The following is a 55,816-nucleotide window of genomic DNA, read 5'->3' on the forward strand; positions in this document are numbered from 1 at the left end:
TCGCGATCGTGGACGTGACGCTGTTCGACGGCGAATCGTTCGGACGGAGTCAGGATGTCTGGATCGAAGACGGTCGCGTGCGCGCACTCGGGCCGAGGCTGCGGCTGCCGGCGGACCTGCCGCGCGTGGACGGGCGCGGCCACACGCTGCTGCCCGGCTTCATCGACGGTCACGTCCACACGTTCGGCGGGACGCTCGGGGACGCGGTGCGCTTCGGCGTGACCTCCGTCCTCGACCAGTTCACCGACCCCGCCCTCCTGACCGGAGCACGGACCGCCCGGGATGAGATCGCGCGCACGACCGAAGCCGATCTCTTCTCGGCGGGGATGCTGGCGACGGCGCCCGGCGGTCACGGCACGCAGTTCGGACTGGCGGTGGAGCCCCTGACGGACCCCGCGAACGCCGCCGCCTGGGTGCGGGCGCGGAAGGAGGAAGGTTCCGACTGGATCAAGATCGTTTCCGAAGACGGGGGTGCCTACCGCGGGGAGATCCCGTCTCTCGACCGTGAGACGATCGGAGCGCTCATCGCCGCCGCCCATGCCGAGGACCTGCTGGCCGTCGTGCACGTGAGCGCGCTCCAACCGGCGCTCGACGCGGTCGCTCTGGGGGCCGACGGTCTCGTCCACGTCTGGATCGACGCCGTCATCTCCGAAGACGACGCCCGCCGGTTCGCGGAGGCAGGGGTCTTCGTCGTTCCCACGCTGTCCGTCATCGCCGGCATGTTCGGCGACTCCACGGGCTTGCGGATCCTGGCCGAGACCGACGAGTCGCTCCTCTCGCCGATGCAGAGGCAGACGCTGAGCGATCCTTCGCTGCTGCGTGCGGGAGCCGGCGCCGAGGTGGCCCTCGAGAACGTGCGCCGTCTGCACACGGCCGGCGTGCGGATCGTCGCCGGAACCGATACGCCGAATCCCGGGACGGCCACCGGCATCTCGATGCACGGAGAGCTTCGCCTCCTGGCGGGCGCCGGGCTTGGAAGCGCGGAGGTGCTCGCCTCGGCGACCTCCGGGGCCGCGGACGCGTTCGGCATCCCCGAGCGCGGTCGAATCGCCGAGGGCTACGTGGCCGACCTCGTGCTCGTGCGGGGCGACGCCGAGGGTGACGTGTCCCGCACCACGGACATCGTCACGATCTGGAAGGACGGCTATCCGGTCGTGCGCGAGGCCGTCGCGACGACGTTCTCGCCGGACATCGCGCCGGCGCCGGAGGGGGCGGTCCTGGTCGATTTCGAGGACGGCATCGACTCCGGCTTCGGGTTCGGCTGGCAGGTGACGACGGACGCGATGAACGGGGGCGCTTCGACAGCGGAACTGGCCGTGGAGGATGGCGCGCTCGTCGTGAGCGGCGAAACGAAGGTCGGGTTCGCGTTCCCGTGGGCGGGCGCCATCTGGTTTCCCGGCCCGCAACCGATGCAGGCGGTGGATTTCTCCGGCCGCGGCGTCCTGCGCTTCCGCACCCGCGGGGACGGACGGAGCTACACCGTGATGCTGTTCGGCGCGGGGGTTGGGACCACCGTGCCACCCACGGTCCCCTTCGTCGCCGGGCCGGAGTGGGCCGTGGTCGAGATTCCGCTCGAGAGCTTCGCCACCGCCGATCCGTCGATCATCGCCGGCCTGGCGTTCGTGGCCCAGGCGCCGCTCGGATCGTTCGCCTTCGAACTGGACGACGTGGAGATCCGTTAGAGCCTCTGCGCCGCAACCCGTCGTGGGGTTTTCTAAACCTGGCGGCCACTCTTTCTCGCTGACCCCCGGCGGCGATCAGCGGACGCCGACCTGGCCGGCGACGGCGGCGGTCAGCTTTTCGGGGTCGTAGCCGAGGCCATCCTTGAACACGATGCGGACGTTGCGGATGTCGGAGGGCCTGAGTTCGATATCGCCCTCGATCACGACGAGATCGGCGAGTTTGCCGGGGACGACCGTTCCCAGTTCGTCGTCGAGGCCCAGGATGATGGCCCCGTTCGCGCTCATGATGCGGACGGCCGCAGCCGGTTCGAAGCCCGCCTCGACGAGAATCTCGAAGTTGCGCTGGTCGCCGTAGCCGGGCAGCGCGCCCCAGGCCGGATCCACTCCCGCCGCCAGCACGCCTCCCGCCTCGACGAAGGCAAGCTCGAAGTCGAGCAGGTTCTCGAACAGGTCGATCATCCACGGCATCTCCGTCGTCCGGAAGATCGACCGTCGCTCCATCTCCGCCTCCACGACGTGGTCGGGGAGCGCCTCCAGGTCGCGCTCCGTGAGGTCGGGTACGAGCGGCGTGGCCTGCTCGGCGACTGCCAGCGTGGACGTCATGGCGACGCCCGCAGCGACCATCTCGGAGATCGTCTCCGCCACGCGGGGATCGTCCATGTCGAGCTCGGCGATGCTTCGCTGGTAGTTGGGGCTGCATCGGTCCGGCTCGCGGGTCGTGTCGTACTCGGAGTTCGCCCACAGGCCGTGCTCGAGGTTGTCGATCCCGAGCGCCGTCGCCTCGCGGAAGCCCACCGAGCACAGGTGCGCCGTCACCTTCATGCCCTGCCGGTGCGCCTCATCGATGATCGTGCCGAGCGCCTCTCGGGTGATCTGCGTGTAGGCCTTGATCCACTCGGCCCCCTCCGCGGCCCAGTAGCGCACGTACCGGCGCGCCGTCTCCTCGTCGCGGATCGCGTACATCCCGAGATCCCGGAGCCGCTCGTCGGGACCGGGGCTGATGACGTACGGGGCCGTAATGAGGATCCGGGGACCCGGCGTCTCTCCCCGCTCGACGGCGCCCTTCAGCGAGAGATCCTGGTACGGCGCGACGCTTCCCGTCGTCCGCACGGTGGTGACCCCGGCCCCGAGGTAGAGGCGCGGACCCGAGTACTGCATCTGCGAGGCGCGCGGCGTGGACTGGTAGTAGAACATGTGGTTGTGGAGCCCGACCATCCCCGGCATGACCGAGTGGCCTTCCAGGTCCAGCCGCTCGGCGCCCGGAGGGATCTCGACCTCGCCCGCCGCGCCCACGCTCTCGATCCGGTTTCCGCGGATGACGATGGTCTGCCCGGAGCGGGCGGGCCCGCCGGCGCCGTCGAAGAGGAGGACGTTCTCGAGCGCTACCACGGACGAGGAGACGGCGAGATAGGACCTCACTTCTTCAGAAAGGGCCTCGCGGTCCTGACCCGCCGCCGGCATCCCGGCCCAGAGGAAGATCGTCACCACCCCGGGCATCCACGTTCCTCCGCGCGCTCCCCGTCGCATGGCATCCTCCTTGTGTCGAGCCGAGATCTTCTTCAGCGTAGATGGTGCCCTCGGGGCCGGAAAGACCCGAGCGAGCCGGAACCCGACGTGGATCGAAGGAGCTTCGCCGTGCGCGCTGTCAGAGCCTCGCTGGTCCTTGGCTGGATGTTGGTTGCCGCAACTCCTCTTGCCGCGCAGGATCGGTGGCTGGCGATCGAGGGAGGCACCGTATTCGACGGCACGGGAGCCGTTCACGAGAACGCGACGGTGCTGGTGCGAGGGGACCGGATCGAGGGCATCGGTCCGGCGGGTCAGATCGAGATCCCCGCCGGAGCGGAACGGATCGATGCGACCGGTAAGTTCCTGACGCCGGGATTCATCGACCTTCACTTCCATTATTCCCCGGGGCCGCATGCTTCGATCGACGGGACGGGGACCGACGCCAACCCGGAACTGCCGCTCCTCTTCCTGGCCAACGGCGTCACCACGCAGCGGGAGATGGGGCAGTGGATCAACGATAACGAGAACTGGCTCACCACTGTGCGAACGCTGGGGCTTGCGGCGCCGCGGCTCCTCTATTCCGGCCCGATCCTCGACGGGCGGGACACGGCCTATCCCACGATCTCCCGCGTCCTGCTGGACGAGATGGACGCGCGGATGGCGGCGAACGAACTCATGGATGCGGGCGCGACGTCCCTGAAGGTGTATTTCCGGCTCTCGCTCGCCCAGGTCGCGGCCATCATCGAGGAAGCCGACCGCCGCAACGTGCCGGTGCACGGCCACCTCGAGATCGTCGACCCCATCGCCGCGATCCGGCTCGGACTAGGAGCTTGCGCCGTAGAAGCCGATGGTGCGGCGCGGTTCGGCTGGCTATGGTGATGCCGTGCTGTGACGGGTTCACGTTCGGCGCGGGGAGTTGGCGATGAGTGCGAGGTCTCTACCGTACGATCCGGAGAGGATGAGGACGAGGTTCCGTCCGTACGATCCGGACCAGCAGTTGCTGCTGCCTCAGGATCTTCGTGAGTGGGTGCCGGCGGGGCACTTGGCGCATCATGTGAGCGATCTGGTGGACGCGGCGGACCTGTCGGCTTTCTACGCGCGTTACGAGGGGGACGGGCGGCGGCGGAGTCCGTACGATCCGCGGATGATGGTGAAGGTGCTGGTGTACGGGTACGCGACGGGGGTGTTTTCGTCTCGGAAGCTGGCGCGGAAGCTGGAGGAGGACGTGCCGCTCAGGATGCTGGCGGCGGGGAACTTTCCGGCGCACCGGACGCTGTGCGAGTTCCGGAAGAGGAACCTGAAGGCGTTCGGTGCGTTGTTCGCGGAGGTGGTGCTTCTGGCGCGGGAACTGGGTCTGGCGGGGTTGGGCCGGGTGGCGGTGGACGGGACGAAGGTTCGGGCGAACGCGAGCAAGCGGAAGGCGATGAGCTACGGGCGGATGGGTCCGGAGGAGGCGCGCCTGGAGGCGGAGATCGCGGAGTTGCTGGCGCGTGCGGAGGCGGCCGACGCGGAGGAGGACGAGCGGCACGGGGAGGACGTTCGGGGCGACGAGCTGCCGAAGGAGTTGAAGCGGCGGGAGGACCGGCTGGCGGCGATCCGGGCGGCGCAGGCTCGTCTGGAGGCGGAGGCCCGCGAGCGCGACGACGCGCGGGGCCGGGAGCCGGAGTGGGATCGCAACCCGAAGGGGGGGAGTCCGTACAAGCTGGACTACGGGGAGCCGGAGGCGGACTCGCAGACGAACTTCACGGATCCGGAGAGCCGGATCATGCGGACGAGCACGGAGGGCTACCAGCAGTGCTACAACGCGCAGGCGGTGGTCGACGGCGAGAGCCAGCTGGTGTTGGGGGCGGAGGTGACCGACAACGCGAGCGACCAGGGGCAGTTGGTGGAACGGGTTGACGAGGTGTCCGGGCGGTTGGGGGAGACGCCGGGCGAGGTGCTGGCCGACGCGGGCTACTCGAACGAGGAGGACCTGGCGGCTCTGGATGCGCGGGGGATCGACGGCTACGTGGCGCTGGGCCGGGAGGGCGGGGCGGCCGCGGAGCCCGACCCGGAGACGTGCCCGGCGAGGGCGCGCATGGCGAAGAGGCTGAAGACTCCGGAGGGCCGGGCGGTGTACGCGAAGCGCAAGTGGATCGCGGAGGCTCCCATCGGGTGGATCAAGGAGGCGATGGGGTTCCGGCGGTTCAGCATGAGGGGCCTGGAGAACGTGCGCGGCGAGTGGGATCTCGTGTGTCTGGCGCTCAACGTGCGGCGCCTCCACATCCTTCGGGCCGCGTGAGGGGCCGGAAACCCGTGTCGGGCGTTCCCCGGGGCACAAGAAGGGGTCCGCGACCCCGCCCGAACGCCGCCCGCCGGGCCGTCTCCCCGCCAACAACGCGTTCCCGCCCGGAAAACGACCGATACTTCGGCTCGCGGGACCCCGCGGGCGGCATCCGATCGCTTCCGCCGCGCTCCTGCGGCGCAGGCTCCTAGACGGGATCGAGCACACGAGGTCGGTGGGCCGGGCCCTCGTCTCGCCCAAGCGGGCGGAGGAGTTCCGCCAGGCGGTGCTGCGCGAGAGCATCCACCGCGGAGAGGGCGGGCTGGCGCTGTGGGCGGCGCTGGATCCCGCCGGCCCGCGCGCGGACGCGCTCATCGAACTCATGCTGGAGCGCAACGTGAACCTCGACGGGACCCTCGCCGTCTTCGAGCCCGCGTTCGACGAAGAGGGTCGCGACGTACAGTGGGCGGCGATGCGGAACATGGCCGCCTTCACGGTGCGCTACGCGAAGGCCGGCGGACCCGTCACGATGGGCTCACACGGCCTGGTGGCCAACGCGCCCCCGGGGCTCGCGTATCAGCGCGAGATGGAGACCCACGTGGAGGCCGGGATGACACCGGCGGAGACCTTGATCGCCGCGACCCGGATGGGCGCCGAAGCGCTGCGCCTGCCGGACAGGGGCACCCTCGCCCACGGCATGCTGGCCGACATCGTCCTCTTCGACGCCAGTCCGCTCGAGGACATCACCAACGCCCGCCGGGTGCACGCCGTGATCCTCGGCGGCCGGGTGCTCGACCGCGACCGACTGCTCGGCACCGCGGAGGGTCTGGTCCCCTGATCGAGTATCCTCTCCCGCTCATAGCGGCCCACCAGGTCTCGAACCGCTAGCTTCCCCGCGCGGGGCCTTCGATGTGAACCGTCACGATGTCCGCGTCGTGGTATTTCTGGTGTCTCACCGACGTGGCCAGGTGCTGCAGAATCCGGAGCGAAATCTCGTGCTCCTGCGGTTCCGCCGTGCCATGGCTGGCCAGAACGGCGATCTGATCCTCGATGTTCCCCGCGCCGCCGGCCGAGATGAACTCCAGTTCGGCCCCGGTCCCCCACTTGCGGGCAACGACGCGCAGACGCCGGTCTCCCGAGTTTTCTCCTTCCTTCGCCTCCTCCAGCAGGAGCAGCAGCGTTTCCTCCGCCGCCTGCAGCAGCCGATCGCTCATCTCCATGGGCCACTTGCGCCGGATCGAGAACTTGTCGAGAAAGTTCCGGATGGTGGGGAGCGCCTCCACGTTCAGCGTCGCCTCGACGCGCAGGGGCCGCGAGCCCGTCAACTCGAGCAGCGCCGTGAGGACGATCGCGGTCAGGCCGCCCGCGGTCATCCCGTTCTCGAGCAGCGGAGCCAACCCGGGGCTCAGATACTCGTTGAAGAAAGCGCCCTCCTGGAACCCGACGCCGGCCCAGAACGACACGCCGACGATCGCCGCCTTGCGATAGTCGATGCCATCCTGGATGACGACCCGCGCCCCGATGACGAACAGGATCGCGATCAGGACGAAGCCGTAGGCCGCGAGCACGGGGTCCGGGATGGCGAGCACGATCGCGGCGATCTTCGGCAGGAACGCCAGTGCGCAGAACGTCACTCCGATGCACACGCCCACGCGGCGCGCCGCGACGCCCGTGATCTCGGCCAGCGAGATGCTCGACGAATAGGTGGTGTTGGGGACGGTGCTCAGCAGCCCCGAGAGCAGGTTGCCGAGTCCGTCGGCGGCGACCGCGCCCTGAACCGCTCCGAAGTCGGTGGCTCGGCTGCGCCGCCAGGACACGCGCTGAATGGCCACGGCGTCGCCCACCGTCTCGATCGCGCCGATCAGCGTCACGAACACGAACGTCGGCAGCAGCGCCCAGAATGCGGGGCCGAAGCTGAAGCCGAAGCCCGGCCAGCCGCCCGCGGGGAGACCGATCCACCGCGCGTCGGCCACGCGCTCGAAGTCGTAGATGCCGAACGACACCGCCGCCACGCACCCGACGAAGATGCCGATCACCGGCCCCCACAGGCGCATGACGCCGCCGGCCCGGAGCACGATCAGCAGGGTCGCGACAACGGTGACCAGGGCCGTCACTGGCGCCGCGACCGACGAGGCCCCCTCCGGAACCTGGCGCAGAAGATCGAACAGGAGCGGCATGATCGTGACGGCGATCAGCATGATCACGGTCCCCGCCACGACCGGTGTGATGATGCGCCTCAGGAGCGCGAGGTGCCGCGAGAGCCCGAACTGGAAGAGGGAGGAGGCGATGACCAGCGATGCGAGGAGGCCGGGACCGCCCTGGACGAGCGCCGTCACGGAGGCCGCGATGAACGCGCCCGATGTCCCCATGAGGAGGACGTACCCCGCTCCCACGCGCCCGACGCGCGCGGCCTGCACGGCCGTGGTCACGCCGCTCACGATCAGGACCGCGAAGCTCGCCCATGACAGGTAGTCCTCCGAGCCGCCGGCCACCCGCACCACGATCGCCACCGTGATGACGATGGCCGCGATGGTGAGGATGACGTACTGGAGCGCGAGTCCGATCGCGATCCGGTACGGGGGCGTCTCGTCGGGCTCGTACTGGATCGCGCTGTTGAAGTCGCGGGGTTCTGCCGCCATCGGTCACATCCATCGTTGGGGAACGGAGATGCCGAACGCTCGCGCTCGAAGCTCAATCCGACGGCGACGACCCGCAAGACCGTGCCGGCGCCGCGGCCCGCGGCGCGAGACCTTGATCCAAGACGCTAATATGGTCCATAATGGTCCAATAATGGTCCAATTCTACCCCGCTGGTCGGATGGACCGATTATTGGATGGAAGGAGCATGCCAGTGGACACTTCCGGGTTCGCTCGCACATGGAGAGTCGCCGAGGCGAAGGCGCGCCTGTCCGAGATCCTGCGCCTCGCGGACGAACAGGGACCGCAGCGTATCGGCGTTCGAAGGTCATTTGTCGTCGTCTCCGAACGCCTCTGGCGGGAGAAGGCTCCGATCCGGCAGCCTCTCGGCCGGTGGCTGATCGATCACATGCCTCGCGGGATGGACCTGGAGATTCCGCGGGAGCGAGGGTCCGCGCGGCGGATCCCTTTCGCTTCGGATGACGTCCGGGACGACACCGAATGAGCGGCGTCCTCCTGGACACCAACGTAATCTCGGAACTCACGAAGAAGGTCCCCGCCCCGCCCGTGGTCGCGTTTCTCTCCGTGCGAGACGACCTCTGGCTGTCTGCGCTGGTACTGCACGAACTGGAGTTCGGTCTGCACCTCCTGCCTCGCGGAAACCGCCGAGACGCGCTCCGTGGCGTGTTGTCGGAGTTCATCCGGCACTACGAGGACCGTATGCTGCCCGTGGACGAGACGGTCGCCGTGTGGGCTGCCCGCTTTCGCGCCGAGGCTGGTAAGCGAGGGCGCCCGATCGACCTGGGAGATGCACTGATTGCGGGAACGGCCAAGGCTTGCGACTTGTCGCTCGCGACGAGGAACGTGGCGGATTTCAGCGGACTCGAACTCGTCCTCACGAACCCGTGGGATTTCCGCTGAGCCGCCCGGCGCCGGCTCCGGTCGAGGCCATGCATCGCTCCGCCCGGGCCGTGACCGCGCGGCGGAATCGCGACAACGCCTCCGCATCCAGCCACGGCATCGTCAGTTCCTCCGCCACTTCGCGTGCCCGCCGGACCACCGATTCCCCGATTTCGGCGACCCGCCTCCGGATCAGCGGGAGTCCCAGCGTCGCTTCTTCCGCAAAGGCGGCCCAACGGCCAGGGTCCATCTCGGCGAGTGTGGCGCACCCTCCGATGGGCATGGCGAGCGCGGGCGACAGCTCCGGGTAGGCAGCGGTCATCACGAGGTCGTAGAGCGGAGCGAGACGAGGTCCGGCCGCGCCGTACAGGAGCGAGAAGTTCTTCCCGTGCGCGTCGGCGTTGCCGACGATCAGGTTGAGAATCACAGCGTCGAGGAGCTTCAGAACCTCGACGGCGGGGCGGAGCGCGACCCGGCGCAGGAGCGCGAAGCTCTCCTCCAGGCCCGGACCCCCCTCACCCGCGTACTTGACTTCGGGCGGTACCGCGAGCGCCTGACAGAAGTCTTCCTGATGGACGCGGCGTACACGGCCATCCGGACCGGCCGACCGATCGTATCGTTCGACCAGGAGGAACGTTCGGTCCCCCGCTCGTCGAGGTTCCACGGATGCGACGGACAGACCCGCGGCTCGCGCGAGCCGCATCGCGAAGGCTTCGTTCTCCGTCGTGTGTGGAAAGTCGGAGATCGCCGGCTTCAGGATGTGGGTCGTGGGTTGCCCCGGGGCCGGAAGGGCGATCTGCCCGTCGACCGTGACGACGGGCAGTTTCGACTGGGCCCCGGCCAGCGACAGGCGCGGGCCGTCCTCCCCGGCCAGCAATGGCCGCCACGGCAGCTTGTCGAGCACGTCGATCAGTGCCGCGTCGTCAAGCGGTTGAGGCCCACCGTCCGAATCCGGCTCCGCCGGCGGTTCTCCGGGTGGCAGCAGTTGCAGCGCTCCCGCGACGTCACCGCCGAGACGATCGAGAAGGGCGAAGTCGTTCAGGGGGGAGAGGCCCAGCGACCTTGCCACGCGGTCCCGCTGGATCTCCTCGGGCAGGAGGCCGGCGAAGAAGGGGCGGCATTCGCGGCGGGGATATCGCTCCGCACGCTTGGGCAGCGATGCGGACAGCGCCGGGGTCCGGTCGTCCCGGAGCCAGTCGTCCGCGTACGTGAACTCCATGGCGGCGGGCCGGGACTGCGTCAAACGGCCGACGAGCCGCCCATCCCACCAAATGTCGAGGGCGCGGTTCATGTATCGCGAACACCGGCTGGTGTGGTTGCGTCGGCCTTGGGTGGGGGAAGGATCGCGACCGAACAGCCGAGCGCCGCCAGAACCTGAAGGACCTTTCCGATCTGCGCGGTCGGTTTTCCCGCTTCAAGATCTACGATGAAGCGCAGGCCCACCCCCGCTGCGCCCGCAAGCTCATGCTGGCGCAGCCCCGCGTCCTTGCGCGCGGCTCGAACGATTTCGCCGATGTCGGCGGGTGTGACGGTGGCTTTTCTCATCGTATATTCCCGATCGGGAATATCGGGTGCCCTAACGGCGCGTGTCAATACTATTATTCCCGTACGGGAATTGCTCGCACTCAACTACCGCAAATGAGCAGAATCGTTCCCGTTCGGGAACATGGAAACGTGTGCGAGCGCACCGCAATCAGGCTTCGCGCGCCAATCGCACACTCACGAGCCGGTTCAGGCTCACGCCTTCTTCCGCCGCACGGATGGCGAGGGCACGGTGCACCTCCGGCGGCAGGCGGACGAGAAACCTCCCGCTGTAGGCGCGGTCGGCCATCGGTTCGGGCGGCGTCTCTCCGGTGGACCGCATGTCCGAAAGCGAGTCGCGCACAACACGCCGGATACCGGCCAGCGCTCTTGCCGGGGTGGGCGCCAACCAGCTCAACGAAGGGAACTCGGCACAGAAGCCGACATGTTCACCGTCCTCGGCGGACCATGTAACGCGATAGGTGTAATGGTCGCTCATCTCATGCCCTCCAATTTATCGATTGCCTTGATGACCTGGCGGACTTGATATGGCTTGGCTTTCCCCTGGGCGTTCTGGATGTTCACGCGTGGATCGCCCGGCCACGGCGTGCGATAGACTCGATGGCTCGTTCCTTTCTGGCGCGGCTCGCCGAAGCATTCGTCGCATATCCTGGCAAGATCCGCGAACCGAACGTTCTTCGGATTGTTGCGAATCGCCTTCACGAGAGCTGGCGTGCTTGCCATATGAAATGGTATCAATATTGATACCAATCGTCAACCGTGCTGAGCCATCATTTGGGGGGTCGACTCGATGGCGACCGGGAGCTGGGTGTCGAGAGAAAGCGGGCGACCGGGGTCGAACCGGCGACCTTCAGCTTGGAAGGCTGACGCTCTGCCAACTGAGCTACGCCCGCGAGGCCGTCGAATCTGGCGATGCGGGCCGTGGGCGGGCAAGTTTCCGGGTCGTGCGGCGGGTTCTTTGCGCGCGACTCTGCGCTACGAAATCCAGGAGGATGACCGAGTGAGCGTTCGACATGTCTCGGAGTTCGGGCTGACGCCGGTCGCGGCCGGGTCGGACACCGAAACGCAGGTTCTCATCGGTCCGGATCAGGGGCCCAACTTCGCGCTGCGGCGCTTCGTCATGCAGCCGGGCGGCGGGATGCCGCGGCACACGAACACCGTGGAACACGAGCAATACGTGCTCCGCGGACGGGCCCGGGTGTCGATCGGGGACGAGAGGCACGACGTGAAGGCCGGAGACGTCGTCTACATTCCGGCGGGGACGCCACACTCCTACGATGCCGTGGGCGATGAACCGTTCGAGTTCCTGTGCGCGGTCCCGAACGCGCCCGACAAGATCGAACTCGCCGACTGCTGAGAGCGGACCCGGCGCGTCCGGGCGCCCGGCAGCCCTCCACCGGGGTCGACCCTAAGCGGTGAGGACGATCCTCCCGACGACGCCTCCCCCCTCCAGATCGCGCAGGCTCGCCTCCGCTTCCGCCATCGGTCGCGTCGCGTAGGGGATCGGGTCGACGGGCCCGGAGCGGACGAGTGCCATCAACTCCCCCATCTCGGCGAGACTTCCGAGATCGGACCCCTGGACGGCGAGATCCTTCAACACGAGCAGCGGTAGCGGCACCGGGAGCGAGCCGCCCAGCAGACCCACGACGACGAGTCCGCCGCTCTTGGCGACGGTCCGGAAGCCGAGGGCGGCGGACGCCGAGGAGCCGGCGAAGTCGACCACCGCGGTGCAGCCGCCCTTCGTGAGCCGCTTAAGTTGCCGGGCCGCGTCGTCGTCGCGGGCATCCACGACGTGCGCGACCCCCGCCCGCCGAGCTGCATCGAGCTTCGCGTCATCGACCTCGACGACGATGAGTTCGGCGTCGAAGAGCGCCCTCGCGATCTGGATGCCGGCGAAACCGACGCCGCCGGCCCCGATGATGACGAGTTGGTCTTCCAGCCACCGTTCCGCCTTGCGGAGGGCGCTGTAGGCGGTGAGCCCCGAGCACGCGTACGTGCACGCCAACTCCGGCGCGACATTCCCGAAATCGAACAGGTAGCGCGGGTGCGGGACGATGACGTGGTCCGCGAAGCCCCCGTCGACGTGCGTGCCGAGCGCCCGCGGGCGATGGCAGAGGTGCTCCCGGCCGCTGTCGCAGAAGTCGCAGGCGCCGCAACCGATCCACGGGAAGACGACGCGGGCATCGCCTACGTCCACGCCCTCCGCATCCGGCCCCGCCGCGGCGACCTCGCCGACAATCTCGTGCCCCAGCGTGAAGGGCAGTTCGCGCACCGCGCGGACGTCGAGCTTCCGCCCGCCGCCCATCTCGAAGTAGCCCTGCCACAGGTGCAGGTCGCTGTGGCAGACGCCGCACGCGCGGATGCGGACGAGCACCTCCGCGCCCGCCGGTTCGGGCGTCGGCCGCTCGACCGGTCCGAGCGGCTCGCCGTACTCGCGGAACTGGTAGCTCTTCATCATCACCTCCCGCGTCGTGTCGCCAGGACTTTCGCGAACGCGTCCACGACATCCTGCATCTGAGCGGCCCCCGCGAGGAGGACCTCCTGCTTGATCCAGATCGTTGTGCGGCAGAGCCGGTCGCACACCGGAAACCCCCGCTCGAGCGGTGTCGTGTAACCCGGATGCGCCGGGATCCCTTCGGCCCGGAGCGCCTCGATGATCCAGCGCTTGTCGCGGCGTTTGTCGCCGTCACCGCCGTGGTCCGCCGCAAGAACAGACTCATCGAGCCGGACCATGAAGATGTGGCAGCCGTGGGTCGTGATGCGCTCGTCCCGGTCCGGCGTCTTCACGCCCTCGAGTTGCGCCAGGCCCGCCGCGAGCGCGTCCATCGCCTGCCGGCGGATGGCCTGTTCGGCGGGAAGGCGTTCCAAGGCGGCGAGAAGGAGGGCCGCCTGAAGCTCGGCCATGCGGAGGTTCAGTCCAACGTCCGCGTGGGCGTGCCGGCTTCCCCCCGGATCGCGGCCGCAGTCGTGCCACGACCACGCGCGTCTGTAGGTGGATTCGTCGTCGGTGAGGACCATTCCCCCCTCGCCGGCCGACAGGTTCTTGCTCGACTGAAAGCTGAACGCGCCCGCATCGCCCAGCGTCCCCGCACCCCGGCCGCGCCAGCTCGCGAGCCACGCCTGCGCGGCGTCCTCCACGACCCGGAGGCCGCAGCGGGCGGCGATCTCGTTCACGCGATCCATGTCGGCCGGGCGACCGCCGATATGAACGGGCAGGATCGCCGTCGTGCGCTCCGTGATCGCGTCGTCGATCAGCGTCGGATCCAGGTTGTGCGTCCCCGGCTCCACGTCGACGAACACGGGAACGGCGCCCAGCGAACGGGCCACGTGGGCCGTCGCCGCGAAGCTGTACGGGCTCGTGACGATCTCGTCGCCGGGCTGCACCCCGGCAGCGACGAGCGCGGTCTGAAGCGCCATCGTGCCGTTGCAGCAGGCGATGGCGTACCGGGCGCCGTGCAGCGCGGCGAAGCGGGCCTCCAGCTCCGGGACAGCCTCGCCGCCCAGTCCCCATCGACCCGATTCGAGCACTTCGGCGAGGGCGCGCCGCTCCGCCGCCCCGGAGCGCGGCCACGCGGGCCAGGGCGCGGTGCGGACCGGAATGCCGCCGTTGATCGCCAGCCGGCCGGTCATGCGCTTCCCGGCACGATTCGTGGCACAGCTCGCCGCGCGGTCCGTGCTGCGCCGGCTACGAAACGGCGCGCGGCCGGCCCCGTGCGATGACGGCCGGAACGCCCGAATCCCGCGCCAGTTGGTTGAACGCCTCGAGCATCTCACTGAGCACCCGCGAGAGCGCGGCCTCTTCCACCACCCACTCGGTCTCCAGATCGCCCCAGCGCTCCAGCACTCCGGCGCGAGGGGGGAGGTCCGAGCCGTCGACCTCACCCATGAGTGCGGTCAACTGCATGTTCAGCAGCCCCTCGTAGGCGACCATGTCCTGCTGCGCGGCCCGGCGCTTCTGGAAGAGGCGGTCCTCCAGCACCGTGATCGAATCCGTGAGCGCCGTCCCTGCCGCCTCGAGCGCCTCCGCCCCGGAAAGGCCGGCCTCCGAGGCCTGCCCGACGACCGCGTCCACCTGCGCGCGCACGTCCCGGATGTCGTTCAGCCCGACGTGGAGGTCCACGATCGCCCCGAACACCGACTCCAGGAAACGCTCGTTCGCCGCAAAATCCGTCTCGGTGGACGGTATCCGCGGATCACCGCGCACCTCGAACGACCGCGTTTGCGCCGGCGCGTCGCCCACCGTCAGGCGCGCGCCGTATGTGCCCGGCGTCACCCGATACCCCGGCGCCTCCCCGAAGAAACTGTAGGACTCCGCGATCCGCGGCCCACCTTCCACGCGCAGGTCCCAGAACACCCGATTGTGCCCCGGCGCCGCGGGGGCGGGGGAGCGACGGACGCCCTCGGCCGTCATCGCCGTATCCGTCGTGAACGTGCGAATCACCGCGCCCTCCGCGTCGAGGATCTCGAGTACCAGCGACCTGCCCTCCGCCGCGTCGGCCGGGTCCGACGCCTCCCCGGATTCCGTCTCCTGCGGCGGGGCGCCCACGACGTAGTCGATCGCCACGCCCGGCGTCTTGTTCTGCCCCGACGTCGTCGGACCGACCGGACCTCCGAGTCCCTGGCTCACGCGGTACCCGGTGGAGGGCGTGTAGAGATGGTCTCCGGCGGCGGTCTCGGCGGCGGCCCGCTGCCGCAGCGGGGCGAGATCGTCGAGCACCCAGAAGCCGCGTCCCTGTGTCGCCACGGCCAGATCCCCCGCCTGCACCTGGAGGTCGGTGATCTGGGTGAGAGGCAGGTTCAGATCCAGGCTTCGCCACGAGGTGCCGTCATCGAAGCTCACGTACATCCCGAGTTCCGTTCCGGCGTAGAGCAGCCCTCTGCGCTCGGGGTCTTCGCGCACGACGCGAGCCCACGCCTCGGGCCTGTCCGCTCCGATCCCGGCGTCGATCCGTTCCCAGCTCTCCCCGTAGTCCACCGTCTTGTAGATGTACGGCGCGAAGTCGTTGAACTTGTAGCGGCTGAGCGTGATGTAGGCGCCGCCCGGCTCGTGCGGCGACGGATCGAGCGAGTTCACCATCCCTTCGGGCATCCCGTCCGGCGTGACGTCGGTCCACGTCTCCCCGTCGTCACGGGTGATGTGGACGAGGCCATCGTCCGCTCCCACCCATATCGTCCCGGCCTCAAGCGACGACTCGGCCATCGCGACGATGGTGTTGTAGACCTCGCCCCCCGCAGCCTCGTTCGTGAACGGTCCGCCCGCCGCGACGTGCTTCTCGGGCTCGTTCCGCGTGAGGTCGGGCGAGATCTCCTCCCACGTCACCCCCCGGTCGCTCGACCGCAGCAGATGCTGCGCTCCGTGGTAGATCACGGTCGGATCGTGCGGCGATACCACAACGGGTCCGTTCCAGTTCCACCGGTAGCGCATGTCCTCGGCGTCCATTCCGAGCTGGAACTGCGGGTAGGCCTGCACGCTGCGCGCGGAGCCGAGTTCCGTGTCCAGCTCCGTGATGATCCCCTGGATCGAGGTCGCGTACAGGTAACGCGGGTTGTCGGGATCGAACGCGACCCAGGCCGACTCCCCGCCCCCCGCGTCGAACCAGTCCTTCCAGCCCAGCCCGCCGGAGTGCGTCGCCCACCCCAGCATGCCCACGCTCGTGTTGTCCTGCTGCCCGCCGTACATGCGGTACGGGAACTGGTTGTCGACCGCGAGTCGATAGATCTGCGCCGTGGGCTGGTTCTCCTGCGTGGACCAGGTCTCTCCCCCGTTGAAGGTGACCGTCCCTCCCCCGTCGTTGGCGGAGAGCATGACGTCGCCGTCGAACGGGTTGATCCACAGGTCGTGGTGATCGACGTGCGGCGTCTGGATCGTCTCCCACGTGCGACCGCCGTCGATCGACTTGAGGAAGGGCGAGTTCATTACGTAGACGGTCTCGCGGTCCCGGGGGTCGGCGTAGATCTCAATGTAGTACCAGGCCCTGCCGCGCAGCTGGCGTTCGGAACTCACCAGGGTCCACGTCTTCCCCCCATCGTCCGAGCGGTAGACGCCGTCCACGTCCTCATCCGCCTCGATCAGCGCCCACACGCGGTCCGGGTCCGCGGGGGACACGTCGATCGCGGTCTTCCCCATCATCTCGGGGAGGCCCGCGTTGATCTCCTCCCACGTGTCTCCGCCGTCCGTCGACTTCCAGAAGCCGGAGCCGGGGCCGCCGCTCCGGATGTACCACGGATCCCGGTCGTGGTCCCACATGGAGGCGTACAGGATGCGCGGGTTCGTGCGGTCCATCGCGAGGTCCGAGGCGCCCGTGTTCTCGTCCACGTGCAGGACGAGTTCCCAGTTCTCTCCCCCGTCCGCCGAGCGGTAGATGCCGCGCTCCGGCGTCGGCGCGAAGGGCGACCCCTGGGCGGCGACGTACACGAGATCCGGATCGTCGGGATGCACCCGGATGCGGGAGATCGTGCGCGTGGGGACGAGGCCCATGTGCTTCCAGGTGCGGCCCGCATCCGTCGAGCGGTAGACGCCGTCGCCGTGCGAGGTCGTGACGCCGCGGATCGAGTGTTCGCCCATCCCGACGTACACGACGTTCGGGTCCGACTCGGAGACGGCCACGGCGCCGACGGAGGAGGTGGCCACGAAACCGTCGGTGATGGGACGCCAGCTGATCCCTGCATCGGAGGTCTTCCACACACCGCCGCCCGCCGTGCCCATGTAGTAGGTGAGCCTGTCGTCGGGGACCCCCGCCGCGGCGACCGCCCGGCCACCGCGAAACGGACCCGCGTTGCGCCACCGCATCGACTGGTAGAGCGCAGTCTCGTCGGCGTTGTCCGCCTGACCGTCGTTCGCCTGCGCGAGCAATCCCGCCCCGTGCGCCTCTGCCGCAGGTGCGGCGAGGGCTACCGCCAGAAGGATGTGTCGCGCGTTTCGCCGGAAGGGTGGGATGGGTGTTCTCGCTTCGATCAACCGCATGGGAGCGAACCTCCGCGCTGGGATGTCGGCCTCGAAGCCGACGCGTCTCATATTCCGTACTGACTCCCCGCCACACGCGGGGCCGCGAAGAATAAGCCGCCCCGCGGCGGCGCCGATAGAAGCCCCAGCCCCCGAGGTTGCATGCGCGCACTCGTCAGGCGTTTCGCCGGTCGTTTCGCCCTCACCATGTCGCTGGTTGTGCTCGAGGCCGGTGGCTGGATCCTCTTCCCTCTCGTCATCGGGCGGGCTATCGACAGTGTCCTCGCGGACTCGGTCCGGGGTCTCTACGAACTCGCCGCGCTCGGGACCGGGACCATGCTCATCGCGATCGTGCGCCGTCTCGTCGACAGCCGGGCCTACGCGAAGATCTACGTGGGCCTCGCCGACGAGATGGTCGCCTCCGGTGAGGAGAGCGGAACGTCGACCCGGACGGCCCGCCTGGGCATGCTCCGGGAGATCGTCGAGTTCTTCGAGAACTCCCTTCCCTCGCTCGTCAACAGCGTCCTCGGGCTCGCGGGCACCGTGCTCATCCTGTGGGTGCTCAACGTCCCCGTCTTCCTGGGGTGTGTCGTGGTCGCCATCGCCACGGTGACCCTGTACGCCCTCACCGGACGTCTGACGACGCGCTACAACGAGGGGTTCAACGACGAGTACGAGCGGCAGGTCGACGCCGTCCAGGGTGGCGATCCCAGCGACCTGCGCAATCACCTCCGCGCCATGATGCGATGGAACATCCGGCTCTCCGACCTCGAGGCCGCGAATTTCGGGATCAACTGGGTGTTCATGACCGGCCTGCTGGTCTTCGCGGTGGGTGCCGCGGCCCAACAGACCCTCGAGTACGGCGCGGTGTTCGCCGTCGTCATGTACGTCTTCCAGTTCGTGGAATCGATGATGGGGATCCCGCTCTACTATCAGCAGTGGCTGCGCCTGCGCGAGATATCGGGTCGGCTCGCCACCGCCGTCGCCTGGCGCCCCGCACCCGAGGGAGCAACCTGAGGTGCCCGGGGGTTCCCCGGGAGTCCCTGTGAAGCGTTAAGCCGATTGAAAATTGAATTTTGGATCGGCCTAAGCCGATGCAGGGGGCGTGGGACTCCTCCCACGAGAGCTGCTAGCGCCGGCGGATCGCCTGACCGGGGGAGGCGTCGTCGACGAATTCGGCGTCGCGGACCACGAAGGTGCCCGCGACGATCACGTGGTCGATCCCGGACGACGGCTGCGTGGGCGCCTCGAAGGTCGCGTTGTCGATGACCGCGGCGGGGTCGAACACGGTGATGTCGGCGTCCGCCCCTACCCGGATGCGGCCCTTGGCCGCCATCTGCGGGACGTAGGCCTCGAGGCGCCGCGCCGGCATCAGCGTCATCTTGCGGAGCGCATCCATGAGCGTGAGGAGACCCTCCTCGCGCACGTAGCGTCCCAGCACGCGGGCGAAGGTGCCGGCCCCGCGCGGGTGTCCGTTGCCGTCCACGAACGGGACGCCGTCGCTCGCCACCATCACGATGGGATGGGCCAGCGCGAACTCGAACATCTCCTGCGGGATGATGTGGGCGATGATGCGGCCGCCCGTCTCCCGGCGCTCGTTGAAGGTCTCTTCCGTCAGTCGCTCTCCGGTCGCGTCCCATTCGATGTCGCCGTAGTCGGACCCGAACCGCTCGCGCCAACCGGGATCGAAGATCGCGGCCCGGATGTCGGTCGAGGCCGCCGTGTAGGGATAGACCTCGGTCGTCACGTCGAGGCCGCGCGCCCGCGCCCCCTCGATCATGCTCAGGAGTGTCGGCACCTGCCCCAGTCCGCTCGATCCGATATGCACGATGTGGACCCCGGCCCCGGTCGACGCCGCGTTCGCGATCATCTCGTGCACGGCCTCGATCGAGCTGCCGGGCTCGACGAGTCCGGCGTAGCGGATGTGGACGAAGTTCGTCACGCCCTCCACTGCCGCGAGCTGGAACATCCGGTGGATCTCCTCGCGCCGGGCCCCGGGCGTGTACTGGATGCCGTAGCCGATCCCGAGCGCCCCCCGCGCCAGTTCGTCCCGCAGCCGGTTCTCCATCACCGCGACCTGCTCGAGATCGGCCGCGAGCCGGACGGCTTCCTCCCGGCCTCCCAGCGCGAGTCGGCGCGCCGCCCCGTGCGAGGCCGTGGCCCCGTAGTGGACGACGGCCTGCCCTTCCCGGCTCGCGTACCACTCCTCCACATCGCCCGTGCCGCCCTCCAGTTCGAGCGCGGTCGTGACCCCGTCCCGCGCCTGCAACCGGCTGGAGAAGAGGTCCTGACCGTGCGCGTGCAAATCGATAAAGCCGGGAGCGACGACGAGACCGGACACGTCCACGACGAGCTCGCCCTCCAGCGGTGATCCGGAGATGATCTCGATGGTCCCGCCACGGATCCCGACGTGGCGCACCGCGTCGAGACCGGACTCGGGGTCCATCACCCGACCGTCCGCGAGGACGAGGTCGTAGCTCTGCGCGGCCGCCCCGGAGACGGTCGAAGCGAGGGCCGCGGCGACGGCGAGCAGCGTTCCAGCTCTTATGGCGAGTCTCATGGCGAGCATCCGTTTCATCAAAGCAACGCGGGGAGCAGGCGGGCCACCGACAGCCCCAGGAAGGTGCCGACGGCGTTTCCGAGCGACCCGATCAGGACGGCCGGCAGCACCAGGTCGCCCCGCCCGAGGCTGCGCGCGAGCGCGAGCGCCGAGGTTCCGCCGCCGACGTTGGCCTGCGACGCCACGGCCGCGATGTCCACGTCCAGCCTTAGGAGTCGGGCCGCACCGAAGGTGATCGCCCCGTGCACGACGACGATCGTGAAGGTGAAGACGAGGAGCGCGAGACCGAGCGGGCCGATGTCGGCCAGCGCTCGCACGTCGCAGTGCGCCCCGATCACGCACAGGAAGAGGTAGACGGAGAACAGGCCCAGCGTCCGGCTTCCGGCGAGGTTCGTGATGGCCCGGAACTGGGCGAGGATGAGGGCGATCACGGTGAGGATCAGGATATCCGGGATCGGGAACCCCATCGCGGTGGTCCACGCCTCCAGCCGCTGTGAAGCCCACAGCGTCCCGAAACCGATCGCGAGGACAAGCGCCAGATCGACCGGATGCACGCGCTCGGTGTCCTCGGCGATGCCGAGGTCCGGAGCCCGGTCGCCGGAACCCGGCGCCGCATCGGCCAACCCGCCCCAGTTCCAGCCGGACTTCGGCCAGAGCGGCCGCAGCCAGCGGGGAATCGCGATCGTCGCGGCCATCCATACGGTCGTCATGATCGAGTCCACCGCCGACGCCCCGCCGAACAGCACGCCCTCGCGCATCACGTCGTACTCGAGCGCGACCGCGTTGAAGTTCACGCTGCCGCCCGTGTACGTGCCCGTGAACATCCCGCCCAGCGGCCCGAACAGGGGGCCGATGCGCGCCGGCCCGTCCACCAGGGCCATGCCCGCGATCACGCCGGCGACGGTTCCCAGCGATCCGATGAGAAAGAGCGTGATGATCGGTAGTCCGGCGCGGAGAATGTCGCGCAGGTTGACCTTCAGGAGGAGCCACACGATCGCGAGCGGGGCGACCGTGCGGAAGATCGCATCGTAGGCCGGAACCGGGTCGGCTTCGGTCGAGGAGGTCGGGAGGAGGCCGAAGTTCGCAATGAGCGCCGTGAAGATGATGACCATCAGCGCGGTGCCGCCGTGCCGCAGGAAGCTCCGCCGCACGAGCCATTCCGTGCCCGCGATGACGAGGCACAGGACGGCGACGATGTAGAGCGTCTGCTCAGTCACCGGCGTAGAGCGACTCCGCCTTCACGGCGGAGGTCGTGATCCCCTTGATGAAGGCGGAAGAAAAGCCCCGGTGCTCCATCTCGTTGAGGCCGGCGATCGTGCAGCCGCGCGGCGTCGTCACGCTGTCGATCTCGCGCTCGGGGTGACGGCCCTGATCCCGCACCAGCGCCGCGGCTCCGAGCGCGGTCTGCGCCGCCATCTGTAGCGCCTCCTCGGGGTGGAAGCCGATCTCGATGCCGCCCTGGCAGGCGGCGCGCACCGCCCTCAGGAAGAACGCCACGCCGCAGGCGCAGAGCGCGGTGGCGGGGACCATGTGCTCCTCCTCCACGACGAGGGTGGCCCCGACGGCGCGGAACAGCTCCGCCACCCGGTCGAGCGCGCCGGCGTGGGCCGGTTCCGCCGCGAGGCACGTCATCGACTCGCGGAGCGCCACGGCCGTGTTGGGCATGGCGCGCACCACGGCGACGTCGGGTCCCAAATGGCGGCGGATCGCCGCGATCGACGCCCCCGAGACCACGGACACGAGAAGATGCCGATCCGCGTCCACCCGCGGGGCGATTTCCGTGAGTACGGCGTCCAGGGCCTGCGGTTGGACCGCGACGATCACGGTATCGCACGCGGCGACCGCGGCCGGATTGTCGGAAGACACCCGGAATCCCCGCTCGGCGAGATCCGCGACCCGCTCCGTGCGCCGGCGTGTGACATGGATTTCCGAAGGGGCGTGCGACCCGGCGGCCACGAGCCCTTCGGCGATGGCGCGCCCGATATTCCCCGCGCCCAGGATCGCGGTCGGTTTCGAGTGGCGCATGTCCAAACCTCTTCGCGTGTTACGGAAGTGTGATCCGTCCGGTGACGGCGGCGGCCGAGCCTGGCGCGAGGCGCATTGTCGCCCGAGGGCCGCACAACCCGCAAGGCGTTGTCGCCCGAGCGGCGCATCGATGTCGCCGGACGGGGGCGACGCCGCGACATTGGCGGTATCCCTACAGGAAACGGAGGACGGAAAATGGATCGACGGATGGTCGAATACGAAGCGAAGAAGCAGACACCGCTCGTGGCGTACATTCTCCTCGTGGTGTTCGGCGTGGTGGGCGCCCACAACTTCTATCTCGGACGACGACAACAGGCGCTGGCCCAACTCGTGTTCTCGGTCGTCATGGCCGGGGCCATGCTCTGGCTCTTCGTGGGCTTCGCGTCGGCCGAAATGGGGGATGTCTCGGGCGGCTTCGATTCCTTCGTGCGGCGCGCGTGGACCTTCTATGCGATCGCCGTCGTCTGGGGCATCGGCACCTTCACCTGGCTCGTGGTGAACGCCATCGAAGTTCCGAAGCTGATCGCGGAGCACAACGTCCGGCTCCACGGACGCATCTTCGGCGAGTAGCCGCACTCACAACTTGTCGGCGATCGTGTAACCTCCGGGAACCGGTTCGTCAGGGCTCCGGGCGCTTGAGGTAGCGCGCGTCGAGGCCGTCGAAACGTTCGAAGTCGCGGTCGTTGGTGAGAATCGCGGAGATCCCGTGCTCCCGGCACAACGCGGCGATCTGCGCGTCGAACAGGAGGTTTCCCCGTGCGTCGGCCCCGCGGGAAGTGGCAGTCAGCAGATCGAGGAAACCGGCGCCGGGCAGGACGACGCGGCAGCTCGGCGAAGCGACGACGCCGTCGAGGAAATCCACGGCCTGTTCCAACGTTGATGGCGGGCTGAAGACCCGCCGGTGGGTGACGACCCGCAGGAATTCCACCGCGCAGAAGATGGGCAGGCCCCAGTGAACCGCGCCCTCGGCGAGCGCAATCAACTCCCGGGCGGCTACGGCGTGAAGTTCGGTCTCGACCCGATGGGCATAGATCAGGACGTTGGTGTCGAGGGCGATCACGCGCGATCCAGAACGTCGTAGAGCGCCTCTCGATCGGAGATGTCAACCTTGGGCGGAGCGTCCCCCCGTACCGTCTTGAGTTCGAGCTTGAAGGCCGGATCCTTCCGGCGGTCGTCCATCAGCTTCGTACGCAACGCATCCTCGACGAATCTGGTCAGGGAGATGCCCTCGTGTGCCGCGCTCGTTTTCGCCCTCATCAGGATTTCATCGTTCAGGTTAAGCGTGGTCTTCATCGGACTCTCAAATCGGAACTGCAAACCTGTGGTATGGCAGTACCATATGAACGTTGCCATATATATGGCAACAGGACCGGCGCTACTCGCCGTCCCAGCGGCGGATCGCGAGGCAGGCGTTGTGGCCGCCGAAGGCGAAGGAGTTCGACAGGGTCGCCGAGATGGGGCGTTCGATGGGGCCGCCGTGTGCGTACTCCAGATCGCACTCGGGATCGGCTTCCTCGAAGTTGATCGTCGGGGGAATCACGCCGTGCTTGCAGACGAGCATGGAGATTACGGCTTCGATCGCCCCGGCGGCTCCGAGCGGGTGGCCCGTCATCGACTTCGTTGAACTCACTACGATCGATCGGGCGTGATCGCCGAGTACTTCCTTGATCGCCTTTGTCTCGGCTGCATCGCCGATCGGCGTCGCGGTCCCGTTCGCGTTGATGTAGCCGATGTCGGTCGGTGCGATCCCCGCGTCTTCGATCGCCTGCTGCATGGCCAGGCGGGCGCCGACCCCGTCCGGAGCGGGAGCCGTCATGTGATACGCATCCGCGCTCTGCCCGAAGCCGGCGATCTCCCCCAGAATCTCCGCGCCACGCGCGCGAGCGTGCTCCATTTCTTCGAGGATCAGCATCCCCGCGCCCTCGCCGAGCACGAACCCGTCCCGCCGCGCGTCGAAGGGGCGGCAGGCTCCCGCCGGGTCGTCGTTACGCGTCGACATCGATCCCATGGACGCGAAGCCGGCCACCGCGAGCGGAGTGATGGCGGACTCCGTGCCCCCGGCGATCATTACGTCAGTCTCCCCCCTTCGGATCGAGCGGAAGGCGAGTCCCAGCGAGTGGCCGCTCGAAGCGCAGGCCGACACGGTCGCGTAGTTCGGGCCGCGCGTCCCGTACACGATGGACAGCAGTCCGACCGTCATGTCCGGGATGAACATCGGAATGAGGAGCGGAGAAACGGCCCGTGGTCCTCTGGACAAGAGCTTCCTGTGCTGTGCCTCCAGCAGCGGGAGCCCGCCGACCGCGACGCCGACGACGACCCCCGTTCGATCCGGCGGCAGGTGGGCGAGCCCGTCGCCGAACCCCGCCTGTTCCATGGCCTGCGTCGCCGCGCCAATGGCGAGCTGCAGGAAGCGGTCGGCGCGGCGCGCCCCCTTCTTGTCCAGATACTGGAGGGGATCGAACCCCTTCACCTCACAGGCGAAGCGGACGGCCTGGTCGGACGCATCGAACTGCGTGATCGGGCCCGCGCCGCTCCGGCCACGGAGAAGTGCGTCCCAGGTGGAATCCACATCGAGGCCGATGGGCGTGACCATCCCGACGCCGGTGATGACGACACGCCTCGCTGCCTCGGTGTGGATCAAGCCGATTCTCTCCAGCCGTTCTCGTTTGGCCTCAAGACGGAAGGATCCCGCCATGGAATCGTGGGATCGACCTCGTTCCGCCCCTCACCGCGTCGGGGGGAGATAATACTGTGAGGCGGAAGGCCTGACATGGCCCCCCGGGATGGTAGGGTGCGGTTTGGGGTGGGATTCCAACGGAGGAGGTGGGAGAGGTTTTGGTCGGGGCGGTCAAGTCGCAGCCCAGGGATCCACGACCTCGATACCCATGCCCTCGAAATCACGAACGTTGCGCGTCGCCACCGTCATGCGGCGGGATGCCGCGATCGCCGCGATCTGGCGGTCCGCCGGTGAAACGGGACGTCCGGAGGAGCGGCGTCGGGCCGCGATGTGGCCGTACGCGCGAGCGGCATCGCTGTCGAAGGGGAGCACCCGGTCCTCGAAGGCATCCCGGAGCATGGCATCGACTTCGAACAGCAGCGTGTCGCGGCGGCGGCCCACCGGGAGGATCGCCACACCGTAGCGCAACTCCGCCTCGCTCACCGCCGAAAAGAACAAGTCCTCCACGCGGTGGCCCGAGGCCCAGGTCGCGACGGCGGGTTCGGGCGAGGTGCGGATCAGTTCCGAGACGACGTTCGTGTGGAGCAGCGTGGCTCCGGCCCGCGACCTCACTCGAAGGAAGGCGGCTCGCGCCCCGACTCCCGCGGCGGCAACTCCAGGTCCACTCCATTCGCCGGCCCGAAGTGGGAGCGGATGATGCTCGTGAGATCTCTGGATCTCGGCGCAGGTCCGACCGCGTTGCGCAGGATCTGCCTCACCTCTTCTTCCATCGAACGGCCGTTGCCCGCCGCTCGCACGCGCAGGCGGGTTCGAATGTCGTCGTCAAGGTTGCGGATCGTGATGTTCGCCATGCGTGATGCCTCCTCATGACGATATAGAGTAACGACATGCTAGCGTTGCTAGCAATCCGCTCGACGGAAGGGGTGGGATTGACTTCATCCGCTCCGCGGGTTCGTCGAGCTCGCTCCCTGAGGTCGCTCGGTTGACTCACCTGTTTTCGCGGATCGCCGCGCTCGCTCGATGGAGTTACCGCGAGTTAGTGGACACCTTTATGTCCCAGTGGCGCTTAGTGTCAGAACTCAAACATCCCCTCGGGCCACTCCACCCGGACCCGGCCGGTGAACATGGTCGTGTGTACGGTCCCCATCCACTTGGAGCTGTCCCGCTTTCGCGGACGCCGCATCAAAGGAAGCCTGAGCAGGCCGGATGGTACGCTCGCCCGGGGGATCTCTACCCGTTCTTGAGCGATCTGGAGACCGTGGGTCGGGGCATCGAGGAGCTCGGAGCGGGACGACTTCCGAGATCGAAACCAAGAGAGGGGGGGACCACGCCGCGCTATCTCATCCCCGCCGTTCGTGCATGCGAGGACTGATCGAGGCCGTCTATGTGGGTGGAGACCACCCGCCCTCCGCGATCTTCCGCTTTTCTGACGCTTGGCACGAACGCCGACTGACGCGAGATTCACATGCCGATTGAACAAGTCACGCCCCGGCATGAGGGTCCCGTCCACACTCACAGGAGTCGATTTCGGTGTCCGCATATTCGAGTTACGTGAGGGATTTCCCGTTCCGATGCGGTGAGATCCTTGAGGAGTTTCGATTGCCGGCCCTCAGGCGGGGACGCGACGTGACGTTGCTACTCTCGATCAGTACGGCCGCTCTTATCATTCCGTACGAGAGACTCGGAACTCCTAACGCCACCTCGCATCCTTTGCGCGATCGTGACCGTTATCCGAAGGCGGCGCGGCAGTACGAGGAGCTCCTAGACAAACCGTTCCTCTCGTCTCCGCTTTGGGGGCGGGAAGAGGTTTCGACGTGGCGAAAGGGCAGCGTGCAAGACGTCCGGTCGGGCGGACCAGACACCTGGCCAGAGCTCAGGGATGCGCGGTCCATGCCGTCGGACGTACCGGTAAGCGCGGTCCTCAGTATTCTCAGAAACGCGTTGGCCCATGGCAACGTACTCACCGAGGGTGGGGTGATCCGCAACATCGTGCTCCTCGCTAGGGAGGGACGCACGGCCTTCGGGTTCATTTCCGTTTCTCCGCACGACTTTCGCAAGTTCATGATGGACTACATCGGCTTTCTCAAAGATTTGAACTTCGCTGAGGTGCTGCTCGGAGAAGAGCTCGGAGTGGCTAGAATGTAGTATCCCGGCGCAGCCGCTTCTCCGACAGCCGCAGAAAGCGCACCGGCACACGCGTCTCTCGTTCGTGATGGACCGCCTCACGGACGGCGAGGGCGACGCGGGCGACCCGTGACTCCTTGTCACTACTCGTCGGCCCGCGACCGCAGAGATCCCTGCGCCGGCCTCGCCCAAGAGGCCTCCTTCGCCACCGGATCCGAAAGACGAAGCGCCCCCGCTCGACCGCATGGCCGAGGAATAGACGCGCCCGCTTCGAGTGGAGCGATCGGACATCAAGCGTCAGCCGCCCCCGCTAGATGGGAAACACTCGCCGTCCGGGAGGTGGGTCCCGGTACCGTAGTACGTAATCGATTCTAGCCCCAATACTAGGTGCTCCACGTAGCCAACGCCGCCTTGTTGCTGACTAGGGGGAGGCTCCAGCGGGAGATCTGAGAACCCAGAGCTGTTCCTCACGTAGTGGTGCAGCCCGTTGTCGTCGTCGTCGTGGTAGGTCGTGAAGATGCCGCTGATGCCCCTCCTGAGAGGAAGGTTATCTCTGCTCGCCAAGAGATAGACGGCCCGCTGATCGTCCGGGAACCAGATGCGCAGGATCTTGACCGAAGCCTCGATAGACGCCTCCTCGCTCAGGAGCGTGAAGCCTTTTCCGGTGCTGGTTACTGCGAACGGGCGGCCCTCGAACTCGATGCTGCAAGCTTGCCCCACGGCGCTTTGAGCGAGGAGAAAAAGCGCTGCTGCTCCCGCGACCGCTCCCCGCAACTCGCGCCCTCTCTCGCGCTCCCTATTACCTCGTCCGTCTCGCAACGTCGCCTCCTTCTGGGAGTCTCTTCCGCCCCCGCCGCTCCAGATGGACCGCCTCGCGCCTGATGCGGACCTACCAGCCTGCCAGCCTGCCAGCCCGCGGTGACGAGCTTGAGGACATCTAGACGCATGATTCCTTCTGATACCGTAATCACCTGACAGTCTTCTGCCCCAAAAGGGCTCCAGCAGCGATGTTTCGGACAGCGGCATTTGCCCGCCTCTCACTGAAAGCAGGACGCAACGATTGCCACCGTGGCAAGGTGGAAGCGGCCTCTGCCAGAGGCACCCTCTTCGAGCGCCGCCGGACCGTGATGGAAGATTGGGCTGATTATGTCGTGGGTCGGCTGGGCCACGGCCATACGCCGAACGCCTCGTCGTCCAGTCCCGCGCGCGGAGTCGGGCCTGCCGCGAAACCGTAGGTCGGAGGTCAAAGACGGCCCGCATGAGCTCGGTCCTTCCGAAGTCGTTCATGAACGACACAACAAATCTTGTTCAGCAGCTTCGAGTCTGAGGCGATCAACGGGTTCACTTAGTTTATCGGCCAACACGCTGGCGCGGAGCGCTTCCGCCTTCAAAACGTCAGCCTCGTCCCGCAGGCGATTGGAGCGCTCGAACAAAGAGTCGGCAGCCGGAAGGGGCACATCAAGCCGTTGAACCGAACGACGCTCGCTGAGATACGCATCGACCTCGTCCTGCGAAGCGGTCCGCATCCAGCCGTCGGGATAGCGAGCCTCAAACGCAGACCACAATTCGGCACGACGATCGGCCAGCAGCCGGGTACGAATCTTCATCAAGCTGTCAGCACGGGACTCCGCAGTCACCGCATCTAGCCGCGCCCGTTCAGCGGCAACCAACGAGTTTCCAGCTTGTACCGACAACGAGTCAGCTAATCGGAGTTTTGCCGCGAGGACGTCGCACGGACCCGGCGTCTGGGAGCAAGCGACCATAGCTCCGATCAATGCAATCCACCTGTGCGCCTTCATGATTCCTCCGGACAAATCGATCTTCGTTCATTCAAAACGGTACACGGCATACTGTCGCCAGTTCGCGGTAGCGCCTCAAGGTTGCCGGGCGTCGTGCCACATCTTGGCCCGCTGGCGTAGCGCGGCCCGTCCGGTCGTCCGCCGGTGTAGCGGCTTATCGATCCGCTCTATCTCCTCATCTTCCCACTTGAGTGCGGCCCGCAAGGACAGCCCTTCCGCCAGTACCGTCCAAGTCCACGAGTAGCCCCTCGCAACGTGGCGCTCCATGATACCCTTCGTCCCCCAACCCCGGCGGAGGCGTTCGGCGCGGTCGTGATGCCCGCACCACCCGCCCATGTAGAGCAGCCCAAGGTGCTCCTGTATCCGAGTCTCGACCGCGCGGCTCGTGATGCCGACGTAGCTCCAGCCGTCGGCGAAGTCGAGCCGGTAGACCAAGTGGAGCGCTTCAGGCTTGTACGGCATGACTCATAGCCGAATCGCCCCGCCCGCTGGGCCACCTCGCATAGCACCTCGGAACCGCCGCCCCGCGCGTCGAGTTCGCGCTCGATGGATTCCCACACACGCGCGATTCTTGCTCGTTCACTTGTCGCGAGCGCCTTCCTCCTCGTCTGGAAGGAGGGTTCCTAACGTGTCGCCGAAGCCGTCCATGAACACGATCCGCGGCTGCCACGTCAACCACCTCCGCACGACGCAATCCCTGTACATGGCGAAACCCGGTAGATGTGCGTCCACGTCGGGCCCGTCATCCCGCCAGACGACACCTAGCATGCGGAGATTGCCATCGCTCGTGTAGCGTCCTTGGATCGTGCGTCCCCCGGAGCCGGGACTTGGACCGCACGGCGTCGCCTCGCCCGGACTGTCGATCACGAAGAGTGGAATGGTCCTCAACCTCTCGAACCCTCGCGATCCTGGGATGGAATTGGCGATGGAATCTCTCACGGCCTGCGCTCGCCTTTGCGCTCGCGCGATTTCCGCGAGCCTCACAGCCTGCATGGAATCCCTGCGATCCCGCTCGGCCCGTGCCCGGTTCGCTCGTTCAGCGGCAAGAGAGTCTTCCTGTGCCTCATACGCCTCGAAGAGGTCGAAGCCAGCTCGCGTGGAAGCGAGCCTAAGGTACGTCTCTGGAACGCCGCAATGTTCGGCCAGGCCGTCCGGAGTTCCGTCTTCCGCAGACTGAAGCAGGGCCGCGAGTTGGAGGATCGGATTGTCCGTGAGGACGCTAGTTACCGGATAGGCTAGTCCCTTGGAGTTTACGTACAGGACCGAGAATAACTGCGCCTCTGGAGGCCAATGGATCGTGAACTGCTGGCAGTCCCCGATTTCGATTGCGCCGACGCGGTCATCCGCGACATCCATCACGATCCCCCCGGTGGCGGTCGCTTCGCGGCTGACTCGTGAGAACTCCACGCCGGGAACCCACATTCCCGCCGCCTCGAGCGGGGTCGAGTGGGTGGAGGCGGGGTTCGGTTCGGACACACAGCCCCCAAAGGCTAGTAGCGTGGCGGCGAGCAGGGCCGGGGCAACGAACACCTTCATTTGTCCCTCCTTTGGACGGCCTCATACAGAAGCCCGATCCCGGCTCTAAGGTACCGGCAGGCGGTATTTCATGCTCGCCGTAACGGCCGAGTGTCCCAGCTCGGAGGAATCCAGCGTGGAGGCGAGCGGCGTGACGCCGTCCGCACGGGAGCGTGACTGCGGATCGTCGTTCAGCACGGATCCACGCTGGCGTCGGGGATCCGAACCCGATGGCCACCTGACTGCGCCCACGCACCTAAACAATCAGTTTGCTCTCCTCGCCGACCTATCGGCCCAACTGACTAACCAATCGTCGTGTTTCGGCCAATCTACGAAGATTCGGTAACAGATTACGTTCGGTGAGCGATGGACGGGGTGGCGACGGAGGCTCCGCCGGCCGAGGCCAGTTCGTCTTTGGGACGACTCCGGAACCGATTGGACCTCGCCGTTTCGGGGGTTGTTGACACCGCCCGAAACGCTCCCCTGACCGTACCTCGTGGCGATTCCGACGACCCGGGATTCCGTGCGTCGGCTCCCGCGCCCAGGGCGCGATCATGGCTCCCGGGGCAGCCGCCATTGACACCTGGGGGTGAGCTGCCGGTCGCCGCTCGCTGGCCCGCACGTTGCGGGTCTCCGTGGAGCCAGATGTGTTTTCGCGTTACGAAAACCTCTGGCCGGGGGCATCCCCCGGACCCCCGCACGACCGCCGCACCCCACAGGGAGGCCGCCCGACATGGTCCGTCCCCGCAAGCCCGAGGCCGAACGCCGGAGCCGCACGATTTGCGTGCGCGTCACGGCCGCGGAGATCGCCGCGCGAGCCGGGGGCGGCGCGGATGGCGAAGGGCGCCTACATCCGCCGCCGGACGCTGGACGGCCGATCCGCATGGCGGCCGTTCATCGTCTCGGCGCCAAGGAGCGGGTCGAACTCCACCGGATCGGCGTGAACCTGAACCAGATCGCCCGCCCCCTGAACTCCGGAGCTCGGCACCGGACGGGACGCTGGAGGCGGTCGGGCGTGTCGGCGAGCTTGCGGCGGATCTCTTGACCGGCGAGGCGCTGGACCGATGATCCCGAAGATCAACGGGCTGGGGCGGTCGTTCGCCGGGGTCGCGGCGTACTGCCTGCACGATGCCCCGGAGCCGGACGACCGGAGCCCGGAGACCTCGGAGCGGGTCGCGTGGACCGACACCCGGAACCTTGCGACGATCCGGCCGGAGCGGGCCGCGCGGCTGATGGCCGCGACCGCGAAGGCGGCCCCCGACCTCAAGCGGCGGGCGGGCGGGGCGCGAGGGGGTCGGAAGCTGGCGAAGCCGGTGCTGCACTACTCGCTCAGTCGGGCGAGGGAAGAAACGCCCACCCGACAGGAGATGAGCCAGGCGGTGGACGGGAGCCTCGAGGCGCTGGGGATGGAGGGCCACGAGGCGCTGATCGTCGCGCACGACGACACCCGGCACCCTCATGTCCAAGTGATCGCGAACCGCGTCGATCCGGAGACCGGTAAGGCGGCGAAGCTGGGCAACAGCAAGCTCCGGCTGTCGCGCTGGGCCGAGGGCTACGGGCGGGAACAGGGCCGGATCCGGTGCGAGAGACGGGTCACGAACAACGAGCGGCGGCGCACGGGCGCGGAGGTGCTTCGCCCGATATGGGACCGAGCGCTCGCTGGGGGAGCTGGTCGGCGCGGTCCGGGGCCGGGAGGACCTGGTCGAGGGCTGGCGCGAGGATCTCGACCGGTACCACAAGGGCGAGCGGGCCGCGCTGGGCAAGGCGCACGCCGACAGCGCCCGGCAGATCGAGCGGAAGGTGCGCGAGACGTACCGAAGGGGGCTGCGTGACGCGGGGCGGTGGGCGCGGGAGATGAGGAAGCGCGCACCGACATGGGAGCGGGAGCGCGGCCGGACCATAACCCTCGTCCCCCCCGGCTGCCCCGGCCCCGAGGCCCCGAGCGTGGCGGGGGAGGGTTCGAGCGATGATCCTTGACGTCGGCATCACCATGTGACATCGCCCCTACCTCGGCCGAGGCCGTCCACTGCGAGGGTTCCCCCAGCATCCCGACCGGTGCCCGGAAGATGTATCTCCCACGGATCCGGGCTAATCTTCCCCTCCGTCACCGGGCGTATGATTCACGGCGGCACGCTTCCGAGAATCTTGTCGCGCAACGGAATCAAGGCTGTGCCGCACGGGTTCCGCAGCTCGTTCCGCGACTGGTGCGGGGAGACGGGGGCAGCCGCGGGAGGTCGCCGAGGCCGCCCTCGCTCACGTCGTCAAGAACTAGATCGCGGCGGCGTACGCGCGGTCGGACCTGTTCGAGCGGCGGCGGGAACTCATCGAGGCGTGGGCGAAGTACGTTTCAAGCCCACGAGGTTTCGAGAGTAGGAGCGGCGTACCAGTTTAGCCCTTAGGAGGACCATGATGACCGGAGAGCCGCTGATGACCGGAGAGAGCCCCCTTAGACTTACCGAACTCGGGAAGAAAGTGTCCTCCCAGGTGGGAGCGAAGGAGTGGGCTTGGGAGCACGCGCCCAAGCTCGGTGAACAGCTCGGAGAGGTAAAGGAGTACGCGATTCAGCAGGTGTGTTTCGAGTACGCGGAGAACCGCCAAAACTTCTCTCCACGGCGGCTGGGCCGGATACAGGACGTCGCGTACGACAACGGCATCGAAGACGGCGCGGTGCGCCGAGTGATGGCCGTCGAACTTCGGGACGGGATGATCGCCGTGTGTAGCAACTGCGGCAAGAAGATCGTACCCGGCTGGATCAGCTCCGGCGAAAAATCTCCCGTGATTGGCGGCGTCGGTCGAAGTCTCTGTAAGGATTGCGTGCGGGGTCGAAGCCCGTGACAAGTCACTTGCGGTTCTTCATGGTGGCCTTCAGCACCGGCACGCGCCGCTGGTTACACTCGGGGAAGTTCGTATGAGCAGGAAGCTGATGTCGTGTGGATCGGCCACCGCGGCGTTATTCTCGCTGCAACTCGCGGCACAATCCCCCGCGCCGGATCCGTGCAAGCAGGAGCGGGCCGCGTTCAACTCGGCCGTGGCCTCCGGCCCGCATCCCGGCATCTCATGGTTAGCTACCCTGATCTGATGGGGGAGTTGAGCCAAGGCCGGGCGGTGCGCCGGGCGGTGCGGGTTGATCGGCGTGTCGGGCCGATCAACTCGCACCTATTCCTTCGTGACGATTGAGCCGTAAGGACTGGCGGTGGGCGGGTTCAGCCCACGAAGCAACTCTAGCAGTTCCTCGCCCCAAGCAGCAGCAAGTGCTCGCGAGGTGAAGGGTCCTGCATCTCCCTCATCCGGCTGCGGTTGCCAGACGTAATCCGTCTCGCTGGCAAGATAACGTCGAACCGGGGCGTCGTCGGCAGGCGAACCGAGCCGAACATCGAGCGTGCCCTCAAGAGTTAGCGTGGCCCGAAACAACAGAGACCCTGTCACGTCGCGCTGTACCGCGAACTGCCCAGCGACGAGACCGTTGAGGTCGTCTCGCCGCAACGTGACGCGAAAACCGGCAGCTCTTAGGCTTGTGACCTGCTCGTCCATCCCTTGCCCGAGTTCCTCGAACCGCACGGCTATGTTGGCAGCACCCATGCGAATCTCGCCTTGCCTTTAGGATGAGTAGTCTGGACATCAGCCTGTGAAGCTCTCTTAGCACTACGCTGGCGACCGCACAACCGCAGCCGCATAACGTGTGGGACACGCTGAGGGCCGCAGGATCCTCCCGTAACCGGAAATGCTTGACGTACGGCGGTTTACGGCCAGATTCAAAGGACCATGTAGGAGTATCCATCCGCGCAGTCAAATCCGATAGACCCTGTACGACGCCACACCCCGAGCACCCTACCTTGGCTGGATCGCTCGGCAACAACCCCTACAATGCAAGAGCGGGCCGAGGTTGCAGCCTCGACCCGCTCTCTATAGGGGGATGTGCTCCCGTCGGACGGGAACAGGCCTTACAAGCCTAGGGGAACGCCTTGCGGCATCCGGGGTTCGAGACCCCCACTTCCCTCAATCTAAGGGCAACTTTTCTAGATTCCGGGCCAACTCCCGCCGAGCCACCGCCACCGCACGCGCGAAGGCCTGATCAAAGTCCGCACGGAAGTCCGGGAAGACAAGGCCTTGATCCGTCATCCCGCGCACCACAAGCGGGAGAAGCGAGTCGTCCGCCAGCTTCGCGATGTGGCGGTCCAGTTCTTGGCGGACATCGGGGAGCGTCTCCGGCGTAAGTTCCATTACGTCCATCAGGTCGCCCACCACCTTCGCTAGATGGCCGAGCACCGCCTCGAAAGCTAGACACACCGCCTCGGTGTTCAGGTCTCCCTCGATCCTTACGGCCGCCGCGCTTCCGGGCGGCCCTCTCCACTCTGACATCATCAACCCCTTCCCCCTTACTCAATTTATCGGCGCAAAAGCTACGCCGCCCGGACCTGACGCACAATCCGGGATGGGGCCATCTTTCAACTGTCCGCCGGACGCAGGGTGTAGCGCCCCGAGGTCGGCGCGAAAGGGCAGGCGTTCCGCTGCTACTCGCCTGATCGTGGACAGGCGCGGCGCCTGTGAAGGCGACCATCGTCGACCTGCCGACGCAGGGCCAACCCCGGCCGGAATCGCACGAATTGCCGCGCCTCACCTACAGGCGGCGACGGACTCGCATCGGGCCTTCTCGACCTTCCCCAACAAATCCTCCCACGCGCCGGGCAGCTCCGTGCGCGCGGGATCGACGTGGTGGACTCCAGTCGGGTTGCGGATGAGAACTTCCGGCGCACACGCATAAGACTCTTCCACGCCATTGGCGACGCCGTGGAGGCGCTCGACCGCTGCGACGGCGCCGAACGGCCGTCTGGCCATCCTGACGCACCCCACCTCCGGCTACCGAGCGGCGGGCCGCGGTACTACCCGCGCCCCGGAGCCCGCCCGCAAGCCTGGGCGAGCGCACCCAACGGCGACGCCCCGCACCTCACCAGTCCCGAAATGGCCGCTTAGCTACGCCGGTTCGGGTCGGGGAACGGCGGGCCGGCAGCGCCGGGCCGGGCGGCAGGCCGGTGTCATATCCAAGGGCCAGACCGAGGTTCAAGAGCAGGCCGGTGGATGCTTCCCGGCTCGCTACTGCACGCGTGGGTGTCGCGGGTCGGCAACTTTCGACGCGTACTGCGGGTCACGCGCACCACGTTGGCGTCCCGGATCTTCTAGCCCAAACGGAGGGACGTGTTGTGGGACATGTACGGAAACTGAATGTGTAAGCAGTTGTGATATATCGTTTTATACGACATCAATAAACGGAGGGGGTGGGATTCGAACCCACGTGGGCTTGCGCCCGCCGGTTTTCAAGACCGGTGCATTCAGCCGCTCTGCCACCCCTCCGGACCACGCGCCTGCCCTGCGCAATCGAGGCTCTGCCGCAGGCTGGCGCGTCGCTCCGAGGGCAAGATAAGGCCCTCGGAGTCGTGAATCCATCGAGGTGGGACGGGGCCGGAGGGGGTGGGATTGACTCACCTGCTTCGCAGATTCGTCGAGCTCGCTCCCTGCGGTCGCTCGGTTCGAACCCACGTGGGCTTGCGCCCGCCGGTTTTCAAGACCGGTGCATTCAGCCGCTCTGCCACCCCTCCGGACCACACACCTGCCCTGCGCAATCGAGGCTCTGCGAAGGCTGACGCGTCGCTCCGAGGGCAAGATAAGGCCCTCGGAGTCGCGAATCCATCAGGGGTCGGATTCGAGGGTGATTCGGTATCGGACCACGCGTTGGATGCCCAGATCGTCCCGGCTGACCGCCCACACATCGTCGCCGTCGAACACGGGGAAGGGATTGGAGGAGAAGTCTTCGGGCGGGTTCACGGCTCCCAGGTAGGTTCCGTCGGCTTCGAACACATCGAACCGGAGAGGAGAGCGCCACACGAAGGGCGTGGAGGACGGGCTGTCCGGGTCATGGTCCTCGTTCTCGACCTCCTGCGACTCGGTCGAAACCGGCACCCATATCCGGCCGTCTCGCCCGGGAAGGAGCCCCGTGAAGGGCGGCTTGGTATCCGGGATCGACGGTCCGTCCCACGTCCAACCCGGAACGGTCATGCCGATGCCGCGCTCGGTCCGGGCTCGCGCCTGGTCCGCCTCGCGGGGGAATACCTGAGTGGGCTCGTACGCGCGCTCGATTCGGAGGACGCCGTCCGGACCCTCCAGATCGATCGCATAACCTGACGAGATTCCGCTGACGAAGTGTCCGCTCGGATGGACTGCCCAGATCGCTCGTGGCGTGAACGGGACTCCGTACGTCGCCCTGGCCCCATCCCTTTCTCCCGTGACGGTCGCGGCCTCGAAGTCGCCGTGAGGGGGTGCGATCGTGTCGCGAGGCATGCCGTCGGGGTCGAAGACGGCAAGGAGTTCCCGGCCGAAGCGGGTCGCATCGGAACGGTCGCGGGCCGCCACGTACGTCCTCCCCCGATCGTCCGTCCACAGCGGGCCGGTGGAATAGAAGGCCGCGGTATAGGGCCACTCCTCCAACGACTCTTCGCCGGGGCCATACACCTGCAGGCGCGCATTGCCCGGATCGCGTACGACGATCCTGCGGTCGGGGAGCAGAGCCATCGCCTCGGGCTGCTGCAACTCGCCGGGACCCTGTCCGGGTCCTCCCAGGCTCCGCAGGTAACCGCCACGGGCGTCGAAGATGCGGACCTCCCGAGCCTGCTGGTCGAACACGTAGACGTTGTGGTCGCCATCCACCGCGATGGATCCGACGCGGCCGAAGAGGTATTCATCGGGGCCCTCCACCTCGCCGATCGACATCTCCGGAACGAGCGTCGCGTCGCCGCCCCACACGCTCCCGGAGAGGGTGCGAACGACGGTCGTGTCGCCGATCGTATCGGTGACCACCTGCGGTCCCCGGGCGACCTCCGTGCCGGTTCCGCACGCGGCGAACGCCGCCGAGAGTGCTGCGAACCACGAAATCCTCATCGTTGCCTCCTGGACCGGACGCCTGAGAGCGCCCCTGTGGAACCTACAGTCCGAGGGTCGGTTGTCCGAGGTCGTGGCGACCGGCACCTTCGCGCTTCGAATGGACGAAGGGCCCCAGGTCGGCGGCGCCGCTACGGGCGGTCGCGCGAAGGAGAGACGTGATGACGAGGATCGGACGCGGGAACGTCCGCATGGGAGCCGGGTTTGCGATAGCGTTCGTTGCGCTGGCCGCGACCTTTGGCGCTGCCGAGGCCCAGGAGTCGGGGCTTGTCGGGACGTGGGACATCTCGATCGACGCCGCCGGCATGCCTCCCATACCCGGCTTCAGCATGACCTGGACGTTCGCCACGGGCGACGAGGGAGCCCTGACGGGAAGCTTCACGATGGCGGGGCAGGGCCAGAGCGTCACCGAGGACATGTCCGACCTGGCCGTGGACGGAGACGCCTTCGGCTTCACCGTGCGCATCGAGGAGCAGGGGCAGACGGGGGAGTTCGTCTTCGAGGGCACGGTGGCGGAGGGGGAGGTCAGCGGCACGTTCGAGGTTCGCCCGGAGGGAATGCCGGCCATGGCCACCGGCACGTTCTCGGGCGCCCGGGCCGAAGGCGACGGCCCCTGACGGACGAGGCGGAAAGCGGGCGACCGGTCTCGAACCGGCGACCTTCAGCTTGGGAAGCTGACGCTCTACCAACTGAGCTACGCCCGCAGGTCTTGCAAGCTGCCGCGGTAAGCGGTAAGTGGGGCGGGAGGGACTTGAACCCCCGACTTCTGCGATGTGAACGCAGCGCTCTGGCCAGCTGAGCTACCGCCCCGGACGGATCCCCTCACGGGGCCAGCGATTCTACCCCACAGCCCCATCGCGTGTCAAAGCCCCGGCCGCCACCATGTGCGGCGGCGGTCAGTGCTCGGTTGCGCCGCGGTGCCCGGTCTTGCAACGCCGCTCAGTTGCGCCAGGGCGTGAGCATCCTGAGGAAGGCGTCCGCGTTGTCCTGCACGAACTCCTTGACGCTCTTCTCGGTGTTCGCGCGCGTGGAGATGTAGCACTGCTGGCACGCGTTCTGCTTCGTGAACTTCTCCAGCATGTCATCCTGCCGGTCGAAGTACGCCATCACCATCGCGCACGGCGTGAGCCTTCCGTCCGGGTTGATGACGAGGAAGCGGCGTCCCGCCTGGCAGCCGGGGATCCCTCCCTCCGTCAGGAACCGGTGGAATTTCCACAGCACGCGGGGCGTCGTGTAGACCGGGTAACCCGCGTTTCGGAGGTCGATGACTTCCTGCAGGCTGTCCGCGAGTCCGTCGAGCCCGTTCCCCTCGATAAGCCCGTCCCGGTCCTGCACCCTCAGGTGCGTGTAGACGGAGAAGTTGATCGGCACGCCCCAGTCCTTCGCGACGCGCACCATGTCTCCGATGTCCCGGTAGTTCCACGCGGTGATGCACACGTTGAGCAGGATGTCGTCCGTATCCGTGCTCTGGCGGCGGATCTCGGGAACGACGCGGGCCATGCGATCGAACAGTCCGGGAATGCGGCGGAACTCGTCGTGCCGTTCATCCGGGAAATCGAGCGAGGTGGACAACTGGTGCATCCCGCTGTCCTTGAGGCGGAAGAAGCGTTCCGGCGTGAGGTTCGACGCGTTCGTGACCACGATCATCCAGGGCAGCCCGCCCTTGTTCGTCATCGCGTCGACGATGTCGTACACGTCTCCGCGCGCGAGCGGTTCCCCTCCGGAAGCATGCGACACGACGGGCCGAAGCTCGCGGCAGATCGCCGCGTACTCCTCCGCCCCGAGGCGCTCCTCCTTGATCGGACCGCCCCAGTTGCAGTGCCAGCAGTTCGCCGTGCAGGCGTGAGTGATCTCGAACGAGACGGAGAGCGGCTTGTTCTGAATCCGGTTGCGGATACCCCGCGCGAGCATGCGTGCGGCCATGGCTCCGGAGATGTTCGGCATCCGATCAACGCCTCCAACGCCTATACCCCGCGGGGACGGCTTTCGCGAGGTACATCGCGAACACCACGGCCACGCAGGCGATCAGCACCCAGTTCGGGATCGGAACCGTAGCTCCGAGGAGAGCGAGAAGGTAATAGCGGGGAAAACGGGCGACCACCAGCGCCGCGACCCACTTCCACATCGGGTACTGAATCGAGAACGCCAGGAACTTGAAGGGGAAGAAGGGGATGGGCGCGAAGCCGGTCGCCACGATGGTGGCGAAGGGCCACTTCATGAACCAGGAGATCGCTGTCCGGTAGAACTTCCTGCGCTTGTATGCCCGGATGTTCCGCAGGTTCAGGAGAGGGACGAAGACGAGGTGGTCCATCACCCCCGCAATCGCCGTACCGAGCGTGGCCCACGCCGCGGCGAGCCACAGGTCCGCGACCTTCCCGAAGTAGATGAGGACCGGCTCGTGGGGGAAGACGGAGATCGCCGTGTTGGCCGGGATGGAGTAGAAGGCGAGATACAGGTAGCTGTCGGATTCGAAGTCGCGCAGGAGGAGGATCGACGTCACGATGCCGGTGGCGATCATCAGCCCGCCGCAGATCCAGACCGCGGGTCCGACGCGCGTGTCGACCTGATCCTGTCGCAAACCGCTCTCCACCGTAGCTTTGTGCCTCGCGGCATGGCCGGGTTCCGCTCAAGCTACGGTCGAGCGACCCGCGATGCTCCGGAGAGGACGCGCGAAGAGGAGGATCCGATCGGCGATCAGCGCAACGACACGCGGATGAACTGCCCGGATTGCGGCGGTCCCGTGGGGCTGTCCGATCAGACCTGCCAGAAGTGCGGCGAGCCGCTGTCGTTCGCCCCGCACGACGCAGGCGTGCACTGCGCGGTCTGCGGCGACGCGATCGGCGCCTACACGGAGGCCTGCCCCGGCTGCGGCGAGACGGGATATCCCGCGCTTCGTCCGCGCCGCGGCCGCAAATGGAAGGGCTCGCGCCCGGAGGGCCTGACCCCGAAGTGAGCGAGCGCCGCACACGGCTCGACCGGACCTGCATCGTCCTCCACGAGCCGCAGGATGTCGTCAACATCGCGCTCGTGATTCGCGCGATGAAGAACATGGGTCTTTCGCGCCTGCGGCTCGTAAACCCCGCGGAGTTCGACGCCCGGCGCATCGACGGGATCGCGCACGACACCGAGGACGTCGTGGAGCGCATCCGCATCTTCGACGACCTCCCCTCCGCCCTGGCAGACGTGAATTATGTGCTCGGGGCGACGGCGAGGCGGCGTTCCACGCGGCAGGACTGGTTGAGCCCCGAAGAAGCGGCGGCGAGCCTCGTCGGCCGCGAGGGGGGACTGGCCGTCGTCTTCGGCCGCGAGGACCGGGGCCTCTCCAACGAGGCGCTCGATCTCTGCCACGGACTCGTGTGCATCCCCACGAACCCCGACCATACGTCGATGAACCTCGCTCACGCGGCGGTCATCATCCTGTACGAACTGCGGAAGGCGGCGCTGGGCCCCGCCGACTGGGAGGCGCGCGACCTCGGCGGAAAGCGGCGCCGGCGGACTCCGCCCGCCTCGCACGCGGAACTCGAGGAGTTCTTCGGCCTCTGGGAGCGGGCCATGGAGGAGATCGGCCTCTTCCAGGGGATCGATCCGGTCCCGAAGATGCGGAGTTTCCGCAACATGTTTCAGCGTGCGGACCTCGACCGGCGGGAACTGGGCCTGATTCTCGCGACGGCGTACGAGACGCTGAATTTCGCCCGGAGAGAGAAGAAACGCGCCCGCGATCGCGCGAAGGCCGAGGCGGCCGACTAGATCCGCTGCCGCAGCTTCGAGACGAGTTCCTCGTTCGAGTCGGTCTGGCGCATGAGGCCGAGGACTTCCTGCATCGCTTCGACAGGCGGATAGGTGCTGAGTTCGCGCCGCATCGCCTGTGCGACGAGGAGTTCGTCGTCGCTCATCAGGCGCTCCTCGCGTCGTGTCGCGCTGGAGTTGAGATCGATCGCCGGAAAGATCCGGCGGTCCGACAGATCCCGGTCGAGGACGAGCTCGCTGTTCCCCGTCCCCTTGAACTCCTCGAAGATCACCTGGTCCATGCGGGAGCCGGTGTCGACGAGCGCCGTCGCGATGATCGTCAGCGATCCGCCGCCCTTGCTCTCCGGGACGCAGCGCGCGCTGCCGAAGAAGCGCTTCGGCTTCTCGAGGGAGTTCGCGTCGATGCCGCCCGTGAGCGTGCGCCCGCTGCCCTCCTCCGTCGTGTTGTACGCACGCGCCAGCCGCGTGATGGAATCGAGGATAAGGACGACATCCTGCTCCATCTCCGCGAGGCGCCGCGCGCGCTCGAGTGTCATCTCGGCGACCTGCACGTGACGTTCGGCCCGGTGGTCGAAGCTCGAGGCGGTGACCTCGCCGAGTCCCGTCGCCTCCATCTCCGTCACTTCCTCGGGACGTTCGTCGACGAGGAGGATGAGGATCGTGGAATCGGGGTGGTTCTTCGAGATGCCCTCGGCGATCGCCTGCAGAACCATCGTCTTCCCGGCCTTGGAGGGCGCGACGATGAGAGATCGCTGACCCATCCCCATGGGACAGATGAGATCGATGATCCGGTTGGTGTAGTCAGGCTGTCCGCGGCGTTCGAGCCCGCACTCCAGCCGCAAACGCCGATCGGGATGCATCGCGCTCAGGCGGTCGAACTGCCGGCGCCGTCCGAGTTGGTCCGGAGGATGGCCGTTGACGGTGTGGAGATACCGGAGGGGAGGACTCTTGCCGGGGCGAGGGGGGCGGCCGGCCTGGCCGCAGATCTCGTCTCCCGTCCGCAGATCGTAGCGCGAAACGATCTTCGGGCTCACGTAGATGTCGTCGTCGCTCGGGGTGTACGCGGCGTGCTGGCGGCGGATGAACCCGGTGCCGTTGCCGAGCCGCTCGATGAGCCCCAGGTAGCCGTCCTTCGGACCCTCCGGAACTTCGGCGGCCGTATCCTGCTGGTCGGGCTGCTGCTGCCGGGGCCCCTGTCCTCCCCGGTTGCGGCGCCCGCGCGAACGGCGGCGCCGGTTCCGGCCCTTTCCGCCGCGGCCACCGGACCCCTTGGCCTGGCCCCTGGGCTGTCCCTTGCGCTGCCCCCTGCCTCCGGGTTGGCCTCCGCCCCCGCGCGGGGAGCCGCCACGGGGCTGTGATGTGTTGTTCGTCAATGCACCAGCTCTTTGTTGTATTCGACGTTGTATTCGACGAAGCCGGACCGGATTCGCGACTTCGAGACTCCCCGGGGCCGAATCGACCGCGTCGGGAACGGGGGTTGTCGGTCGGAGAACGGATCTCGCGCCTGCGGAAACATCCGGCTGGCGCAAAGGTCGTGGCGACCATCGAACGGGGATCCCCCGGAATCGCCTGAATGCGCTAGTATGGGGCGCATCCCGGGCTCGCGCCAGTTTCCGGGAGCTTTCCGGCGTGCGCTACCGTAGCCGGGAGACCGAGATCCTGTATATTCCCGACGCTCCGCCCGGCACGAACGCGGCAGGAACGCGGCAGGAACACGAAGGGCCGGGGGACGCGCCTCCGACGCACATCCAACGAATCTCATTACGGAAGAATTCTGGAGTCGAATAGAATGTGGAATAGCATGATGAAGCGATCGACACGATTGACCCCGGGCATGACCCCGGGCATGACCCTGAGCATGACGCTGGGCACGTTTGTCCTCTTCGGATGCGGTGGCGGCGAGAGCGACCAGCCGCCGCCGGCGCCGGCCCCCGCCCCGGCCCCCGCCACGGAGGCGGCCGCGGCGGCTTCGGGCCCGATGGCGGCGGACTGGATCTCGGTGGACGACGGCGCACGTACCGTGACGATCGATCTCGTCGCGGGTTCGACGGACGCGAACAACCGCTGGAACTTCAACGGCTACGCGAACGGCGAGGCCACGGTCGTCGTGCCCGCGGGATACACCGTCACGGTCAACTTCGAAAACCGGGACCCCGTCAACTATCACAGCGTCGGTGTCCTCGAGCGGGCGGCGAGCTACCCCGCGATCTTCGATGACGCCACGCCCGTATTCGATGGCGCGATCACCTCGAACGCAACTTCGATGACGGAGGCCACGGCCCCCGGCGGCGGCACCGAGAGCATCAGCTTCACGGCTTCGACGGCCGGCGAGTACGCGCTGGTGTGCCCCGTCCCGGCTCACGCGGTCACGGGGATGTGGATCGGGTTCGACGTCTCCGAGTCGGGCGAGTCCGGGCTGCGGAGCTAGCTCGGCGGAGGTCGGCCCGGATATGGAGACGATGCGGAAGGTGCTGCTGTGGGCTTCCACGAACCGGTGGCTCTCGCAGCGCCTTCCCGAGCGTCGCTTCGTGCGGCGCGCGGTGCGCAAGTTCATGCCGGGCGAGACGCTGGAGGATGCACTCTCCGAGGCCGCCCGTCTTCGGGAGGAAGGCATTCCCACGCTCGTCACCACGCTGGGCGAGAACGTCGAGACCGCGGAGGAGACCCGCGATTCCGTCGCCGAGTACGCGCGGGCGATGGATCTGGCGGAGGAGATGGGGCTCGATGTGGAGGTGTCGATCAAGCCCACCCACCTCGGACTCGACCAGGACCCGGAACTCGCGGTCGAGAACGTCGGGGAACTCGCGGCGCGCGCCGAGGGCCGCGGCACGCTCTGGATCGATATGGAGGGGTCGTACTACACGGAAGCGACGCTCTCTCTCTACCGCGCGGTTCGGCGCCGGCACGTGAACGTCGGACTCTGTATCCAGTCCTACCTCAGACGGACCGCGGACGACCTCGAGTCCCTCATGGAATTCGGCCCCCGCATCCGGCTTGTGAAGGGGGCGTACGCCGAACCCGCCGAGATCGCCTTTCCGGACAAGCGGGACGTGGACGAGAGCTTTCTCGCCCTCGCGCGGCGCCTCATCGACCACCTCGGGGACGGAGGGGATGGATACGTCGGGCTCGGGACGCACGATCCCGCGATGATCGGGCCGCTCTCCGCATACGCGGGGGCGGCGGGTCTCGACGGCAGCCGGTTCGAGATCGAAATGCTGTACGGTATCGGACGGCGCGAGCAGCGGAGGCTCGTGAGCAACGGCACGCCGCTGCGGGTGCTGATCAGCTACGGGGCCGCGTGGTTCCCCTGGTACATGCGTCGTCTGGCCGAGCGGCCCGCGAACGTATGGTTCGTCGCCCGCAGCATGTTCCGCTAGGACCGCTGGAATGGACGAAAAACCGGGAGCCGACGCGCTCTTCGCACCGGATGTCCTCGCGGGCCGCACCGCGTTGATCACGGGCGGCGGGAGCGGCATCGGGTACGGAATCGCGGAGTGCCTGGCGGCGGCCGGCGCCTCCGTGGGCGTGTTCAGCCGCAACGAGGAGCGGGTCGCGCAGGCGGCGGAGCGCCTCGCCTCGACCCACGGGGTGCGGACGCTCCCGACCGTCGGGGACGTGCGCGAGCCGGCGGCGCTCGAACGCGCGGTGCGCGAGACGCGGGACGCGCTCGGGTCCATCGACATCCTCGTGAACAACGCGGCGGGCAATTTCTACGCGCCGACGGCCGAACTGTCGCCGAACGGGTGGCGCGCCGTGGTGGAGATCGACCTGTTCGGCACCTTCCACGCCTGTCGCGCGGTCTACCCCGTCATGGCCGAGCAAGGGTACGGGCGCATCGTGTCGATCTCGATGACGCTGCATTACCGGGGCTGGCCCCTCATGGCCCACGCGACGGCGGCCAAGGCGGGGGTGGACGCCCTCACGCGTACGCTCGCCATCGAGTGGGCGCGGGACGGAATCAACGTGAACGCCGTGGCGCCGGGTCCGATCCCGACGGAGGGCGTGAAGAAGGCGTTCGAGACGCCCCCGAGCGAGGAAGTCGACATGTTCGGCGCGCGCGCCGGCGCCGGGTTCGCCGAGCGTTTCATTCCCGCCGGGCGGCTGGGCCGCCCTCACGACATCGGGCAGATGATCGCCTTCCTGTGCTCACCGGGCGGAGACTGGATCACGGGCGCGGTGATCGTCGTCGACGGCGGGGAGTCGCTTGTGAGCCCGCGCACCGTTCCCGCCGGACGCTCAGAGGGCTCAGGGGGCTCAGAGGGCTGAGGCGCCGGCCTCAGCAGTCCGTGGCTACCGCGAGTGCGCTGGCCGATACCTCGGCCGACACTGCCGGCACTTCGGCCGTCAGCCGACCGGCGCGTCCCCGCAGGCGCGCGGAGAAGCGATCGCCGGGGGTCGCGCGGCCGAGAAGATCGACCCGCAGGTAGTCGCCCGTCATGCCGGCGACACGGTCGTCCCGGCCTTCCACGACGATGTCGGCCATCGTGCCTGCGCGCGTTTCCGCATAGGCCTGGCCCTTGCGGAGGCCGATTTCCCGCAGCGTCCGGGAGCGGGCTGCCGCCACGTCCCCGGGCGCCCGGTCCGGGAGGCTCGCCGCCACGGTTCCGTCCCGCACCGAATAGGGGAAGACGTGCAGGTATGTGTACGGCAACTCCTCCACGAGGGCGCGCGTCTCCTCGAATTCCGCCTCCCCCTCTCCCGGGAACCCGACGATGATGTCCGCGCCGAGGCCGAAGGCCCCGGAACCGATGGCGCCCAGGCGCTCGGCGATCTCCAGCACCCTTGTGCGATACGCCTCCCGCGTGTGCCAGCGGCGCATGAGGCGCAGCACCCGGTCGGATCCGCTTTGCAGCGGGATGTGCAGGTGGGGCGCCAGACGTCCGTCCGATTCCGCGAGCAGATCCACGAGACGGTCGTCGATTTCCGTCGCCTCGATGGAGGAGAGGCGGAAGCGGGCGGGGACTTCCTCGAGCAGCCGTTCGCACAGCGTCGCGAGACCCGTGGGAGCGCGGCGGCCATCGCGGGGATCGCGGAGACCATTGCGCCGGGAGTCTGGGCCGAGGTCCTTCCCGTAGTGGCCGATGTGGATCCCGGTGATCACGAGTTCAGGGTGCGCGCGCGCGAGGGTCGCGGCTTCCGCCACGACTTCGTCGACCGGGCGCGAGACCGAGGCGCCGCGCGCAATCCGTGTCGCGCAGAACGAGCATTTTCGGTCGCACCCGTCCTGGATCTTGAGCCAGGCCCGGGTGCCGCGCGCATTCCGCCGCAGCGGGGCGAACGAAGCGTCCGAAGCGCCGGCGGTGACGGGATCGGCCGGGGGGACGTCTCCCAATTGCGGTACGAGTCGCGCGACCGCGGACGGGTCGTGTCCCGGCACAACGCCATCCACCTCTTCCAGCGCGTGATACTCGGCTTCACGAAAGGAGGTTGAACAGCCGGCGACGACGATGCGGAGATCCGGTCGTTGGCGGCGCAGCCGGCGCACGAGTCGCCGCGCGTTCGCATCCGCCTGGTTCGTCACTGTGCACGTGTTGATCACGGCTACGTCCGCAGCATCCGCGTGGAGCGCCGTCTCCGCGCCGCGGAGCTCCAGTTCCTGGCGGATCCGCTCGGTATCGTACTGGTTCGCCTTGCACCCGAAGGTGTGGAACCAGACGGAAGGCCTGTCGGTCACATCGCTCACGTCGCCGCGCCGTGTCGCTCAAGGAGGGGTTCGAACGTTCTCTCGTGTAAGATCGGTGCAGCGGGAATGAGGCGCTACGTGTCGGGTGGACTGCACTCGGCTCCGATGTATCTTTCCCAGAGTTTCTTATCCGGCCGTAAGCGGGTGCGGATCGCGCGCGGGCTCGGCGCAGTCGCCCGGCGATCCGGCACACCGGCCATGGAGGAATGCAAGATGTGGTGCGTGAAACAGAAGCGGTACGCAATCGTCGCCATTCTGGCGATCGGGTTTTCACTCGCGGCCTGCGGTGAAAGCGACCCTGTAGTTCCCGAGCCCATGTTCGACAGCCCGTCCACGGTGCGCGTGGTCAACCGGCTACTCGGCCCCGTGATCTTCTTCTTCGCGCGTCCGTGCGGGACATCCGACTGGGGCTCGGATCTCTTCGGCACCGACCACCCCGTCGAGGGGTCGATCCAGCCCGGCGGCCAGCGGGACTTCACGGTCGAGGCGGGCTGCTACGACTTCCGGGCCCAGTACCTGCAGACGACTGAACCCGGTCCCCTGCTGGACAAGCTGCTCTTCAACCAGGCGGCCACGCCGGTGACACCGGTGATCTGGACGCTGGAGGACGACCCCGTGGATCCGAGCTGATCCAGCGGTCCGTACTCCATTCCGGTCCGGCGTCCGGGGGGGCGTCGCGGGGGCAACCCCCGTTGACGCCCCTCTTCATGCCCCGGAATATCCGGTGTGCGGATCGCATCCAACACTGAAATCCGGCCCGGCACGAGGGCGGAGGAGCCATATGAGGCAGCAACTGGTCCAGGTGGCGGAAGACATGGGGGCCAAGGGCAAGGGGATCCTGGCCGCCGACGAAAGCTCGGGAACGATTCGGAAGCGATTCGACGGCATCGGCGCCGAATCGACGGAGGAGAACCGGCGCGACTACCGGGAGCTGCTCTTCCGGACGAGCGACGCGCTGAGCGAGTGCATCTCGGGCGTCATCCTCTTCGACGAGACGCTGCGGCAGTCGGCGGCGGACGGCACGCCGCTCGTCCAGCTCCTCTCCGATGCGGGCTCGATCCCGGGGATCAAGATCGACAAGGGGGCGCACGCCCTCGCCGGGGCGCCGGGCGAGAAGGTGACCGAAGGGCTCGACGGGCTGCGCGAGCGGCTTGCGGAGTACTACGAACTCGGGGCCCGCTTCACGAAGTGGCGCGCCGTCATCGACATCGGACGCGGAGGAGACCGCTCCATCCCGAGTGCCTACTGCATCGGCGCGAACGCCCACGCGCTCGCCCGGATGGCGGCGCTCAGCCAGGAGCAGGGACTCGTGCCGATCGTGGAGCCGGAAGTGCTGATGGACGGCGACCACGATATCGACCGCTGCTTCGAAGTCACGGAGGCCACGCTCAAGCAGGTCTACATGGCCCTCTTCCACCAGCGGGTGCTGCTGGAGGGCTCGGTGCTCAAGCCGAACATGGTCCTCTCGGGCAAGCTGTGCGCGGATCGGGCGGGGGTCGATGAGGTCGCCGAGAAGACGGTGCGCTGTCTGAAGCGAGCGGTGCCCGCGGCGGTGCCGAGCGTCGTCTTCCTGTCGGGGGGGCAGTCGGATCTCGAGGCCACGGCACACCTGAACGGGATGAACGCGGGCCACGATACACCCTGGAACCTGAGCTTCTCCTACGGCCGGGCGCTGCAGGCCGCGCCGCTGCAGGCGTGGGGCGGAGCCGCCGAGAACGGGCCGGCGGCGCAGGCGGCGTTTGCGCACCGCGCGCGCATGAACAGTCTCGCGACGCGCGGCGAGTGGTCGATGGAGTTGGAGCGGGCCGCGGCCTGAGGAGGCGCGCGGGCGGCCCGGGCGCGACGCCTGGATCAGATCGCCCGCCGGATCTCCCGCATCGCTTTCCCGAAGTCGGACCGGATCTCGGCTTCGTCAGCTACCGAGCCGCGCTCGACCCGGCGTTCGCCGCCGACGTACACGGCCTGGATGTCGCGATCATCCCCTCCGGTCAGCCACGCGTCCAGAAGCGTCTCCAGCCCGTGCCCCGCCGTGTGCGGGCCGTCTTCGCACAACACCACGAGGTCCGCCCGGTAACCCGGCTCGATCCGGCCGATGCTCGCGCTTCCGGCGCGCGATCCGCGTGATCCGGAGACCGCCTCGCCGCCACCCCGCGCCAGCCACGACCAGACGGGCGCACCCGTACCCGAGTCGGTCGCCAGGCGCGCCCTCCTCCGATCCCGAAGTCGCTGCCCGTATTCCAACTGGCGGGCTTCCTCGACCGGGGAGATGCGGACGTTCGCATCCGTCCCCATGGCCGCGCCGCCCCCGGCGAGGAAGTGCTCGCGAGCCGGGAAGATCCCGTCGCCCAGGTACGCTTCGGTGAGGGGACAGAGGACGACCCGCGCCCCGCACTCCCGAAGCCGCGCTCGCTCGCCGGCCGTCGCGTGCGTCGCATGCACGAGATTCCAGCGCGGACCCAGGGCGACCGTGTCCGCGAGGAGGTCGATCGGCGTGCGGCCGAGGGCCGCCCGGCACTCATCGACCTCCCGTTCCTGTTCGCTGATGTGGATGTGAAGGGGAGACTCGCCGCCGAGGATCGCGTCAACGCCCGTGACGAGGTCGGCGAGTTCCGCCGGCGGCACGGCGCGGAGGGAATGCGGCGCCACCCCCGCCGCCGACGTGCCCAGCGCCTGGACCGTCGTCAGAAAATCGTCGACCGACGCGTGGGCGAACCGCCGCTGCTCCGCCGTCGCGCCGGCGCCGTCGAACCCCGAAGTCCGGTAGTAGACGGGAAGGAGGCTAATCGGGAGCCCGATGGACGCCGCCGCCGCGAGGACCGCGTGCGTGGCTTCCGGTCCGCGGTCGCCGTCCGGACGGTGGTGCAGGTAGTGGAACTCCGCGACGTGCGTGAAGCCCGCGCGGAGCATGCGCGCGTATCCGTGCCGGGCCACGGCGAACAGTTCTTCCGCCGTAATGGAGCCGGCGAGACCGTACATGGCCTCGCGCCAGCTCCAGAAGGAGTCGTCGCCCCGCGCTGCCTCTCCGAACCCCGCCAGCGCGTGCTGGAAGACGTGCGAGTGGGCGTTGGGCATGCCGGGGATCGCGAGAAACCCGTCGTACGGCGGGCGCGCCGCCCGCACCGCCTGTATCGTGCCATCGGCGGCGATGTCGATCGAGCGATCGTATTCGAGGCCTTTCGGGCCCAGGATCCCGCGAAAGGTCAGGGTCTTGCTCACGGCTCCGACAATACAACATCCGCCCCCCGCGCGTTATCTGGTAGGGACACGGGTCGTCCGTTACGGGCACCTTCGGAGGAGAATCGCCTTGAGTCGCCTTGTCGGCGTTGCGTTGATCAGTCTTCTTGCGGGCCTCGCCGCCCGACCGTCCCTCGTCTCCGCGCAGGGGGTCACGACCGCCGGGGTGGCGGGCCGCGTGATCGACGCCGGCGGAGCCCCCGTGGCCGGGGCCCGGGTCGAGTTCCGCCACACCCGGACCGGCGCCACCCACACCGTCCTGAGCGACGATCTGGGCCGTTTCAGCCTCGCCAATCTGCGGCCCGGCGGGCCGTACACGCTGGAGGTCGCGCGCATCGGGCTCAGCCCGGCGACGCGGGAGGGTCTGACGCTCATCGCCGGACAGCGGCTGCGGCTCGAGGTTGAACTCTCCGAGACGGCGGTTCCCCTGCCCGAACTCTCCGTCCGCGTCGAGACGGACCCCGAGTTCGACCCCACCCGCATGGGCTCAACGACCGTCATCGACCGCGAGACGCTCGAGACGCTCCCCACGATCTCGAGGGATTTCACGGGATTCGCCCGGCTCTCTCCGCTCGTGGCGGTGGACGAGATGGGAACCTCCGTCGCCGGATCGAACATCCGCTTCAACAACATCCAGGTGGACGGCGCCCTCAACCAGGACGTCTTCGGCCTCTCGCCCACCGGAGTGGCCGGCGGACAGGCGCGGGGACGCGTCATCCCGCTGGCGGCGATCGAGGAATTGCAGGTCCTCACCGCGCCGTACGACGTGCGCCAATCCGGGTTCACGGGCGGCGTCCTCAACGCGGTCACGCGCACGGGCGGCAATGAGTTCCGCGGCTCCGCGTTCGGCTTCTTCCGCAACGATGCGGTCGTCGGCGACGCGGTCATCGGCGGGGTCCCGCGCGCGCCGGGAGATCTGGAGAACGCCTTCGCGGGCTTCGATCTGGGAGGGCCGATCCTGCGCGACCGCCTCCACTTCTTCGTCGCGGGCGAACTCGAGCGCCGGACGCGGCCGCCCGATGGCTTCACGGTCGGTGTCGACGACATCGTGCGCACGAAGCTCGATCCCGACTCGGTCGGCCGCGTGGCGAGGATCCTCCGGGGTTACGGGGCGGACGCGGGCGAGGCCGGTCTCTACACGCTGGAGAACAACCTCGCGAACCTGTTCGCCCGCGTCGACGCCCGTCCCAACGCGGAACACTCCCTCATGTTCCGCTACAACCTCGCCTACGCGGCGGACGATCCGGCCACGAACCGCCTCCCCGGCGACGCGTACGAGATGTCGTCCACCGGACGGGAGATCGATTCGCGCAACCAGTCGTTCGGGGCGCAGTGGCTCGCGACGCTCAGTCCGCGGCTCTCGAACGACCTCATGGTGAACGTGCAGTTTCTGCGTGACCGCGAAACCGCCAACTCTCTCTATCCCCGCGTCGAGGTCGATCTCCAGGCGGGAGTCACGGGGGCGGGGTTCCGGCGCGAACTGCGGGCCGGGTCCAACTACTCCGGGCCGGACGGCGAACTCGACCAGAACATCCTGCAGCTCACGAACGCGCTCACGCTTTCGCTCGGCGATCATTATCTCACGTTCGGGGCCGGGTTCGAGCGCTTCTCCATCCGGCGCGAGTACCTGCCGGGCAGCCTCGGCAGCTACTACTTCCGCTCGACGGACGACCTGGAGGCGAACACGCCCTCGGAATACGTCGTCCATGTGCCGCTCTCGGAGGACGCCGGGACCTCGGACTTCAACATCCACCAACTGTCGGCCTTCGTGCAGGAGGAGGCCCGGATCGGGGAGCGGTTGAACGTCCGGGTGGGCGTGCGGATGGACGTGCCGCTGATGCCCGACGCTCCGGCGCACAACCCGCACGTGGAGCGTTCATTCGGCTTCAGCACGAGCGATCTGCCGGGCGGGACCCTCCTCTTCTCTCCGCGGGCGGGCTTCAACCTCGGTCTCGGCGGGGACCGCACGACCCAGATTCGCGGCGGGGCGGGGCTGTTCACCGGCCGTCCCCCCTTCGCGTGGCTCGCGAACGCCTATCAGAACACCGGACTCTCGTCCGTCTTCATGACCTGCCGGCGGCGGAACCTCGGAGTCCCCGATCCGGAGATCGTCCCCGGGTTCAATCCTCTCGCGCCTCCCCCGGCCCTCTGCGCGGACGGCACCGGCGGCGAATCCGCCGTCCCCATCGTCACCTTGTTCGACCCCGACTTCCGCTTTCCGCGCGACTTCAAGGCTTCGCTCGCGGTCGACCAGCGCCTCCCGGGGGGATTCGTCCTCTCGCTCGAGGGCATCTACACGCGCGCCGTGAACCAGATCGCGTTCCAGGATCTGAACATCGGACCCGCCTTCCCGGCGGGCGACCGGACGGAGGCGAACGGGTTCACCTACGGCTTCGGCTACGGGACGCGCGAGACTTTCGCCAACCCCGGCGCCGGGAGCGAGTTCGTCGATCCGCCTCCAGGCGAACCGCCCGGGGAGAGGGAACCGATCTTCCTCCCCCGCCGCGTCGACCCGAGCTTCGGACAGGTCATCAAGATCGGCGACCGGCCCCTGAACTTCTCGTACGCCCTGAGCGCGCGGCTCCGAAAGCAATTCGGAGACCGGCTTTCCGTCGACGTGGGCTATGCCTTCAACCGTTCCGCCGACGTGCGCAGCCTCTCCTCGCTCGATGCGATCGCGAACTTCGGCTACACGGCGGTCGAGGGCGACCCGAACGATCCCCAGCGGCAGGCGTCTCTCTTCGACCGGCCGCACCGCCTCGTGGCGAGCGCGACGGCCGCCCTTCCGGAGCTGATCGGTGGCGGCCGGCTGTCCGTGCTCTATGTGGGACAATCCGGTCGACCCTACTCCTACGTGTACGCGGACGACATCAACGGGGACACCTATCCCGGATTCGGCCGGGCGCTCGACCTCGCGAACGACCTCATCTTCGTGACCGACGGGGCGTTCGACTTCCCCGGAGGAGGACGGACCCCGGTCAGCGGCATCCTCTTCGAACAACTCGTCGCGCAGGAACCCTGCCTCCAGGAGAACCGGCTGCGCATCCTGCACCGCAACGCGTGCCGGACACCGTGGTCGCACCAACTGGACTTCCGCTTCAGTCAGCCCGTGCGGGTGGGCGGCGCGGAAATCTCGGTGACGCTGGACGTGCTCAACGTCCTCAACCTCGTGAACCGCGACTGGGGACACGTCCAGACCGTGAACCCCGTCGTGCGCCTGCTGACCGTCGAGGATCGGATCGAAGACGACTTCGATCTTCAGAACATGGTGCCCGAGCCGGACGATCCGCTCCGCGCCCGCTACGCCGGGCCGCTCCGGACGAGCGACACGGGCGGCGTGCGCGCCTCGGTCCCCTACCTGCCGCAGATCGGCGCGTCGCAGTGGCAGGCCCAATTCGGCATCGGCATCCGCTTCCGGTAGAGGCGGAGCGGGTGTCAGACGGCTGCCTTCACCGCACCACGCGCAGACGCACCACGTACTCTACGTCCAGGGCGCCCTTCGTGACTCCCGTGATCGTGCCGCTTCCGAATACCGGGAAAGGGCGCGGTTCGATCAGGACCGGAGGGACGACGACTCCCCGATAGACGCCGTCCGCGTCGAAAACATCCCACGCCTCAATCGCGCCGTCGGCGCTCGTGACCCAGATCCAGCCATCGGCGCCCACGCTCACATCCTCGAGAACGGTCTTGTGATCGGGCAGCCGGCGCTCGTCGAGTCCGGTGACGGCAACGAGGCTGTCCCGTTCACGGCCCTCCAGCCGGGGCGCGGGGCGCAGCAGTCGCACCGTGCGCAGCGTGTCTCCGGCGTAGCTGACCTCGTGCAGATCGAACGTCGCATCGTTGGCGAGCCAGACCTCTCCTTCACGGTCGACCGTAAACTCCGTCGAGGGGGAATGCGGGATGGGCGATTCCGCCTGAAATCTGGAGCCGCCGGCCTCGTAGGTCCGAGAGTAGAATTCGACCTCCACCTCCGGTATCGGAAACGCACCCGCGACCGTGAGCCCCGGACCTCCGGCGTACGTGTCGATTCTCCGCTCTCCGTGATTGTATACGTGAAGGTTCCCTCGAGCGTCCGACCATAACGGCCAGGGGAGGCTGGCGCCTCGCGAGGGACCGAGTTGGTGCGTCGCCAGAACGTCTCCGCGCGAATCGAACACCGTGAGTCGATTGTGGAGCGCATCCATGCTCCAGAGGAGATCCGGTTCCTGCCAGACGATGCCGGCCAGCATGGCGAACTCTCCCGGCCCCCCACCGGCCCCGCCGAACACCCGAAGACATTCACCTTCCGGCGAGAACACCCGAATGTCGTCCGCCTGGGCGTCGGCCACGTAGATCCGGCCCGCATTGTCGACGGTAAGGGAGAGCGCGTTGCCAAAAGCGGAGCACGAGTCATCGAGCGACCCGATGCGCAGTTCCTCCTCGAGCGATGGGACTCGGCCCGGCGCCGCGGCGGAAGGGTCCGTATTGGAGATGACGATCCGCCCGCCGGGCAACGTATCGACCTGAACGCCTCGGACGGAACTCACCTGCGCCGAAGTTCCGGAAGCTATCAGGGCAAGGAGGAAAAATCCGAGCGAGGCAGCTGATCCCGGTCTCTGCATCTGCGCTCCCGCATACCAGTGTTACGCTGCGCTCCGGGTTCTCGCGCCCGGCGGCGGCGCTGATGGCCCGGAATTGCGGAGGGTGTCACAGTCAACGTTATCTCGTGATGTGGACAGTTACGCCGGGCCCATGGTTGTCCTACCTTCACCCCTCCGAAACGCCGGGCGACCTGTCGCGCCGCGGCCATCACCATCAGGAGCTTGTCATGCGATCCCCGCGATCACGTTTCGCTTTTTTCAGCGCAATTGTAGCGCTCCTTGCCACGGGACTGTCAAGTCCGCTGGCCGCACAGACTCATGCCGGTGGCCTGCACCACGCCGCCGGCGCCCCGATCATCGGCTTCGGGGCGGCGGCAGCCGTCTCCGGCGGCGAGATTTTCGTCTCGCGGCCGGGGGAGTTCGCGGCGTTCCCGATGCCCGGTTCGGAAGCCGGCAGCGTCCATGTATTCCGCCGCGGCGCGGACGGATGGGCGGAGGTCACGGCCATATCGGCGCCGAGCGGCGTGTACGGAGACGGTTTCGGGGAGGCGCTGGCCATCGAGGGCGACATTCTGGTGGTGGGCGCGCCGAAGGAGAACGAGGGTCGCGGGGCCGCATACGTCTTCGTCCGCGAAGGCGACCGGTGGAGCGTCCTGGAGAGGCTCGAGGCGCCGGACGCGATGCCGGGAGATGCCTTCGGTTCCTCGGTGGCGGTGGGGGCCGGCGCGCAGTTCGGCGTCATCGGCGCGCCGGGACGCGGGGCCAGCGGCTCCGTGTTCGCCTACGTCCAGTCCGACATGGGCCTGACGTCGGTCGAACTCACCGGCTCCGACGCCCCGGCGGACGCCCGTTTCGGGGCTGCCGTCAGCGTGGAGGGCGACCTGGCCCTCGTGGGCGCCCCTGGGCCCTTCGCGCTCAGCCAGTTCTCCGCGCCGTCCCCGCCGCAGGCAGGGACCGGCTACGTGTTCCGCCGAACCGGGACCGCGTGGGACGAGGTCGCGCGTCTGACGCCGGCCGGCGGCGTCGTGGCCGGCCTGTCCGCCGTGCTCCTGGACGGAGAGGCATACCTCGGGTCGCCCCTCGCCAGCCAGGCGCAGGGGGCCGTCTTCCGCTTCGCGGCGGACGCGGACGGGACGTGGTCCCAGACCGGGACGGTCGGGGCCGCGTCGCCGTCTCCGGCGGCCTTCTTCGGTTATGCGCTCGCCCGGGAGGGAGGGCGACTCGTGGTCGGAGCGCCGGGCACGAACGCCTTCGCGGGCGCGGCGCACGTCCTCCGCGCGGGGGACGACGGCGAGTGGAGCGCAGAGACCGTACTGCAGGGGGAAACCCGGGGGCTCATGGGCTTCATGGGCAACTCGGTGGCCGGAGGCGACGGCCTCGCCGTGGTCGGGGCCCCCGGCTCCGAGTTCTTCGAGGGCATCGGCTTCGTGTTCGAGCGGGACGCCGGCGGCGCGTGGAGCGAGGCCGCCC

General features: G+C 67.9%; 54 protein-coding genes and 5 tRNA genes (2 of these 59 only partly in view). 24 read left to right on the plus strand and 35 right to left on the minus strand.

The annotated features are described in order from the left end of the window. Positions 1-1,682, plus strand: the 3' portion of a protein-coding gene (locus tag ACOGXI_RS09625; protein WP_419938641.1) for a CIA30 family protein. 139 nt of this gene lie to the left of the window's left edge; 1,682 of the gene's 1,821 nt are visible here — the last part of the coding sequence; the start codon falls outside the window, past its left edge; it ends in the stop codon at positions 1,680-1,682. A gap of 75 nt (positions 1,683-1,757) precedes the next feature. On the opposite strand, the gene ACOGXI_RS09630 is transcribed toward ACOGXI_RS09625, so the two are convergent. Continuing rightward, on the minus strand, positions 1,758-3,209 hold the full coding sequence (locus ACOGXI_RS09630; RefSeq protein ID WP_419938642.1) for an amidohydrolase family protein: 1,452 nt from the start codon (positions 3,207-3,209) through the stop codon (positions 1,758-1,760). 108 nt (positions 3,210-3,317) lie between these two features. Between ACOGXI_RS09630 and ACOGXI_RS09635 the strand changes: the two genes are divergently transcribed. The 3 genes from ACOGXI_RS09635 (at position 3,318) to ACOGXI_RS09645 (ending at position 6,289) form a co-directional block, all read left to right on the plus strand. Then, positions 3,318-4,067 (plus strand): amidohydrolase family protein, encoded by a 750-nt coding sequence (locus ACOGXI_RS09635; RefSeq protein WP_419938643.1) that lies wholly within the window; start codon positions 3,318-3,320, stop codon positions 4,065-4,067. Between the two features lie 79 nt (positions 4,068-4,146). Further along, on the plus strand, positions 4,147-5,469 hold the full coding sequence (locus ACOGXI_RS09640; RefSeq protein WP_419937292.1) for an IS1182 family transposase: 1,323 nt from the start codon (positions 4,147-4,149) through the stop codon (positions 5,467-5,469). 217 nt (positions 5,470-5,686) lie between these two features. Beyond that, the gene (locus ACOGXI_RS09645; RefSeq protein WP_419938644.1) at positions 5,687-6,289 is read left to right on the plus strand and encodes an amidohydrolase family protein; all 603 of its coding nucleotides are present in this window, start codon (positions 5,687-5,689) and stop codon (positions 6,287-6,289) included. Between the two features lie 46 nt (positions 6,290-6,335). On the opposite strand, the gene ACOGXI_RS09650 is transcribed toward ACOGXI_RS09645, so the two are convergent. Continuing rightward, positions 6,336-8,090 carry a uracil-xanthine permease family protein gene (locus ACOGXI_RS09650; protein ID WP_419938645.1) on the minus strand — a complete coding sequence of 585 codons (1,755 nt, stop codon included), beginning with the start codon at positions 8,088-8,090 and terminating at the stop codon, positions 6,336-6,338. A gap of 205 nt (positions 8,091-8,295) precedes the next feature. Between ACOGXI_RS09650 and ACOGXI_RS09655 the strand changes: the two genes are divergently transcribed. Continuing rightward, complete coding sequence (locus tag ACOGXI_RS09655; protein WP_419938646.1) at positions 8,296-8,592, plus strand: prevent-host-death protein; 297 nt, start codon at positions 8,296-8,298, stop codon at positions 8,590-8,592. Beyond that, entirely contained in the window at positions 8,589-9,008 is a 420-nt protein-coding gene (locus ACOGXI_RS09660) for a type II toxin-antitoxin system VapC family toxin (RefSeq protein WP_419938647.1), read from the plus strand. The genes ACOGXI_RS09655 and ACOGXI_RS09660 overlap by 4 nt, the downstream gene beginning before the upstream one ends. On the opposite strand, the gene ACOGXI_RS09665 is transcribed toward ACOGXI_RS09660, so the two are convergent. The 5 genes from ACOGXI_RS09665 to ACOGXI_RS09685 form a co-directional block, all read right to left on the minus strand. After that, complete coding sequence (locus ACOGXI_RS09665) at positions 8,983-10,278, minus strand: type II toxin-antitoxin system HipA family toxin (protein WP_419938648.1); 1,296 nt, start codon at positions 10,276-10,278, stop codon at positions 8,983-8,985. The genes ACOGXI_RS09660 and ACOGXI_RS09665 overlap by 26 nt on opposite strands. Then, positions 10,275-10,532 (minus strand): helix-turn-helix transcriptional regulator, encoded by a 258-nt coding sequence (locus ACOGXI_RS09670; protein WP_419938649.1) that lies wholly within the window; start codon positions 10,530-10,532, stop codon positions 10,275-10,277. Before ACOGXI_RS09670 ends, ACOGXI_RS09665 begins: the two co-directional genes overlap by 4 nt. A 148-nt stretch (positions 10,533-10,680) precedes the next feature. Continuing rightward, entirely contained in the window at positions 10,681-11,007 is a 327-nt protein-coding gene (locus ACOGXI_RS09675) for a type II toxin-antitoxin system HicB family antitoxin (protein ID WP_419938650.1), read from the minus strand. Then, entirely contained in the window at positions 11,004-11,252 is a 249-nt protein-coding gene (locus tag ACOGXI_RS09680; RefSeq protein WP_419938651.1) for a toxin HicA, read from the minus strand. Before ACOGXI_RS09680 ends, ACOGXI_RS09675 begins: the two co-directional genes overlap by 4 nt. Before the next feature lie 97 nt (positions 11,253-11,349). Next, positions 11,350-11,422: transfer RNA gene (locus ACOGXI_RS09685), tRNA-Gly, on the minus strand. A gap of 107 nt (positions 11,423-11,529) precedes the next feature. On the opposite strand from ACOGXI_RS09685, the gene ACOGXI_RS09690 reads away from it, so the two are divergent. Then, entirely contained in the window at positions 11,530-11,886 is a 357-nt protein-coding gene (locus ACOGXI_RS09690) for a cupin domain-containing protein (protein WP_419938652.1), read from the plus strand. 51 nt (positions 11,887-11,937) lie between these two features. On the opposite strand, the gene ACOGXI_RS09695 is transcribed toward ACOGXI_RS09690, so the two are convergent. Genes ACOGXI_RS09695 through ACOGXI_RS09705 form a run of 3 tightly spaced genes read right to left on the minus strand, consistent with a single transcriptional unit; the run spans position 11,938 to position 17,544 of the window. Beyond that, entirely contained in the window at positions 11,938-12,987 is a 1,050-nt protein-coding gene (locus ACOGXI_RS09695) for an alcohol dehydrogenase (RefSeq protein WP_419938653.1), read from the minus strand. Next, positions 12,987-14,159 (minus strand): DegT/DnrJ/EryC1/StrS family aminotransferase, encoded by a 1,173-nt coding sequence (locus tag ACOGXI_RS09700; RefSeq protein WP_419938654.1) that lies wholly within the window; start codon positions 14,157-14,159, stop codon positions 12,987-12,989. The genes ACOGXI_RS09695 and ACOGXI_RS09700 overlap by 1 nt, the downstream gene beginning before the upstream one ends. A 55-nt stretch (positions 14,160-14,214) precedes the next feature. Continuing rightward, positions 14,215-17,544 carry a WD40/YVTN/BNR-like repeat-containing protein gene (locus ACOGXI_RS09705; protein WP_419938655.1) on the minus strand — a complete coding sequence of 1,110 codons (3,330 nt, stop codon included), beginning with the start codon at positions 17,542-17,544 and terminating at the stop codon, positions 14,215-14,217. Positions 17,545-17,634: 90 nt separating this feature from the next. On the opposite strand from ACOGXI_RS09705, the gene ACOGXI_RS09710 reads away from it, so the two are divergent. Then, complete coding sequence (locus ACOGXI_RS09710) at positions 17,635-18,489, plus strand: ABC transporter six-transmembrane domain-containing protein (protein WP_419938656.1); 855 nt, start codon at positions 17,635-17,637, stop codon at positions 18,487-18,489. Positions 18,490-18,601: 112 nt separating this feature from the next. Here ACOGXI_RS09710 and ACOGXI_RS09715 read toward each other — a convergent pair whose 3' ends face one another. Genes ACOGXI_RS09715 through proC form a run of 3 tightly spaced genes read right to left on the minus strand, consistent with a single transcriptional unit; the run spans position 18,602 to position 22,057 of the window. After that, the gene (locus ACOGXI_RS09715) at positions 18,602-20,032 is read right to left on the minus strand and encodes an amidohydrolase family protein (protein WP_419938657.1); all 1,431 of its coding nucleotides are present in this window, start codon (positions 20,030-20,032) and stop codon (positions 18,602-18,604) included. A gap of 17 nt (positions 20,033-20,049) precedes the next feature. After that, complete coding sequence (locus ACOGXI_RS09720; RefSeq protein WP_419938658.1) at positions 20,050-21,249, minus strand: DUF819 domain-containing protein; 1,200 nt, start codon at positions 21,247-21,249, stop codon at positions 20,050-20,052. Next, positions 21,242-22,057, minus strand: coding sequence for a pyrroline-5-carboxylate reductase (proC, locus tag ACOGXI_RS09725; protein ID WP_419938659.1), 816 nt, complete (start codon positions 22,055-22,057; stop codon positions 21,242-21,244). Before proC ends, ACOGXI_RS09720 begins: the two co-directional genes overlap by 8 nt. Before the next feature lie 195 nt (positions 22,058-22,252). Between proC and ACOGXI_RS09730 the strand changes: the two genes are divergently transcribed. After that, a complete protein-coding gene (locus ACOGXI_RS09730; RefSeq protein WP_419938660.1) occupies positions 22,253-22,627 on the plus strand; it encodes an NINE protein in 375 nt (124 codons plus the stop codon). Positions 22,628-22,676: 49 nt separating this feature from the next. Here ACOGXI_RS09730 and ACOGXI_RS09735 read toward each other — a convergent pair whose 3' ends face one another. From ACOGXI_RS09735 to ACOGXI_RS09755, 5 genes are all read right to left on the minus strand, one after another. Beyond that, a complete protein-coding gene (locus ACOGXI_RS09735; RefSeq protein WP_419938661.1) occupies positions 22,677-23,117 on the minus strand; it encodes a TA system VapC family ribonuclease toxin in 441 nt (146 codons plus the stop codon). Further along, complete coding sequence (locus ACOGXI_RS09740; RefSeq protein ID WP_419938662.1) at positions 23,114-23,350, minus strand: DUF6364 family protein; 237 nt, start codon at positions 23,348-23,350, stop codon at positions 23,114-23,116. Before ACOGXI_RS09740 ends, ACOGXI_RS09735 begins: the two co-directional genes overlap by 4 nt. Before the next feature lie 82 nt (positions 23,351-23,432). Continuing rightward, positions 23,433-24,698, minus strand: a complete 1,266-nt coding sequence (gene fabF / locus ACOGXI_RS09745; protein ID WP_419938663.1) for a beta-ketoacyl-ACP synthase II — start codon at positions 24,696-24,698, stop codon at positions 23,433-23,435. A 207-nt stretch (positions 24,699-24,905) separates the two neighbouring features. Then, a complete protein-coding gene (locus ACOGXI_RS09750; RefSeq protein ID WP_419938664.1) occupies positions 24,906-25,346 on the minus strand; it encodes a type II toxin-antitoxin system VapC family toxin in 441 nt (146 codons plus the stop codon). Next, positions 25,343-25,585, minus strand: coding sequence for a FitA-like ribbon-helix-helix domain-containing protein (locus tag ACOGXI_RS09755; protein ID WP_419938665.1), 243 nt, complete (start codon positions 25,583-25,585; stop codon positions 25,343-25,345). Before ACOGXI_RS09755 ends, ACOGXI_RS09750 begins: the two co-directional genes overlap by 4 nt. Before the next feature lie 679 nt (positions 25,586-26,264). Between ACOGXI_RS09755 and ACOGXI_RS09760 the strand changes: the two genes are divergently transcribed. Then, positions 26,265-26,879, plus strand: a complete 615-nt coding sequence (locus tag ACOGXI_RS09760) for a hypothetical protein (protein ID WP_419938666.1) — start codon at positions 26,265-26,267, stop codon at positions 26,877-26,879. Between the two features lie 276 nt (positions 26,880-27,155). On the opposite strand, the gene ACOGXI_RS09765 is transcribed toward ACOGXI_RS09760, so the two are convergent. From ACOGXI_RS09765 to ACOGXI_RS09780, 4 genes are all read right to left on the minus strand, one after another. Beyond that, entirely contained in the window at positions 27,156-27,677 is a 522-nt protein-coding gene (locus ACOGXI_RS09765) for a hypothetical protein (RefSeq protein WP_419938667.1), read from the minus strand. 464 nt (positions 27,678-28,141) lie between these two features. Beyond that, on the minus strand, positions 28,142-28,657 hold the full coding sequence (locus ACOGXI_RS09770) for a hypothetical protein (protein ID WP_419938668.1): 516 nt from the start codon (positions 28,655-28,657) through the stop codon (positions 28,142-28,144). Between the two features lie 75 nt (positions 28,658-28,732). After that, entirely contained in the window at positions 28,733-29,119 is a 387-nt protein-coding gene (locus ACOGXI_RS09775; RefSeq protein WP_419938669.1) for a hypothetical protein, read from the minus strand. Between the two features lie 117 nt (positions 29,120-29,236). Continuing rightward, on the minus strand, positions 29,237-30,193 hold the full coding sequence (locus tag ACOGXI_RS09780; protein WP_419938670.1) for a hypothetical protein: 957 nt from the start codon (positions 30,191-30,193) through the stop codon (positions 29,237-29,239). A gap of 712 nt (positions 30,194-30,905) precedes the next feature. Between ACOGXI_RS09780 and mobC the strand changes: the two genes are divergently transcribed. The 4 genes from mobC (at position 30,906) to ACOGXI_RS09800 (ending at position 33,251) form a co-directional block, all read left to right on the plus strand. Continuing rightward, a complete protein-coding gene (gene mobC, locus ACOGXI_RS09785) occupies positions 30,906-31,217 on the plus strand; it encodes a plasmid mobilization relaxosome protein MobC (protein WP_419938671.1) in 312 nt (103 codons plus the stop codon). A gap of 19 nt (positions 31,218-31,236) precedes the next feature. Beyond that, positions 31,237-32,004: a relaxase/mobilization nuclease domain-containing protein gene (locus ACOGXI_RS09790; RefSeq protein WP_419938672.1), complete on the plus strand. Its 768-nt coding sequence runs from the start codon at positions 31,237-31,239 to the stop codon at positions 32,002-32,004. 577 nt (positions 32,005-32,581) lie between these two features. Then, positions 32,582-33,007: a hypothetical protein gene (locus ACOGXI_RS09795; RefSeq protein WP_419938673.1), complete on the plus strand. Its 426-nt coding sequence runs from the start codon at positions 32,582-32,584 to the stop codon at positions 33,005-33,007. 73 nt (positions 33,008-33,080) lie between these two features. Further along, entirely contained in the window at positions 33,081-33,251 is a 171-nt protein-coding gene (locus ACOGXI_RS09800) for a hypothetical protein (protein WP_419938674.1), read from the plus strand. 77 nt (positions 33,252-33,328) lie between these two features. Here the strand turns inward: ACOGXI_RS09800 and ACOGXI_RS09805 are convergent, their stop codons facing one another. The 5 genes from ACOGXI_RS09805 to ACOGXI_RS09825 form a co-directional block, all read right to left on the minus strand. Then, a complete protein-coding gene (locus ACOGXI_RS09805; protein WP_419938675.1) occupies positions 33,329-33,751 on the minus strand; it encodes a hypothetical protein in 423 nt (140 codons plus the stop codon). Positions 33,752-34,168: 417 nt separating this feature from the next. Continuing rightward, positions 34,169-34,531, minus strand: coding sequence for a hypothetical protein (locus ACOGXI_RS09810; RefSeq protein WP_419938676.1), 363 nt, complete (start codon positions 34,529-34,531; stop codon positions 34,169-34,171). Positions 34,532-35,437: 906 nt separating this feature from the next. Beyond that, positions 35,438-35,521 (minus strand) — tRNA-Ser (locus tag ACOGXI_RS09815). 109 nt (positions 35,522-35,630) lie between these two features. Beyond that, positions 35,631-35,766: transfer RNA gene (locus ACOGXI_RS09820), tRNA-Ser, on the minus strand. A gap of 91 nt (positions 35,767-35,857) precedes the next feature. Continuing rightward, positions 35,858-37,102, minus strand: coding sequence for a 6-bladed beta-propeller (locus ACOGXI_RS09825; protein ID WP_419938677.1), 1,245 nt, complete (start codon positions 37,100-37,102; stop codon positions 35,858-35,860). 161 nt (positions 37,103-37,263) lie between these two features. Here ACOGXI_RS09825 and ACOGXI_RS09830 point away from each other — a divergent pair, with 161 nt between their 5' ends. After that, positions 37,264-37,719: a hypothetical protein gene (locus ACOGXI_RS09830; protein ID WP_419938678.1), complete on the plus strand. Its 456-nt coding sequence runs from the start codon at positions 37,264-37,266 to the stop codon at positions 37,717-37,719. Positions 37,720-37,733: 14 nt separating this feature from the next. On the opposite strand, the gene ACOGXI_RS09835 is transcribed toward ACOGXI_RS09830, so the two are convergent. The 4 genes from ACOGXI_RS09835 to ACOGXI_RS09850 all read right to left on the minus strand — a co-directional run bounded on the left by ACOGXI_RS09835 (position 37,734) and on the right by ACOGXI_RS09850 (position 39,680). Further along, a tRNA-Gly gene (locus ACOGXI_RS09835) sits at positions 37,734-37,806 on the minus strand. Positions 37,807-37,838: 32 nt separating this feature from the next. After that, positions 37,839-37,912, minus strand: a tRNA-Val gene (locus ACOGXI_RS09840). A 129-nt stretch (positions 37,913-38,041) separates the two neighbouring features. Next, positions 38,042-39,046: a radical SAM protein gene (locus tag ACOGXI_RS09845; RefSeq protein WP_419938679.1), complete on the minus strand. Its 1,005-nt coding sequence runs from the start codon at positions 39,044-39,046 to the stop codon at positions 38,042-38,044. 4 nt (positions 39,047-39,050) lie between these two features. Then, positions 39,051-39,680 carry a hypothetical protein gene (locus ACOGXI_RS09850; RefSeq protein WP_419938680.1) on the minus strand — a complete coding sequence of 210 codons (630 nt, stop codon included), beginning with the start codon at positions 39,678-39,680 and terminating at the stop codon, positions 39,051-39,053. 135 nt (positions 39,681-39,815) lie between these two features. On the opposite strand from ACOGXI_RS09850, the gene ACOGXI_RS09855 reads away from it, so the two are divergent. Continuing rightward, complete coding sequence (locus ACOGXI_RS09855; protein ID WP_419938681.1) at positions 39,816-40,055, plus strand: double zinc ribbon domain-containing protein; 240 nt, start codon at positions 39,816-39,818, stop codon at positions 40,053-40,055. Continuing rightward, positions 40,052-40,849, plus strand: a complete 798-nt coding sequence (locus tag ACOGXI_RS09860; RefSeq protein ID WP_419938682.1) for an RNA methyltransferase — start codon at positions 40,052-40,054, stop codon at positions 40,847-40,849. Before ACOGXI_RS09855 ends, ACOGXI_RS09860 begins: the two co-directional genes overlap by 4 nt. Here ACOGXI_RS09860 and rho read toward each other — a convergent pair. Next, entirely contained in the window at positions 40,846-42,222 is a 1,377-nt protein-coding gene (rho, locus tag ACOGXI_RS09865; protein WP_419938683.1) for a transcription termination factor Rho, read from the minus strand. The genes ACOGXI_RS09860 and rho overlap by 4 nt on opposite strands. 431 nt (positions 42,223-42,653) lie before the next feature. Between rho and ACOGXI_RS09870 the strand changes: the two genes are divergently transcribed. Genes ACOGXI_RS09870 through ACOGXI_RS09880 form a run of 3 tightly spaced genes read left to right on the plus strand, consistent with a single transcriptional unit; the run spans position 42,654 to position 45,115 of the window. Further along, the gene (locus ACOGXI_RS09870; protein WP_419938684.1) at positions 42,654-43,277 is read left to right on the plus strand and encodes a sulfocyanin-like copper-binding protein; all 624 of its coding nucleotides are present in this window, start codon (positions 42,654-42,656) and stop codon (positions 43,275-43,277) included. 22 nt (positions 43,278-43,299) lie between these two features. Continuing rightward, positions 43,300-44,226, plus strand: coding sequence for a proline dehydrogenase family protein (locus tag ACOGXI_RS09875; protein ID WP_419938685.1), 927 nt, complete (start codon positions 43,300-43,302; stop codon positions 44,224-44,226). A gap of 10 nt (positions 44,227-44,236) precedes the next feature. Beyond that, positions 44,237-45,115: an SDR family oxidoreductase gene (locus ACOGXI_RS09880; RefSeq protein WP_419938686.1), complete on the plus strand. Its 879-nt coding sequence runs from the start codon at positions 44,237-44,239 to the stop codon at positions 45,113-45,115. 10 nt (positions 45,116-45,125) lie between these two features. On the opposite strand, the gene ACOGXI_RS09885 is transcribed toward ACOGXI_RS09880, so the two are convergent. Next, positions 45,126-46,523, minus strand: a complete 1,398-nt coding sequence (locus ACOGXI_RS09885) for a MiaB/RimO family radical SAM methylthiotransferase (protein ID WP_419938687.1) — start codon at positions 46,521-46,523, stop codon at positions 45,126-45,128. 231 nt (positions 46,524-46,754) lie between these two features. Between ACOGXI_RS09885 and ACOGXI_RS09890 the strand changes: the two genes are divergently transcribed. Together ACOGXI_RS09890 and ACOGXI_RS09895 are read left to right on the plus strand one after the other, a co-directional pair. Continuing rightward, positions 46,755-47,162 carry a hypothetical protein gene (locus tag ACOGXI_RS09890; RefSeq protein ID WP_419938688.1) on the plus strand — a complete coding sequence of 136 codons (408 nt, stop codon included), beginning with the start codon at positions 46,755-46,757 and terminating at the stop codon, positions 47,160-47,162. Between the two features lie 151 nt (positions 47,163-47,313). Beyond that, positions 47,314-48,348 (plus strand): class I fructose-bisphosphate aldolase, encoded by a 1,035-nt coding sequence (locus ACOGXI_RS09895; RefSeq protein ID WP_419938689.1) that lies wholly within the window; start codon positions 47,314-47,316, stop codon positions 48,346-48,348. 35 nt (positions 48,349-48,383) lie between these two features. Here the strand turns inward: ACOGXI_RS09895 and hutF are convergent, their stop codons facing one another. Beyond that, the gene (gene hutF / locus ACOGXI_RS09900; RefSeq protein ID WP_419938690.1) at positions 48,384-49,748 is read right to left on the minus strand and encodes a formimidoylglutamate deiminase; all 1,365 of its coding nucleotides are present in this window, start codon (positions 49,746-49,748) and stop codon (positions 48,384-48,386) included. Between the two features lie 88 nt (positions 49,749-49,836). On the opposite strand from hutF, the gene ACOGXI_RS09905 reads away from it, so the two are divergent. Then, positions 49,837-53,187: a TonB-dependent receptor gene (locus tag ACOGXI_RS09905; protein ID WP_419938691.1), complete on the plus strand. Its 3,351-nt coding sequence runs from the start codon at positions 49,837-49,839 to the stop codon at positions 53,185-53,187. Positions 53,188-53,215: 28 nt separating this feature from the next. Here the strand turns inward: ACOGXI_RS09905 and ACOGXI_RS09910 are convergent, their stop codons facing one another. Next, the gene (locus ACOGXI_RS09910; RefSeq protein WP_419938692.1) at positions 53,216-54,292 is read right to left on the minus strand and encodes a 6-bladed beta-propeller; all 1,077 of its coding nucleotides are present in this window, start codon (positions 54,290-54,292) and stop codon (positions 53,216-53,218) included. A gap of 281 nt (positions 54,293-54,573) precedes the next feature. Here ACOGXI_RS09910 and ACOGXI_RS09915 point away from each other — a divergent pair, with 281 nt between their 5' ends. Further along, positions 54,574-55,816, plus strand: the 5' portion of a protein-coding gene (locus ACOGXI_RS09915; RefSeq protein WP_419938693.1) for a choice-of-anchor B family protein. 1,226 nt of this gene lie beyond the right edge of the window; only the first 1,243 of its 2,469 coding nucleotides appear in the window; its start codon is at positions 54,574-54,576; its stop codon lies off the right edge, out of view.

Origin of the sequence: Candidatus Palauibacter sp. (genome assembly GCF_965208055.1) — a bacterium.
GTDB lineage: Bacteria > Gemmatimonadota > Gemmatimonadetes > Palauibacterales > Palauibacteraceae > Palauibacter.

What these genes read in the sequence shown, in the direction of transcription:
- ACOGXI_RS09855 (WP_419938681.1), top strand. Translation starts at nt 39,816, where the DNA reads ATGAACTGCCCGGATTGCGGCGGTCCCGTGGGGCTGTCCGATCAGACC.
- ACOGXI_RS09680 (WP_419938651.1), bottom strand. Translation starts at nt 11,252, where the DNA reads ATGGCAAGCACGCCAGCTCTCGTGAAGGCGATTCGCAACAATCCGAAG.
- ACOGXI_RS09875 (WP_419938685.1), top strand. Translation starts at nt 43,300, where the DNA reads ATGGAGACGATGCGGAAGGTGCTGCTGTGGGCTTCCACGAACCGGTGG.
- ACOGXI_RS09845 (WP_419938679.1), bottom strand. Translation starts at nt 39,046, where the DNA reads ATGCCGAACATCTCCGGAGCCATGGCCGCACGCATGCTCGCGCGGGGT.
- ACOGXI_RS09650 (WP_419938645.1), bottom strand. Translation starts at nt 8,090, where the DNA reads ATGGCGGCAGAACCCCGCGACTTCAACAGCGCGATCCAGTACGAGCCC.
- proC (WP_419938659.1), bottom strand. Translation starts at nt 22,057, where the DNA reads ATGCGCCACTCGAAACCGACCGCGATCCTGGGCGCGGGGAATATCGGG.
- ACOGXI_RS09770 (WP_419938668.1), bottom strand. Translation starts at nt 28,657, where the DNA reads ATGAAGGCGCACAGGTGGATTGCATTGATCGGAGCTATGGTCGCTTGC.
- mobC (WP_419938671.1), top strand. Translation starts at nt 30,906, where the DNA reads ATGGTCCGTCCCCGCAAGCCCGAGGCCGAACGCCGGAGCCGCACGATT.
- ACOGXI_RS09670 (WP_419938649.1), bottom strand. Translation starts at nt 10,532, where the DNA reads ATGAGAAAAGCCACCGTCACACCCGCCGACATCGGCGAAATCGTTCGA.
- ACOGXI_RS09790 (WP_419938672.1), top strand. Translation starts at nt 31,237, where the DNA reads ATGATCCCGAAGATCAACGGGCTGGGGCGGTCGTTCGCCGGGGTCGCG.
- ACOGXI_RS09795 (WP_419938673.1), top strand. Translation starts at nt 32,582, where the DNA reads ATGACCGGAGAGCCGCTGATGACCGGAGAGAGCCCCCTTAGACTTACC.
- ACOGXI_RS09740 (WP_419938662.1), bottom strand. Translation starts at nt 23,350, where the DNA reads ATGAAGACCACGCTTAACCTGAACGATGAAATCCTGATGAGGGCGAAA.
- ACOGXI_RS09700 (WP_419938654.1), bottom strand. Translation starts at nt 14,159, where the DNA reads ATGACCGGCCGGCTGGCGATCAACGGCGGCATTCCGGTCCGCACCGCG.
- ACOGXI_RS09710 (WP_419938656.1), top strand. Translation starts at nt 17,635, where the DNA reads ATGCGCGCACTCGTCAGGCGTTTCGCCGGTCGTTTCGCCCTCACCATG.
- ACOGXI_RS09660 (WP_419938647.1), top strand. Translation starts at nt 8,589, where the DNA reads ATGAGCGGCGTCCTCCTGGACACCAACGTAATCTCGGAACTCACGAAG.
- ACOGXI_RS09870 (WP_419938684.1), top strand. Translation starts at nt 42,654, where the DNA reads ATGAAGCGATCGACACGATTGACCCCGGGCATGACCCCGGGCATGACC.
- ACOGXI_RS09825 (WP_419938677.1), bottom strand. Translation starts at nt 37,102, where the DNA reads ATGAGGATTTCGTGGTTCGCAGCACTCTCGGCGGCGTTCGCCGCGTGC.
- ACOGXI_RS09705 (WP_419938655.1), bottom strand. Translation starts at nt 17,544, where the DNA reads ATGAGACGCGTCGGCTTCGAGGCCGACATCCCAGCGCGGAGGTTCGCT.
- ACOGXI_RS09640 (WP_419937292.1), top strand. Translation starts at nt 4,147, where the DNA reads ATGAGGACGAGGTTCCGTCCGTACGATCCGGACCAGCAGTTGCTGCTG.
- ACOGXI_RS09730 (WP_419938660.1), top strand. Translation starts at nt 22,253, where the DNA reads ATGGATCGACGGATGGTCGAATACGAAGCGAAGAAGCAGACACCGCTC.
- ACOGXI_RS09780 (WP_419938670.1), bottom strand. Translation starts at nt 30,193, where the DNA reads ATGAAGGTGTTCGTTGCCCCGGCCCTGCTCGCCGCCACGCTACTAGCC.
- ACOGXI_RS09665 (WP_419938648.1), bottom strand. Translation starts at nt 10,278, where the DNA reads ATGAACCGCGCCCTCGACATTTGGTGGGATGGGCGGCTCGTCGGCCGT.
- ACOGXI_RS09695 (WP_419938653.1), bottom strand. Translation starts at nt 12,987, where the DNA reads ATGATGAAGAGCTACCAGTTCCGCGAGTACGGCGAGCCGCTCGGACCG.
- ACOGXI_RS09675 (WP_419938650.1), bottom strand. Translation starts at nt 11,007, where the DNA reads ATGAGCGACCATTACACCTATCGCGTTACATGGTCCGCCGAGGACGGT.
- ACOGXI_RS09800 (WP_419938674.1), top strand. Translation starts at nt 33,081, where the DNA reads ATGAGCAGGAAGCTGATGTCGTGTGGATCGGCCACCGCGGCGTTATTC.
- ACOGXI_RS09715 (WP_419938657.1), bottom strand. Translation starts at nt 20,032, where the DNA reads ATGAGACTCGCCATAAGAGCTGGAACGCTGCTCGCCGTCGCCGCGGCC.
- ACOGXI_RS09895 (WP_419938689.1), top strand. Translation starts at nt 47,314, where the DNA reads ATGAGGCAGCAACTGGTCCAGGTGGCGGAAGACATGGGGGCCAAGGGC.
- ACOGXI_RS09805 (WP_419938675.1), bottom strand. Translation starts at nt 33,751, where the DNA reads ATGGGTGCTGCCAACATAGCCGTGCGGTTCGAGGAACTCGGGCAAGGG.
- ACOGXI_RS09830 (WP_419938678.1), top strand. Translation starts at nt 37,264, where the DNA reads ATGACGAGGATCGGACGCGGGAACGTCCGCATGGGAGCCGGGTTTGCG.
- ACOGXI_RS09655 (WP_419938646.1), top strand. Translation starts at nt 8,296, where the DNA reads ATGCCAGTGGACACTTCCGGGTTCGCTCGCACATGGAGAGTCGCCGAG.
- ACOGXI_RS09630 (WP_419938642.1), bottom strand. Translation starts at nt 3,209, where the DNA reads ATGCGACGGGGAGCGCGCGGAGGAACGTGGATGCCCGGGGTGGTGACG.
- ACOGXI_RS09880 (WP_419938686.1), top strand. Translation starts at nt 44,237, where the DNA reads ATGGACGAAAAACCGGGAGCCGACGCGCTCTTCGCACCGGATGTCCTC.
- ACOGXI_RS09755 (WP_419938665.1), bottom strand. Translation starts at nt 25,585, where the DNA reads ATGGCGAACATCACGATCCGCAACCTTGACGACGACATTCGAACCCGC.
- ACOGXI_RS09775 (WP_419938669.1), bottom strand. Translation starts at nt 29,119, where the DNA reads ATGCCGTACAAGCCTGAAGCGCTCCACTTGGTCTACCGGCTCGACTTC.
- ACOGXI_RS09810 (WP_419938676.1), bottom strand. Translation starts at nt 34,531, where the DNA reads ATGTCAGAGTGGAGAGGGCCGCCCGGAAGCGCGGCGGCCGTAAGGATC.